The sequence below is a fragment of the Klebsiella sp. K-Nf6 genome (assembly GCF_002806655.1).
Lineage (GTDB): Bacteria > Pseudomonadota > Gammaproteobacteria > Enterobacterales > Enterobacteriaceae > Klebsiella > Klebsiella variicola.
This window is the reverse complement of sequence record NZ_PIBN01000010.1, coordinates 57,672-115,342: the sequence shown is the minus strand read 5'-3', so window position 1 is coordinate 115,342 and position 57,671 is coordinate 57,672. Positions and strand designations below refer to the sequence as shown.

Genomic DNA, 57,671 nt, shown 5'->3' with positions numbered 1-57,671 from the left:
ATGCGGATAAAGCCCGGACAGACGTTGCACAGCGTGAGCAGCAGGATGCGCACCCACTGGTCATTTTTCCACACGTCTTTGAGGTCTTTTTTCAGTTCATCATTCGTCTGCACCGCCGGGTGTATGCGTTCACGCACGGTAGCGAAGCAGAACAGGAACATACACATGCCGATAAAGGCCAGCACGGTCATCGCCATCTGGTAGCCCTTCGCTTTATCGGCGCCGCCGAACCAGTCGGCCATTGGCAGCAGCGTCAATGACAGCAGCAGCGTGGCGATACCCACCATCACAAAACGATAGGACTGGCAGGCAACGCGCTCTTTCGGATCAGCAGTCATCACCGTTCCCAGCGAGCAGTAGGGGATGTTAATCGCGGTATAGGTTACCGACAGCAGAAAGTAGGTGATAAACGCATAGATAACTTTGCTGTTATAGGTCCACTCAGGAGTAGTGAACATCAGCACGCTGAACAGGGCGTAGGGGAAGGCAATCCACAGTAACCATGGACGAAAGCGGCCATATTTACTGCGGGTACGGTCGGCAAGGGCGCCCATAATCGGGTCGGTCACCGCATCGATGACGCGCACCGACAGCAGCAGTACGCCGACCAGCGCCGGCGCCAGACCGAAGATATCGGTATAAAAATAGTTCACAAACAGCATGATGGCGCCAAAGATGATATTGCATCCGGCATCACCCATCCCGTAACCAATCTTTTCCTTTATTGATAGTCTATTGTCTGCCATGTGCGGTCTCTCCGTTGCAGTATGGAGAGAATTATTGGCCGCTATCGAGGGAAATACGTTGCAGGAACTCGTTAACGATATGGATATATCAGCTATGGAGGGGAAAGTGTGAAGCAGGTAACAATGCTCTGCGCCCGTTATTCAGGGAGGGGCGCAGAGCAAAGAGAAGTATTTATGAGATGTATTATTGTGCTTTTATGGCGGCGGCGGCTTTCTGTTTAAACAGATAACCCACGCCCAGCACCGCAACCCATACCGGGATCAGCCAGACGGAAATCGCCATCCCAGGGGTCATCAGCATTATCACCAGCACTGCCGCCATAAACAGCAGACACACCCAGTTACCCAGCGGGTAGAAGAGGGCAGGGAAGCGAGTGGTGACGCCCTGCTGCTGTTTGGCGCGACGGAATTTAATGTGCGCCAGGCTGATCATCGCCCAGTTGATGACCAGGGCCGAGACCACCAGCGCCATCAGCAGGCCGAAAGCGGATTCTGGCGCCAGATAGTTGATCAGCACGCACAGCGCGGTCACCAGGGCAGAGACGAGGATGGTATTTACCGGTACGCCGCGTTTGTCGACGCTGAGCAGCGCTTTCGGCGCGTTACCCTGCTGCGCAAGGCCGAATAGCATACGGCTGTTGCAGTAGACGCAGCTGTTATAAACCGACAGCGCCGCCGTCAGCACCACGACGTTGAGAGCGTTTGCCACCAGCGTATCGCCAAGCTCATGGAAGATCAGGACGAACGGACTGGTATCTGCGGTGACGCGGGTCCACGGCAGCAGGGAGAGCAGTACCGCCAGCGAACCAACATAGAAGATCAGAATACGGTAGATAACCTGGTTGGTGGCTTTCGGAATGCTTTGCTCCGGATTATCTGCTTCCGCCGCGGTGATCCCCACCAGCTCCAGACCGCCGAAGGAGAACATGATGATCGCCATCATCATCACCAGTCCGGTAAAGCCGTGCGGCAGGAAGCCACCCTGATCCCACAGGTTACGAACCGTCGCCTGCGGGCCGCCGTTGCCGCTGAACAGCAGCCAGCCGCCGAACAGGATCATCGCCACTACGGCGACCACTTTGATAATCGCGAACCAGAACTCCATTTCACCGAACACTTTCACGTTGGTCAGGTTAATGGCGTTGATAGCGATGAAGAAGACGGCCGCCGAGGCCCAGGTCGGGATTTCCGGCCACCAGAACTGGATGTATTTGCCGACGGCGGTGAGTTCCGCCATGGCCACCAGGACATACAGTACCCAGTAGTTCCAGCCGGAAGCGAAGCCGGCAAAGCCGCCCCAGTATTTATACGCGAAGTGGCTAAATGAACCGGCTACCGGCTCTTCCACCACCATTTCACCCAACTGACGCATGATCAGAAAGGCGATAAAACCGGCGATAGCGTAACCAAGAATGATACCCGGGCCGGCGGACTGAATGACGGACGCGCTCCCCAGAAACAGGCCGGTGCCGATAGCCCCGCCCAGCGCGATAAGCTGAATGTGGCGGTTTTTCAGGCCGCGCTTCAGCCGATCGCCGTGCTGTTGACCTTCCATATGAAACCTCGTGTGTGGTTATTTTTTGTGTACGTCATCCGTCAGATTGCTGCTTCACTGCTGTCCCTGCCAGAAAGCATAGCCAGCGAAAATTTGGGCGAAATGGCCCTCGTTTTATCTGAGTGATGTCGCGCACATATTGTTGTGTTTGTGTATTTAGTGACTTCCGTTTCTGTATTGTTTTGTTTACGGAAGGCAGTGCGGTAATTCAGAAAAAGGCCTTTCGTCTGAGGGAGAATAGTGTTAAGCGCGACCGAATGCACCTGCTTTATGAAGGGATGATGACGATGTGTCTAAAAAGACATCAATAGACATATTCTGTATTATTCCGTCGCATTACCCATGAGTGGTTATCTATTCTGTTAATTTGATTTTTTATTCATTTATGGCGCAGTTGAATCGGTTCAGATAGCGTAATTTTTCGTTTCCATAAAGTTAACGCTACCCCTTTGTGAGTAAACGTAACATTTGTGCAAGGTTACATTTCTGAAATGTTATTTCTGTAAGGTTGTTAAAATGTCCGCGGTTTACTGATTTCAATCAAAACCTGTATGGACAGAAGGTGAATACTTTGTTACTTTAGCGCTACGAACTTTAAATTGGTAAGACCAATTGACTCCGGGCTAATGGCAGAGACAGGGAATATGGCCTACAGCAAAATCCGCCAACCAAAATTATCCGATGTGATAGAGCAGCAGCTGGAGTTTCTGATCCTTGAGGGGACCTTGCGCCCCGGTGAAAAACTTCCGCCCGAACGCGAACTGGCCAAACAGTTCGACGTTTCCCGCCCCTCGCTGCGTGAGGCGATTCAACGCCTCGAAGCCAAGGGCTTGTTGCTTCGTCGTCAGGGAGGTGGAACGTTTGTTCAGAGCCGCCTGTGGCAGAGCTTCAGCGATCCGCTGGTCGAGCTGCTGTCCGATCACCCTGAATCCCAATTCGATCTGCTTGAGACCCGTCACGCGCTGGAAGGCATCGCGGCTTATTACGCGGCGCTGCGCAGCAATGATGAAGATCGCGATCGTATCCGCGAGCTGCATCAGGCTATTGAACGCGCTCAGCAGTCGGGCGATCTGGACGCTGAGTCCGGCGCCGTCGTCCAGTATCAAATCGCCGTCACCGAGGCGGCACACAATGTGGTTTTGCTCCATCTGCTAAGGTGTATGGAGCCGATGCTGGCACAAAACGTTCGTCAGAACTTTGAATTGCTGTATGCCCGCCGGGAAATGCTCCCGTTGGTCAGCAACCATCGTACTCGCATTTTCGAGGCGATAATGGCCGGGGAGCCGGAGCAGGCGCGTGAGGCGTCGCACCGTCACCTGGCGTTCATTGAGGAAATTTTGCTGGACCGTAGCCGTGAGCAGAGTCGTAGAGAACGCTCACTGCGTCGTTTACAGCAACGAAAGGACGAGAACTCCGGTTCTTAAGCGCCATTTTTAGAGCGCGGCAACTAAACGCAGAACCTGTCTTATTGAATTTTTGGTTGTTCAAACGTGAAGAGCAAAGAGTTCAATGGGACAGGTTCCAGATTAATCAACGATTAGATAGATAAGGAATACCCCCCATGTCAGAACGTTTACCAAATGACGTGGATCCGATCGAAACTCGCGACTGGCTACAGGCGATCGAATCGGTCATCCGTGAAGAAGGTGTTGAGCGTGCTCAGTATCTTATTGACCAACTCCTTTCTGAAGCCCGCAAAGGCGGGGTGAAAGTGGCTGCTGGCGCATCGACCGGCGGTTACGTAAACACTATTGCCGTTGAAGATGAACCGGAATACCCGGGTAATCTGGATCTGGAACGTCGTATCCGTTCTGCGATCCGCTGGAACGCCATCATGACCGTTCTGCGCGCATCGAAAAAAGATCTCGAACTGGGCGGCCACATGGCGTCCTTCCAGTCTTCCGCAACCTTCTACGAAGTGTGCTTCAACCACTTCTTCCGTGCACGCAACGAGCAGGATGGCGGCGACCTGGTTTACTTCCAGGGTCACATCTCTCCGGGCGTATATGCGCGTGCTTTCCTGGAAGGTCGTCTGACTGAAGAGCAGATGAACAATTTCCGTCAGGAAGTTCACGGTAAAGGTCTGTCCTCTTATCCGCACCCGAAACTGATGCCGGAATTCTGGCAGTTCCCGACCGTTTCGATGGGCCTGGGCCCAATCGGGGCGATTTATCAGGCTAAGTTCCTGAAATATCTGGAACACCGTGGTCTGAAAGACACCTCCAAACAAACCGTTTATGCTTTCCTGGGCGACGGTGAGATGGACGAGCCGGAATCTAAAGGCGCGATCACCATCGCCACCCGTGAGAAGCTGGACAACCTGGTCTTCGTTATCAACTGTAATCTGCAGCGCCTTGACGGCCCGGTGACGGGTAACGGCAAAATCATTAACGAACTGGAAGGCATCTTCGGTGGTGCTGGCTGGAACGTTATCAAGGTTATCTGGGGCGGTCGTTGGGATGAGCTGCTGCGTAAAGACACCAGCGGTAAGCTGATTCAGCTGATGGAAGAAACCGTTGACGGCGATTACCAGACCTTCAAATCCAAAGACGGCGCTTACGTCCGCGAGCACTTCTTCGGTAAATATCCGGAGACCGCAGCGCTGGTTGCCGACTGGACTGACGAGCAGATTTGGGCCCTGAACCGCGGCGGCCACGATCCGAAGAAAGTTTACGCTGCACTGAAAAAAGCGCAGGAAACCAAAGGCAAAGCGACCGTAATCCTCGCCCATACCATTAAAGGTTACGGCATGGGTGACACCGCTGAAGGTAAAAACATCGCCCACCAGGTTAAGAAAATGAACATGGACGGCGTTCGTTACGTCCGCGATCGTTTCAACGTGCCGGTTGCCGATGCCGATCTCGAAAAACTGCCGTACGTCACCTTCCCGGAAGGTTCCGAAGAGCACACCTATCTGCACGCTCAGCGCCAGAAACTGCACGGCTATCTGCCGAGCCGTCAGCCGAACTTCTCTGAGAAGCTGGAGCTGCCGACGCTGGAAGATTTCGCTCCGCTGCTGGAAGAGCAGAATAAAGAGATCTCTACCACTATCGCGTTCGTTCGTGCCCTGAACGTGATGCTGAAGAACAAATCCATCAAAGACCGCCTCGTGCCGATCATCGCCGACGAAGCGCGTACTTTCGGTATGGAAGGTCTGTTCCGTCAGATCGGTATTTACAGCCCGAACGGCCAGCAGTACACCCCGCAGGACCGTGAGCAGGTTGCCTACTATAAAGAAGACGAGAAAGGCCAGATTCTGCAGGAAGGGATCAACGAGCTGGGCGCAGGCGCATCCTGGCTGGCTGCGGCGACCTCTTACAGCACCAACAACCTGCCGATGATCCCGTTCTACATCTACTACTCGATGTTCGGGTTCCAGCGTATCGGCGACCTGTGCTGGCAGGCAGGCGACCAGCAGGCTCGCGGCTTCCTGATCGGTGGTACTTCCGGTCGTACGACGCTGAACGGCGAAGGTCTGCAGCACGAAGATGGCCACAGCCATATTCAGTCGCTGACTATCCCGAACTGTATCTCCTACGACCCGTCTTACGCGTACGAAGTGGCGGTCATCATGCATGACGGTCTGGTTCGTATGTACGGCGAAGCGCAAGAGAACGTTTACTACTACATCACTACGCTGAACGAAAACTACCATATGCCGGCTATGCCGGAAGGCGCCGAGGAAGGTATCCGTAAAGGTATCTACAAACTCGAAACCATCGAAGGTAGCAAAGGTAAAGTTCAGCTGCTGGGCTCCGGTTCTATCCTGCGTCACGTTCGTGAAGCAGCGCAGATCCTGGCGAAAGACTACGGCGTGGGCTCTGACGTCTATAGCGTCACCTCCTTCACCGAACTGGCGCGTGATGGCCAGGATTGCGAACGCTGGAATATGCTGCACCCGCTGGAAACCCCGCGCGTGCCGTACATCGCTCAGGTGATGAACGACGCTCCGGCCGTGGCATCCACTGACTATATGAAACTGTTCGCCGAGCAGGTTCGTACTTATGTACCGGCTGATGATTACCGCGTACTGGGTACCGATGGCTTCGGTCGTTCCGACAGCCGTGAAAACCTGCGTCACCACTTCGAAGTCGATGCTTCCTATGTGGTCGTTGCGGCGCTGGGCGAACTGGCTAAACGTGGTGAAATCGATAAGAAAGTGGTGGCTGACGCTATCGCTAAATTCGACATCGATGCAGAAAAAGTTAACCCGCGTCTGGCGTAAGAGGTAAAAGAATAATGGCTATCGAAATCAAAGTACCGGACATCGGGGCTGATGAAGTTGAAATCACCGAGATCCTGGTCAAAGTTGGCGACAAAGTAGAAGCTGAACAGTCGCTGATCACCGTAGAAGGCGATAAAGCCTCTATGGAAGTTCCGTCTCCGCAGGCTGGCGTCGTGAAAGAGATTAAAGTCTCCGTCGGCGACAAAACCGAGACTGGCAAACTGATTATGATTTTCGATTCCGCCGAGGGTGCAGCAGCCGCTGCACCTGCGCAGGAAGAGAAGAAAGAAGCCGCTCCGGCTGCGGCTGCGCCAGCAGCTGCCGCGGCAGCGAAAGAAGTTCACGTCCCGGATATCGGCGGCGATGAAGTTGAAGTCACCGAGATCATGGTTAAAGTGGGCGACACCATCGCCGCTGAGCAATCCCTGATCACCGTAGAAGGCGATAAAGCCTCTATGGAAGTGCCGGCGCCGTTCGCGGGTACCGTGAAAGAGATCAAAATCAACACCGGCGATAAAGTGTCCACCGGTTCCCTGATCATGATCTTCGAAGTGGCGGGCGCTGCGCCTGCCGCGGCTCCGGCACAAGCTGCCGCTCCGGCTGCCGCGGCACCGGCTGCCGCCGCTGGCGCGAAAGAGGTTAACGTCCCGGACATCGGCGGTGATGAAGTTGAAGTCACTGAAGTGATGGTTAAAGTCGGCGATAAAGTGGCTGCCGAGCAGTCCCTGATCACCGTCGAAGGCGACAAAGCTTCTATGGAAGTGCCGGCGCCGTTCGCAGGCACCGTCAAAGAGATCAAAATCAGCACCGGCGATAAAGTCAAAACCGGTTCCCTGATCATGGTCTTCGAAGTGGAAGGCGCTGCGCCTGCCGCCGCTCCGGCTCAAGCTGCTGCTCCGGCACCGGCTGCTGCACCGGCTCAGGCTGCTAAGCCTGCCGCTGCACCGGCTGCGAAAGCAGAAGGCAAAACCGAATTCGCTGAAAACGATGCTTACGTTCACGCGACGCCGCTGATTCGCCGCCTGGCGCGCGAGTTCGGCGTTAACCTGGCGAAAGTGAAAGGCACCGGCCGTAAAGGTCGTATCCTGCGCGAAGACGTTCAGGCTTATGTGAAAGATGCGGTTAAACGCGCTGAATCCGCACCGGCGGCTGCCGCTGGCGGCGGTATCCCGGGCATGCTGCCATGGCCGAAGGTTGACTTCAGCAAGTTTGGTGAAATCGAAGAAGTGGAACTGGGCCGTATCCAGAAAATCTCTGGTGCTAACCTGAGCCGTAACTGGGTGATGATCCCGCACGTTACCCACTTCGACAAAACCGATATCACCGATCTGGAAGCGTTCCGTAAGCAGCAGAACGCCGAAGCTGAGAAGCGTAAACTGGACGTGAAATTCACCCCAGTGGTCTTCATCATGAAAGCCGTTGCCGCTGCGCTTGAGCAGATGCCGCGCTTCAACAGCTCGCTCTCCGAAGATGGCCAGCGCCTGACGCTGAAGAAATACATCAACATCGGTGTGGCGGTTGATACCCCGAACGGTCTGGTGGTTCCGGTCTTCAAAGACGTGAACAAGAAGAGCATCACCGAGCTGTCTCGTGAACTGACCACCATCTCGAAGAAAGCGCGCGATGGCAAGCTGACGGCTGGCGAAATGCAGGGCGGTTGCTTCACCATCTCCAGCATCGGCGGCCTGGGTACCACCCACTTCGCGCCGATTGTTAACGCGCCGGAAGTGGCCATCCTGGGCGTGTCTAAGTCCGCGATGGAGCCGGTATGGAATGGTAAAGAGTTCGTTCCGCGTCTGATGATGCCGATCTCTCTGTCCTTCGACCACCGCGTCATCGACGGTGCTGATGGTGCCCGCTTCATTACCATCATTAACAACACCTTGAGCGACATTCGCCGCCTGGTGATGTAATCGAAAAAGCCGGCCTGACGGCCGGCTTTTTTCTGATAACCTCAGGCTGTTGGGGATTATCAGCAACAAAGGACAAAATCGTTTGCCGTTTGTTGTTTAAAAATTGTTAACAATTTTGTAAAATACACGCGGATAGAACGTCCCGGTGGACTTGGGCGTAAGAATAATAGCGTCAGACCCGCCGGATATAAATTACAGAGGTCATGATGAGTACTGAAATCAAAACTCAGGTCGTGGTACTTGGGGCAGGCCCCGCAGGTTACTCTGCAGCCTTCCGTTGCGCTGATTTAGGTCTGGAAACCGTCATCGTAGAACGTTACAGCACCCTCGGTGGTGTTTGTCTGAACGTAGGTTGTATCCCGTCTAAAGCGCTGCTGCACGTGGCAAAAGTTATCGAAGAAGCGAAAGCGTTGGCCGATCACGGCATCGTTTTCGGCGAACCGAAAACCGACATTGACAAGATCCGCACCTGGAAAGAAAAAGTTATCACTCAACTGACCGGCGGCCTGGCTGGTATGGCCAAAGGCCGTAAAGTGAAAGTGGTTAACGGTCTGGGTAAATTTACCGGCGCCAACACCCTGGAAGTGGAAGGCGAAAACGGTAAAACCGTGATCAACTTCGACAACGCGATCATCGCGGCGGGCTCCCGTCCGATTCAGCTGCCGTTTATCCCGCATGAAGATCCGCGCGTATGGGATTCCACCGACGCGCTGGAACTGAAATCCGTACCGAAACGCATGCTGGTCATGGGTGGCGGTATCATCGGTCTGGAAATGGGTACCGTATACCATGCGCTGGGTTCAGAGATTGACGTGGTTGAAATGTTCGACCAGGTTATCCCGGCGGCCGATAAAGACGTGGTGAAAGTCTTCACTAAACGCATCAGCAAGAAATTCAACCTGATGCTGGAAACCAAAGTGACTGCCGTTGAAGCGAAAGAAGACGGTATTTACGTTTCCATGGAAGGCAAAAAAGCGCCGGCTGAAGCACAGCGTTACGACGCCGTGCTGGTGGCTATCGGTCGCGTACCGAACGGCAAAAACCTCGATGCAGGCAAAGCCGGCGTGGAAGTGGACGATCGTGGCTTCATCCGCGTTGACAAACAAATGCGCACCAACGTGCCGCACATCTTTGCTATCGGCGATATCGTCGGTCAGCCGATGCTGGCGCACAAAGGCGTCCATGAAGGTCACGTTGCCGCAGAAGTTATCTCTGGTCTGAAACACTACTTCGATCCGAAAGTGATCCCGTCCATCGCCTACACCGAGCCAGAAGTGGCATGGGTTGGTCTGACTGAGAAAGAAGCGAAAGAGAAAGGCATCAGCTACGAAACCGCCACCTTCCCGTGGGCTGCTTCCGGCCGTGCTATCGCTTCCGACTGCGCAGACGGTATGACCAAACTGATCTTCGACAAAGAGACCCACCGTGTTATCGGCGGCGCGATTGTCGGCACCAACGGCGGCGAGCTGCTGGGTGAAATCGGTCTGGCTATCGAAATGGGCTGTGACGCTGAAGACATCGCGCTGACCATCCATGCTCACCCGACTCTGCACGAGTCTGTTGGCCTGGCGGCAGAAGTCTTCGAAGGCAGCATCACCGATCTGCCAAACGCCAAAGCGAAGAAAAAGTAACTTTTTCTTTCAGGCTAAAAGCATAAGCGGCTCCCGGAGCCGCTTTTTTTATGCCTGATGTTTAGAACTATGTCTCCGTTCATAAACCGCTACACCTCATACATACTTTGAAAATAATCACGCAATAAACTTATAGGCAGTTAACGATATAGTTGAGGTGTGAGATGAAACGCTTTTTAACCGCAGCGCTGGTCGCTGCAACGTGCCTATCCGGTGTGGCCTGCGCGGCTGACGCCACCATCCCCTGGGCGGACAACAGCGGTGGCACGGAAACGACCCATATCGCGGCGATGGGGCAGGATCTGAATGCCCAGCATCAGCAGGTGACGAAGACGAATGAAGGGGTATGGGCAGCGAACTCCGGAAGCATCAGCGCTGATGAAGCGGCATTATCCAGCACAAAGCCGACTTTTGCTGGCGACCCGTCTCTGATGCCCCATCAGGGCTAAGCGAAGGGCTAAGCGAATAGAAACGCCAGGTTGCTTGAGGGCAACCTGGCGTTTATTTATGGTTTGACAACCTGCCAGCCGGCGTCAGCATCGGGGGCAAAGCGCGTGATGGCCTGCGCTTTTGCGGCGCTCTCTTCACCGAGATTAGCCTGATAAACGGTATCGTGCTGATCGATCATAAAGCTCATCACCCCGGTTTCGCCCCATTCCACAGGCCAGGCCAGCAAGGCCGTATCCTGGTCTTCGCGGCCTGCGATAATGCGGAAACGATAGCCATGATAACCGGTACCGGGCTCTGTTGGGCTGAAAGCTGGCCCCAGCGGGCTGGGCGTTTCACCCGGCGACGTCGGCCAGTACAACCCATCTTTTTTGCCTTCACTGCTGATGATTTTCTGCGCCCAGCGGTGGTTCAGCTGGTAGTAATCCTGCTGGGCGTCAACGTAAGCGTGCATGGCGGCTATCGCTGACAGCTCATTGCGACCGATGGCGCGGGTGAGGATCTCCTCTTCGCCTGCGGCCATATCAAAGCGCCATCCCTGTGACGTTTTTACGATAGGCACGGGCAGCCGCCATGCCTCGCTGCCGACGTCGAGCCAGGCGTTATCACCCTGCTGCACGATGACATGTTTCACCTGCCAGTCGCGCTGAAAGCGGTCGACGGCGCTGGGGTCGATCCCATCGGGCGGTAAAAATTGCTGCCAGTTATCGCCGAGCACCTTGCTCAGCGCCGCTTCATTTTGCTGGCTGAGCGCCTCAGCCAGCGCGCTCGCGGCCTGTTCCGGGGTAGAAAACTGCTGCTGGGCGAACGCGGCTAACGGTGACAGCATCAATGTGAACAGGGCAATAGGTAATAGATTTCTCATTCTGCTCATCCTCAGCGGCGGCGCAGTTCATGGTGTTCGGAAGAACGCTCTCTGGCGCCGTTGCGCTGTTCGCGGTTTACGCCGGAAAACTGGCGGCTTTGCAGTCCCCGTTCCTGCTGCGCTTGCCAGGAGGGGGCGCGGCTTTCGTTGCCGCTAAGAGCGCTGGTACGTAAATGACTAACCTGCTGCTGCCGACGCTGTTGCTGCTGAGGTGTCGGGTTCTGCTCGCGGCTTTTGACGGTTTCTCGACGCTGCTGTTGCTGCGGCGTGGGATTTTTCAACTGCGTTTTTGCCGCATCGCGACGCTGCTGCTGGGTCGGTGTGCTGTCGTAACCGCGATAGTTGCTGCGCTGGGTAGCTTGTTTTAATTGCGCCGAGGCTGCCTGACGTTGGGCATCACGCGAGGGATTGTTTGCCGCCAGGTTACCCGCTGTGGCCGCCGGCGCATTGCGCTGCTGAAGCTGGGTCATTGCCGCCTGGCGCTGGGCATCGCGATCGACCGGCGTATGCTGGGTGGCGCTCAGTCCACCGGCAACGTTGGTCTGATGGAAGCGCTGGGCGACGGTATTATCGGGATAAGGCACGTTTCCGCGATAGGCTGGGTTGTGTTGCCAGTTAACGCGGTTGCCCGGCAGATTCTGCCCGGTAATGTGGTTGAAATTATTCACATTGATATTGATGTTATCGCCATTGTGCTGGTAACCGCCGTGATGGTAATCGTCATCATGATGATGGTCATCATCATCCCAGTCGATGCTGCTAAACAGCGCCCAGGTCGTGGCGACGCCGAGGCTGTAACCAAAGCCTTTGACGAAGCTGTCGGTAAACTGCTCGCCGGGAGGGGGCGGCAGGTAGACCGGCGGATAGGCGCTATTCGGCCAGGTGCCATAGACCGAGGCAGGGTTGTAGTTCGGGACATACACCACCTGCGGGTCGGTCGGTTCTATTTTAATGACCTGGGTCGGCGCGGGCGCCGCCGCGGTAGTGGTTGACGTTGATACGGTGTTGCTTTTTGCGGTAGTGGTCGGTGCAGGCGCAGCAGCGGTGACAATCACTTTCTGCTGCGGCGTGGATTTCAGCGTCCCGGTCTGCTGGGCAATGGTGCGCAGGCGCTGCACCGAGTCCATCACATCGTGTGGCTGGGCCAAAAACGCGTTGCCGAGGTTTTCTACCCACGGCGGGTTCTCGCCCATCATCGCCAGCAGGGCTGGGAAGGCGACAAGAGATTTGACGCTGGGATCCCACGGCTGGCTGGTCACCGCCTGCACGGCCGCGTCACCTTTCAGGGTAGGGTTGTCCTGGGACCACTGCACCGCCTGCATGACGTTGTCCGGATAGGTGGAGGCCATCAGCACCTGCGACAGCAAACTGTCCGGATAAAGCGCGATGGGCGCGACCCACTGATCAATCTGCGCCGGCGTATAGGTGGTGGCTGCCGGTTGTGCGGTGGCAGGTGGCGTGGCTGGGGTTGGCGCAGGTGTCGGTGCAGGTGTCGGTGCAGGCTGCGCCGTCGCCTCAGTGACCGTCTCTGGGGTACGGCTTTGCACATAGAGTGTTCCCGCCGCCGCGAGTAAGCCTGCGCTGCAGACCAGGGCGATAATATGGGGTTTGAACGGCAGTGACATAGAAGCTCCTGACCCAAAAAGTAACCCATCTCGCTTAAGTATCGGCGAAAACGGCTCGTCTGCTGAGTATATGTAAGTGGTGTGTTTTTTTTTGATTTTTGTTGGGATCGGCCCAGCAAACTCGACACCGAGAGGAATTTTTGTCGCGGCATTTGAACAGAAAGCCTGCAATATCCTGCCCTTAACGATTCAGCTAAATTTTAATGTTGCTTTTTTGTAAACAGATTAACACCTTTCAAAAATCCTGCTATGCTGCCGACGCGGTATCGGGCATTTACCCTACAAACTGCTGTCTCACAGGAGCGTGAAGAAAATCGCCCAGCCACTAAATCCTTCAAGATGCGTCAAGGCGGCAAACTGCCAATACCGAAGCAGATTGATTGAGGACGTGTAGGCCGCATTATGACAATGAGAGCGAGGAGAACCGTCGTGCTAGAAGAATACCGTAAGCACGTAGCTGAGCGTGCCGCCATGGGGATTGTTGCCAAACCCTTAGATGCAACCCAAATGGCCGCGCTGGTAGAACTGCTGAAAAACCCGCCTGCGGGCGAAGAAGAATTCCTGTTAGACCTGCTGATTAACCGTGTACCGCCGGGCGTTGACGAAGCCGCCTATGTTAAAGCTGGATTCCTTGCCGCGATCGCCAAAGGCGAAGCGACCTCCCCCCTGGTAACCCCTGAAAAAGCCGTTGAACTGCTGGGCACCATGCAGGGCGGTTACAACATTCACCCGCTGATTGATGCGCTGGACGACGCGAAACTGGCGCCGATTGCCGCGAAAGCGCTGTCTCATACTCTGCTGATGTTCGATAACTTCTACGACGTAGAAGAGAAAGCAAAAGCAGGTAATGAGCATGCTAAACGGGTCATGCAATCCTGGGCTGATGCTGAGTGGTTCCTGAACCGCCCGCAGCTGGCAGAGAAAATCACCGTTACCGTCTTCAAGGTCACCGGCGAAACCAATACCGATGACCTGTCTCCGGCGCCGGATGCCTGGTCTCGCCCGGATATCCCACTGCATGCGCTGGCGATGCTGAAAAACGCCCGCGAAGGTATTGAGCCGGATCAGCCGGGTGCGGTCGGCCCGATTAAACAAATCGAAGCGCTGCAGCAGAAAGGCTACCCGCTGGCCTACGTCGGCGACGTTGTCGGTACCGGTTCTTCGCGTAAATCCGCCACCAACTCGGTGCTGTGGTTTATGGGCGACGATATCCCGAACGTGCCGAACAAGCGCGGCGGCGGCCTGTGCCTGGGCGGCAAAATTGCCCCAATCTTCTTCAATACCATGGAAGATGCGGGCGCGCTGCCTATCGAAGTGGACGTGAACAACCTGAACATGGGCGACGTGATTGACGTTTACCCGTTCAAAGGCGAAGTGCGTAACCACGAGACCAACGAACTGCTGGCCAGCTTCGAGCTGAAAACCGATGTGCTGATCGACGAAGTGCGCGCCGGTGGCCGTATTCCGCTGATCATCGGCCGCGGTCTGACCACCAAAGCGCGCGAAGCGTTGGGTCTGCCGCACAGCGATGTATTCCGTCAGGCGAAAGACGTGGCGGAAAGCAACCGCGGCTTCTCCCTGGCGCAGAAAATGGTTGGCCGCGCCTGCGGCGTTGCCGGTATCCGTCCGGGCGCCTACTGCGAGCCGAAGATGACCTCCGTCGGTTCTCAGGATACCACCGGTCCAATGACCCGTGATGAACTGAAAGACCTGGCGTGCCTGGGCTTCTCCGCTGACCTGGTGATGCAGTCCTTCTGCCACACCGCGGCTTATCCGAAGCCGGTTGACGTGACCACGCACCATACCCTGCCGGATTTCATCATGAACCGCGGCGGTGTTTCTCTGCGTCCGGGCGATGGCGTTATCCACTCCTGGCTGAACCGTATGCTGCTGCCGGATACCGTGGGTACCGGCGGTGACTCCCACACCCGTTTCCCCATCGGTATCTCCTTCCCGGCGGGCTCTGGTCTGGTGGCCTTCGCCGCTGCGACCGGCGTGATGCCGTTGGATATGCCGGAATCGGTGCTGGTGCGCTTCAAAGGGAAAATGCAGCCGGGTATCACCCTGCGCGACCTGGTTCACGCCATCCCGCTGTATGCCATCAAGCAGGGCCTGCTGACCGTTGAGAAGAAAGGTAAGAAAAACATCTTCTCTGGCCGTATCCTGGAGATCGAAGGTCTGCCGGATCTGAAAGTCGAGCAGGCATTTGAACTGACCGATGCGTCCGCTGAGCGTTCTGCTGCCGGCTGTACTATCAAGCTGAACAAAGAGCCGATTGTTGAGTATCTGAACTCCAACATCGTCCTGCTGAAGTGGATGATCGCCGAAGGCTACGGCGACCGCCGTACGCTGGAGCGTCGTATCCAGGGTATGGAAAAATGGCTGGCGGATCCGCAACTGCTGGAAGCCGATGCTGACGCGGAATACGCGGCAGTGATCGACATCGATCTGGCGGATATCAAAGAGCCAATCCTGTGTGCGCCGAACGATCCGGACGATGCCCGCCTGCTGTCAGACGTGCAGGGCGAGAAGATCGACGAAGTGTTCATCGGTTCCTGCATGACCAACATCGGCCACTTCCGTGCTGCCGGTAAGCTGCTGGACAGCCACAAAGGCCAGCTGCCGACTCGCCTGTGGGTGGCGCCGCCAACCCGTATGGACGCCGCGCAGCTGACCGAAGAAGGCTACTACAGCGTGTTTGGTAAGAGCGGAGCGCGTATCGAAATCCCTGGCTGTTCCCTGTGTATGGGTAACCAGGCGCGCGTGGCCGACGGTGCAACGGTGGTTTCCACCTCTACCCGTAACTTCCCGAACCGTTTAGGTACCGGCGCTAACGTCTATCTGGCCTCTGCCGAGCTGGCAGCGGTGGCTTCTCTGCTCGGCAAACTGCCGACGCCGGAAGAGTACCAGACCTTCGTGGCGCAGGTGGATAAGACAGCGGAAGATACCTATCGTTATCTGAACTTCAACCAGCTGGATCAGTACACTGAAAAAGCTGACGGCGTGATCTTCCAGACCGCGGTGTAAAACCATTCGGTCAGCCCGGCTGACCGTTTGGCGACAAACTCCCCAATGCCCGGTGAACATTGCATCACCGGGCATTTTTATTTCCAAACCTCCTGCCCGTTACGCTTTTTTTCTTTCTGTCTGCTGCGATAATTACTGCATGGGTACAGTGCAGCGGTGACGCATTGCCCTTGCAGAGGAAAAGACTATGGACTACGAATTTCTGCGCGATATTACCGGAGTGGTAAAGGTGCGAATGTCGATGGATCACGAGGCGATTGGCCACTGGTTCAACGAAGAGGTGAAAGACAATCTTGCCCTGCTTGATGAAGTAGAGCAGGCTGCACGCACCGTGAAGGGCAGTGAACGTTCCTGGCAGCGGGCTGGCCATGAATATACGCTGTGGCTGGATGGCGAAGAGGTGATGATCCGCGCCAATCAGCTGGAGTTTTCTGGCGATGAAATCGAGGAGGGGATGAGCTACTACGACGAAGAAAGCCTCTCTCTCTGCGGCGTGGAGGATTTCCTGCAGGTCGTTGCCGCTTATCGTGAATTTATGCAGCAGCGTTAATTATGCCGGGTGGCGCAAGACCGTAGCCCTGCTAAGCGTAGCGTGAGCAGGGGAAATCCCCGGGTAGTGGCTGGTGCCTTACCCGGGCGACCAGGCGGCGCAGAACCCCAGGCCCGGCAAGCACAAGCGCCACCGGGCATTTCCAATATTACACGGCAGGAATATTGCGGCCGTAATAAATCTCGCGCATCTCTTTCCACAGCAGGTCGGTAATGACCTTGCGCTCTTCGGCGGTCAACTCTTCCGGTCGGGTATGGAACATGTAGTGCTTAAGGTCAAACTCCTTGAGCAACATTTTGGTATGGAAAATATTTTCCTGATAAACGTTCACATCGACCATGTCATACAACGACTTAATGTCATCGGACATAAAGTTCTGAATCGAATTGATTTCATGATCGATAAAATGCTTCATCCCATTGATATCGCGGGTAAAGCCGCGCACGCGGTAGTCAATGGTCACAATGTCCGATTCCAGCTGGTGGATCAGATAGTTCAGCGCTTTGAGCGGTGAAATGACCCCGCAGGTAGAGACTTCGATATCGGCGCGGAAGGTGCACAGGCCGCCTTCCGGATGGCTCTCCGGGTAGGTATGCACGCAGATATGGCTCTTATCGAGATGGGCGACCACGGTTTCCGGTAGCGGACCTGGATGTTCGGTTTGGTCGATAAGCTTGGGATCGACAGGCTCTTCGCTGACCAGAATGGTCACGCTGGCGCCCTGGGGTTCATAATCCTGGCGGGCGATATTCAGGATATTGGCGCCAATAATAGAACAGGTTTCTGTCAGGATCTCCGTCAGGCGATTGGCATTATAAAGTTCGTCGATATAGGCGATGTAGCCGTCGCGCTCTTCCGCCGTTTTGGCGTAACAGATATCGTAGATACAAAAACTCAGGCTTTTGGTCAGGTTGTTAAAGCCGTGCAGCTTCAATTTTTTCAATTTAGTTCACCCCCTTACTTCGCGTCACGGTGCGGACAGAGCATCATGCAGATATTGTGGTAAGGCGAAGGCCGCCGTATGAATTGCCGGATTGTAGTAACGGCAGGTCAGGTTGGCTTTGTGAAAGCGCGCCTGAATGATTTCGCTGGAGAGATGGCGCAACGCCTCGTTGTCGCTCGCCCAGGCAAAGGTCATGATCCCGCCGTAATAGGTTGGGATGGCTGCCTGGTAGAAGCTGACGTCGCGAAAATAATGGCTCAGCTTGCGATGGCTTCCGACCGCTTCGTCCTGCTGCAGGAAACAAACGCCGTTTTGCGCAACGAATACGCCCCCCGGGTTCAGGCAGCGTTTGCAGCCTTCATAAAAAGCCGAGGTGAACAGGCTTTCGCCCGGACCAATAGGGTCGGTACAGTCCGAAATGATCACGTCAAACGTTTGCGTCGTCTGGTTAACAAAATTGACGCCATCATCAATCACCAGCGTGAAGCGCGGATCGTCGTAGGCCCCGGCGCTATGGTTGGGCAGGTACTGACGGCAGAATGAGACCACCCCGGCATCGATTTCCACCATGGTGATGGTTTCGATGCTACGGTGACGAGAGACTTCGCGCAGCATCGCGCCGTCGCCGCCGCCGATGATCAGGACATGCTTCGCGTTGCCGTGGGCCAGCAGCGGCACGTGGGTCATCATTTCGTGATAGATAAACTCATCACGTTCGGTGGTTTGTACGACGCCATCCAGCGCCATCACCCTGCCAAAGGCGCGGTTGTCGAAGATGATCAAATCCTGATGATCGGTTTTTTCGTGGTACAGCACGTTATCAACGCTAAAGTACTGACCAAAATGGTCATGCAGCGTTTCATGCCACAGTGGATTATCGGCCACGGTGAGGCTCCTCTTCGTTAACATCTGTTACACCCGTAAAACGAGTGCAACATCATAGACAACTATAGATGAGGATGCACGGCGGTTATTGCAGCAATGCGGCAGGAATAACCGCCACCGCCCGGGGAGGGCGGTGAGGTGGACGAGATTATTTCGCCGGTGCGGGTTGGGTATCTACTATCCGCACGGAGTAAACCATGGTGGCGCCAGGCGGGATTTTCGGTGGCAATCCTTTACTGCCATAGGCTTTTTCGGGCGGGACGACCAGCGTCAAGGATCCATGGTTCTGCAGACGTTGCAGCGGTCCGCGAAACACCGGGGGATAGGCATCCAGCTTCTGGGTGAGCGCCTGATCTTTCGCTTCCATATCGTTGATCACTGTCCCGTCCGTCAGCGTCTCTTTGATTACTACGGTGACCAGATCGTTGCCGCTTATTTTTCCTTTGCCCGGATAATCGATACGACTGTAGACGCCATCTTTGAAGACCACATCTTTTTTGCGCGCAAACGTCTGCTGATATTTCTTACCGGCGCTGATGTTTTTCTGCTCGATTTTATTCAGGTTCTGGAAAACCTGCTGTGAGACGTCAAACAGCGCCTTGTTACGCTCCTGTTCTCCGAGACGAAGCTGGCCGCTAAAGGCATCTTCGATACCCCGTAGCACCAGCCCGGCGTCGACGGTAATCCCCTGAGTGCGACGGGTGGTGAGGACGTTAAGGGCTTCTGTTCCCATCGAGGCGCCGATCGCATAAGCCTGCTGTTCTCCGGATGCGCTGAGTTTGATGTTGGCGCTCTCGCCGCTACGCGTTTTGGACTGTACAGAAAGCTGTGTTCTCAGCAGTTGGATTTCATCTTCTTTCATCCGTAGCTGGGCGTTGTCTTTGTCCGCCTGCAGGCGGTAGGCCGCAACAACCACCGCCATCTCCGGTGGCTCATTTTTTGGCGCTGCGGCTGGATCAGGGCGGGTCGTTGGCGCTTTTTCCGCGGCGGCCAACCGGGCGGTCAACGACTGCTTGTCGGCGTTTAGCGCCTTGACCTGGTCGAGAGCGGCCTGCTGCGTTTTCTCCGCGGCGTCGAGCCGGATAGTCAGCGACTGCTTATCGGTGGTCAGCGCTTTAACCTGCTCGAGGGCAGCCAGCTTCTCTTTTTCCGCCGCGGCCAGTCGGGTGGCCAGCGGCTGTTTGTCGGCGTTAAGGGCTTTGGCCTGGTCGAGGGCGGCCTGTTTCTCTTTTTCCGCAGCCATCAGCCGGGCGGTGAGTGACTGCTTGTCTGTGTCGAGGGCTTTGAGCTGGCCGAGCGCGGTCTGCTGTGCTTTTTCCGCGGCGGCCAACCGGGTGGTCAGCGTTTGTTTATCCGTATTCAGCGTGGTGAGGCTGGCGCTGAGCCGTTTATTTTCCGCTTCGACGTTCTGAAGCTGCGACGTTAATTGTTGGATCTGCTTAAGTGCGGCAGCCTGGCTCTGTTGCAGAGTATTATTCTGGGCAACCGCTTCCTTTTTAATTAACGTCTCATTTTCCGCCGTGGCGGCGGTTAAGGCGAGCTGTAATTGTTGTATTTTATTATTTAACGCCGCTTGCTCATTCGCAATGGACGTTTCCGTGGCTGGCGTGGCGGTAAGCTGTTTTTTTAATTGTTGAATAGTTTTATCTTTTTGCGCAATCGTTGCCTGCTGGCTGGCGATTCTTTTTTGCAACTGTGCGTTATTGGCCGTCGTTTTTTTATTGTCCGCGTTCTGGCGAGCGTCTGACGCTTGCTTTGCTGTGGCCGCAGAGCTTTTCTCTTCTTGCGCCTGAGCTTGCTGAGTTTGCTGCTGGGCGTAATCGAGAAAAGCCGGCGTAGCACCGGCGTAGAATGAGGTTGAAAGCGCCAGCGCCGCGACGAGCATCAGCAGTGGTGCTTTAGGAGTCAGCGTGGCGGGTTTGTTCATGGCAGTTTGTTTTCACCACGCTGTACCAGGGTATCGATCAGCGTTTTCTGGATATCGGAACACAGTTTGATGGATTTAAACTGATACATGGAGTCAATGCCCAGTCGGGTGGGATCGGCCACTTTCTCGCGCACGTTGTTGTATTGCGATGCCGAACGCACCAGGGCATTGAACTCATTGCTGAGTTTAGTTGCCTGCTGTGGGTTCACCTCTTTAAGTGAATCCAGCGCCTTTCGGCAGGACTCAATACGCTCCTGTTCGCTGGCCGCTCGCTCCTGCTCAGCCTGCTGCTGTGATGTGAGCGGCGTGGTGATCGGTTTTACCTGCTGGCGAGATGAGGTATTGCTACAGCCCACTAATAAAAGTGCGGCGAGCGGGATAATACGGAGAGTCGGCGAGATATTCACAATTTCAGTCCATGAAGTAGATATATTTTTACCGGATTCTAGAAGGGTGCTTTTTATTTTGCAATATATGAATAATGATATTTTATTAGTTTTTTAGTCATTCATCATTATTAGGGGTTTAATTTATTTGGCGAATTGATAGGTTTGCAATTAAATAATGTTTGTTTATATACAATAATAAATATAGATATAAATATTTAAATGTGACAAATGAAACGGCAAAGGCGCGGAGCGTGACCGTCCGCGCCGGTCATTATTTGACGTAAGCCAACAGGCTGAGCGAATCGCGGGCCAGCGCTTTGCATTTTTTCGCCGTCGGGATGTTAATACCGCTGAGATCGCGGTAGCTGTCCTCACCAAGCGCTTTCATGTTGTAGCTGTCGTAGTTGCTCAGGTCCCACTGGTTCTGTTGGGCAAAGAACACCAGCGCGCGTCGGATCTGTGTATTGGGCAGGTTCTGGTAGCCACAGTCGTTTTTCAGAAACACAAAAACCGCGGTTAAATCAGCCATATCTTCTGCTTCTGATTCGCTGAGCGCGTAGCTGTTGGCGGAGAGAGCAAGCAGGCTGCCGAGTACCATTGTTCTGAAAAGCGTCTTCATTTTTTCTACCATTAGATCACCGACGCTTCAAATTAGCATACTTCTTTACACAGCGCCGATCTTTATTCTTACTCTTCTGCTTGACCTTCCCGTTACGGTAGGGTTTAAGCTCAAATATTCGCCCGCAGAATAAAAAGGATGTGAATATGCAACGTCGAGACTTCCTCAAACTGACCGCCGCGGTCAGCGTGGCCAGCGCATTACCACTATGGAGCCGTGCGGTTTTTGCGGCCAGTCGCCCGGCTCTGCCGATACCGACGCTGTTGACGGCCGATGCGCGCAACCGTATCGCCCTGACGATCCAGGCGGGCAAAACGCAGTTTGGCGCTCTGCACGCCACCACCTGGGGCTATAACGGTTCGCTGCTGGGTCCTGCGCTACAGTTGACGCAGGGGAAGGCCATCACGGTGGACATTACCAACCAGCTGGCGGAAGAGACCACGCTGCACTGGCATGGTCTGGAGGTCCCGGGCGAGGTCGACGGAGGGCCGCAGGGCGTTATCGCCCCGGGCGCCACCCGTACGGTGAGCTTCACGCCGACGCAGCGGGCGGCCACCTGCTGGTTTCATCCCCATCAACACGGGACCACCGGCCGGCAGGTGGCGATGGGGCTGGCCGGCCTGGTGCTGATCGAGGATGAAGAGAGCGGACGCCTGCTGCTGCCTAAACAATGGGGAATCGATGATGTGCCGGTGATTGTCCAGGACAAGAAGTTCACCGCCGCCGGCGAGATCGACTACCAGCTGGATGTGATGAGCGCCGCCGTCGGCTGGTTTGGCGATACGCTGCTGACCAATGGCGCTCTCTATCCCGAACATGCCGCCCCGCGCGGCTGGCTCCGTCTGCGCTTGCTAAACGGCTGTAATGCCCGTTCCCTCAATTTTGCCACCAGCGATAAGCGTCCGCTGTACGTGGTGGCCAGTGACGGCGGTCTGTTGGCCGAGCCGGTCAAGGTCGATGAATTGCCGGTTTTGATGGGGGAACGCTTTGAGGTGCTGGTGGACACCAGCGACGGTAAACCTTTCGATCTGGTGACCCTGCCGGTGAGCCAGATGGGCATGGCTATTGCGCCTTTTGATAAACCGCAGCCGGTGCTGCGCGTTCAGCCACTGGTCATTCCCGCCTCCGGCAAACTGCTGGATACGCTGGCCGCGCTGCCAGCGCTACCGTCCCTGACGGGGCTGACGCAGCGTCAGCTCCAGCTGTCGATGGATCCGATGCTCGACAGGATGGGCATGCAGGCGCTGATGGAAAAGTATGGCGACCAGGCGATGGCGGGAATGGACCACGGCATGATGGGGCATGGCGGCATGGGCGACATGAGCAATATGCACCACGGTGACATGAGCAATATGAGCAATATGAACCACGGGGCTGGTCGGGATCATGACATGTCGTCAGGCAAGGGGTTTGATTTCCACAACGCCAACCGCATCAACGGCAAAGCCTTCGACATGAATGTGCCGATGTTTGCCGCAGCCAGAGGCCAGTACGAGCGCTGGGTGATATCGGGTAAGGGCGACATGATGCTGCATCCGTTCCATATCCACGGCACCCAGTTCCGCATCCTCAGCGAGAACGGCAAGCCGCCAGCCGCGCACCGCAGCGGCTGGAAAGATACCGTCCGCGTGGAAGGTGACGTCAGTGAAGTGTTGGTGAAGTTTGATCATCCAGCGCCGAAGGAGTTTGCCTATATGGCCCACTGCCACCTGCTGGAGCATGAAGACACCGGGATGATGTTGGGATTCACGGTTTAGCGCTCGGCGGCCTGCTGCCATCTTCCATGGGGAGAAGGGATAAACACAAAAAAAACGGCAACTTTCGTTGCCGTTTTGCGTTTTATTTGGCGTCATCCGGGAGCGCATAGGCAACGATGTAATCGCCCATTTTGGTACCGAACGAGCCGTGACCGCCGGCAGAGATGACAACATACTGTTTGCCATTCACTTCGTAGGTCATTGGGGTGGCCTGACCGCCGGCTGGTAGACGGGCTTCCCACAGCTTCTCGCCGTTGCTCATATTGTACGCGCGCAGGTAGTTATCTGCGGTCGCGCCGATGAACAGGACGTTACCGGCCGTGGAGATCGGGCCGCCAAGCATCGGCATCCCCATGGTGAACGGCAGCTTAACCGGCATCGGGAACGGCAGGCTATCCTGCGGAGTACCGATACGTTTTTTCCATACCACTTCGTTGGTTTTCAGATCCAGCGCGGAGATATAGCCCCAGGCTGGCTGTTTGCATGGCAGGCCAAACGGCGACAGGAACGGGTTCAGGGTCACGCCGTACGGGACGCCGTACTGTGGCTGCACGCCGGACTCGGTGCCAGAGCCTTTCGCATCTTTCGGCGGCTCCATCGGGTTGCCCGGGCCGCGTGGGATCAGTTTAGAGACGAACGGCAGCGCCATCGGGTTGGCAATAGCCACCTGACGGTTCGGATCGACGGAGATACCGCCCCATTCAAACATCCCCAGGTTACCCGGGAAGACGAGAGTGCCCTGCTCAGATGGCGGGGTGAAGATACCTTCATAGCGCATCTGGTGGAAGATCACGCGGCACACCAGCTGATCGAACATGGTGGCGCCCCACATGTCCGCCCCGGTCAGATCTTTCTTCGGACGGAAGCTCAGATCGGAGAACGGCTGAGTTTTGGCGACGTAATCCCCTTTGGCAGCGCCCTGCGGAACCGGTTTTTCCGGGGCCGGGACCACCAGCTCGCCATTACGGCGATCCAGTACGAAGATGTTGCCGGTTTTCGCCGGGGCATAGACGACTGGTACGGTTTTACCATTAACCTCAATGTCCGCCAGCGTCGGCTGGGAGGGCATATCCATATCCCACAGATCGTGGTGGACGGTCTGGTAGCTCCAGGCCAGCTTACCGGTGGTGGCGTTCAGCGCCACAATCGAGCTGGCGTAACGCTCTTGCTCCGGCGTACGGTTGCCGCCCCAGATATCCGGGGTGGTCACGCCCATCGGCAGATAGACCAGATCCAGCTTAGCGTCGTAGGCGGCAGGCGCCCAGGAGTTCGGTGAGTTGAGCGTGAAGTGATGCTCATCGCTCGGGATGGCGTTCGGATCTTTCGCGCCCGGATCGAAGGCCCACAGCAGTTTACCGGTATTCACATCAAAGCCGCGGATGACGCCAGACGGCTCGCGGGTAGAGAAGTTATCGGTGACCGCGCCGGCAATCACGATGGTCTTATCGGTGATAATCGGCGGAGAAGTAGGTTCATACATACCCGGCGTGGTGACCGGCATGTTGGTCTGCAGGTTGAGAATACCTTTATTGGCAAAGGTTTCGCACAGCTTACCGTTGTCGGCGTTTACCGCGAACAGACGGCCATCGTTCACCGGCAGGATAATGCGGCGCGGACAGTCGGCGACGACGTCAGCAGGGGCGTTATCCGCTTTGGCTTCGTGATAAGAGACGCCGCGGCAGGTGACGTGCTGGAACGACGGATCGGCATTCAGCTGCGGGTCAAAATGCCACTTCTCTTTACCGGTGGCCGCGTCCAGCGCGAACAGACGCTGGTGGGCGGTACACAGGAAGAGCGTGTCGCCGACTTTAATCGGCGTCACTTCGTTGGTGATTTCACCCGGGTCGTTCGGTTGCTTCAGGTCGCCGGTGCGGAATACCCAGGCTTCCTTCAGGTTCTTCACGTTGTCGGCGTTAATCTGCTTCAGCGGAGAGAAGCGCTGGCCTTCCTGGTTGCGGCCATAGGCCGGCCAGTCGCCGTCGGCAACGTTGGAGATCGGCGCGGCCGGGGTGGCGTCGGCGCTCAGGGTGCCGTTGACTTCCTGCGGGTCGTTAAAACCGGCCCAGGTCAGCATGCCGCCGCTGATCAGCAGGGCGACGACCAGCGCGCCTACGGCGCCAGCGGAAGGCACGGACAGACGACGCCAGACAAAGGGCAGGATCAGCCAGATACCAAAGAAGACGAGGATGTCGCTACGCGGCGTCAGCGCCCAGAAGTCGAAGCCGACTTCCCAGACGCCCCAGATCATCGTCGCCAGCAGCAGCGCAGCGTACAGCCACAGCGCAGCGCGTTTGCCGCGCAGCAGCATTACGGTCACGCCCAGCATCACCAGACCGGCGATAGGGTAGTACCAGGAGCCGCCAAGCACGACCAGCCATGCTCCGCCGATTAAAAGATAGAGGCCGCAGAACGCTGCAAATAGCGCAGTCAGCGTCACCAGGAGCCTTGATTGTTGAGACTTTGTTTCAGCCATAGAAAGTTACTCATGTGTTTGTTAATTTTTTAACTGCAATTAATTATAGGTTTTAACAAGTGTGATCGGAATCACAAATATGGCTTTATTAATCCCTGCACCGAAGATTTCTTTTTGCTGGTATACTGGATGGCTTGCCGGTCATCGTCGGGGCGAAAGCAGCGGCTTTGATGATTTATATTTAGAATCAAATGGTTAGTCTTATGAAACATACTGTAGAAGTGATGATCCCGGAAACCGAGATCAAAGCGCGCATCGCGGAACTGGGTCGTCAAATCAACGAACATTACCAGGACAGCGGCAGCGAAATGGTGCTGGTGGGGCTGCTGCGCGGCTCATTTATGTTCATGGCCGACCTGTGCCGTGAAGTGCAGGTGCCGCATGAAGTCGATTTTATGACCGCCTCCAGCTACGGCAGCGGCATGTCCACTACCCGTGATGTGAAAATCCTCAAAGATCTGGATGAAGACATCCGTGGTAAAGACGTATTGATCGTGGAAGACATCATCGACTCCGGCAATACCCTGTCTAAAGTGCGTGAGATCCTCAGCCTGCGCGAGCCGAAATCGCTGGCCATTTGTACGCTGCTGGATAAACCAAGCCGTCGTGAAGTCAACGTCCCGGTTGAGTTTGTCGGTTTCGCCATTCCGGACGAGTTCGTGGTGGGCTACGGTATCGACTACGCCCAGCGCTACCGTCATCTGCCGTATATTGGCAAAGTCACCCTGCTGGACGAGTAAGAGATATCCCACTCTGGACAGCGCGCGCCGCGCTCTCCAGGGTGGCTAAGTCTGAAGGCTATTTGTGGTTGATATGCTTGATCTTGAGGTTGGAGATCCCGTGGCGATAGCGCTGTTCGAGGGTTTCCCGGCTCACGGCGGTGACATCCAGATCGCGCAGCAGCCCGTCGTGAATGCCGTATGCCCAGCCGTGGATGGTGACCTTCTGTCCGCGCTTCCACGCCGATTGCATAATCGTCGAATGTCCCAGGTTGTACACCTGCTCCATCACGTTCAGTTCGCAAAGGGTATCCAGACGGCGCTCCTCCGGCATTTCACCCAGCAGTGAGCTGTGCTTAAACCAGATATCGCGGATATGCAGCAGCCAGTTGTCGATGAGTCCCAGCTCCGGGTTTTCTACCGCCGCCTGCACGCCGCCGCAGCCGTAATGGCCGCAGATGATAATGTGCTCGACTTCGAGGACATCGACGGCATACTGCACCACCGACAGGCAGTTCAGGTCGGTGTGGATCACCAGATTGGCGACGTTACGATGGACAAACAGTTCGCCTGGTTCCAGGCCGGTAAGTCGCTCAGCGGGAACGCGGCTGTCAGAGCAGCCAATCCACAGAAAGCGCGGTTTCTGCGCCTGCGACAGTTTCTCAAAAAAGCCGGGGTCCTCTTCCACCAGCATTTTTGACCATAGTGCATTATTGCTGATGAGTGTATCTATATCATTCATGGACGTTATCGGCCTGTAACCAAGTAAGTGCGTTGCGCTAATATAGGGTAAGCTCACCTTTTTTAAAACCATCTTAACCCGTGATACGTCAGGCTACCGATGCGTTGGCGGCGCCAGCGCCAGTAGAACGCAAACGTGAGTCAGGCGGGTTAATGACGTGTCACGACACGAGAAGAGATATTTAATGACCATTGCTCTGGAATTAAAACAGCTCAAAAAAACCTACCCCGGCGGGGTTCAGGCGCTGCGGGGAATCGACCTGCAAGTCGAGGCCGGGGATTTCTATGCCCTGCTGGGGCCGAACGGGGCCGGAAAATCCACGACTATCGGCATCATCAGTTCGCTGGTGAATAAAACCTCCGGTCAGGTCAATGTCTTTGGCTACGATCTGGAAAAAGATGTCGTCAACGCCAAGCGTCAGCTTGGCCTGGTGCCGCAGGAGTTTAACTTTAACCCGTTCGAGACCGTGCAGCAGATTGTCGTTAACCAGGCGGGCTACTACGGCGTGGAACGCAAAGAAGCTGTCGCCCGCAGCGAAAAATACTTAAAACAGCTCGATCTGTGGGAAAAACGCAACGAACGCGCGCGGATGCTCTCCGGCGGGATGAAGCGTCGCCTGATGATCGCCCGCGCGTTAATGCATGAGCCGAAGCTGCTGATCCTCGACGAACCGACCGCTGGCGTCGATATTGAACTGCGTCGCTCAATGTGGGGCTTTCTCAAGGATCTGAACGATCGCGGGACCACCATTATCCTGACCACCCACTATCTCGAAGAGGCCGAAATGCTGTGCCGCAACATCGGCATCATCCAGCACGGCGCGCTGGTGGAAAACACCTCGATGAAAGCGCTGCTGTCGAAGCTGAAGTCTGAGACCTTTATTCTCGACCTCGCGCCAAAAAGCCCGGTACCGAAGCTCGAAGGCTACCAGTACCAGCTGGTCGATACCTCGACGCTGGAAGTCGAGGTCCTGCGCGAGCAGGGGATTAACAGCGTCTTTGCCCAACTGAGCGCCCAGGGGGTGCAGGTACTGAGTATGCGTAACAAAGCTAACCGTCTGGAAGAGCTGTTTGTCACGCTGGTGCATGAGCGAAAAGGAGAGTCAGCATGATGCAGCTTTATTGGGTCGCGCTGAAAAGCATCTGGACCAAAGAGATCCACCGTTTTATGCGCATCTGGATCCAGACGCTGGTGCCGCCGGTGATCACCATGACCCTGTACTTCGTGATTTTTGGCAACCTGATCGGGTCGCGCATCGGCGAGATGCATGGCTTTACCTATATGCAGTTTATCGTGCCGGGCCTGATCATGATGGCGGTGATCACCAACGCTTACGCCAATGTCGCCTCGTCGTTCTTCAGCGCCAAGTTTCAGCGCAATATTGAAGAGCTGCTGGTGGCGCCGGTGCCGACGCATGTGATCATCGCCGGCTACGTTGGCGGTGGCGTGGCGCGCGGGCTGTGCGTGGGTATCCTGGTGACGGCGGTGTCGTTGTTCTTTGTGCCGTTCCAGGTTCACTCCTGGCTGTTTGTCGCCCTGACGCTGCTCCTCACCGCGGTGCTGTTCTCGCTGGCGGGCCTGTTGAACGCAGTGTTTGCCAAGACCTTTGACGACATCAGCCTGATCCCGACCTTTGTGCTGACGCCGCTGACCTACCTCGGCGGGGTGTTCTATTCGCTGACCCTGCTGCCGCCGTTCTGGCAGGGGCTGTCGCATTTGAATCCCATCGTCTACATGATCAGCGGTTTCCGCTTCGGCTTCCTGGGTATCAACGATGTGCCGCTGGTGACCACCTTTGCGGTGCTGGTGGTCTTCATCGTCGCCTTCTATCTGCTTTGCTGGTCGTTAATCCAGCGCGGCCGCGGCCTGCGCAGCTGATGTTCATCACGGTTAGCGCTTCCTGACGCCAATACGCGAAGCGCTAACCGCTTATCTTTGACCGCCATCACCGATACGCCATCCTCCCCTTGCTACATTGTTTGCTGGCTAAGGAGGGAAGCATGCTTGGTTGGGTTATTACCTGTCACGATGAGCTGGCGCAGGAGATGCTGGATCGTCTTGAACAAAAGTTTGGTCCGCTGGCCCAGTGTCGGGCGGTCAATTACTGGCGCAATCTCAGCAGCAATATGTTGAGCCGGATGATGTGCGATGCGCTGCATGCCACCGACTCCGGGGACGGCGTCATTTTCCTGACCGACAGAACCGGCGCGGCGCCTTATCGGGCCGCGGCGCTGATGAGCCACAAACATACCCACTGCGAAGTGATCTCCGGCGTCAGCTATTCATTACTTGAGCGAATGTATCTGCTGCGGAACACGTTAAGCAGCGAGGCGTTTCGCCAGGCTATCGTCAGCGCGGGCGGGCCGATGGTGAGCAGCTTGTGGCATCAGCAGCAGAAGAATCCCCCGTTCCGCTTGCGTCATGATACCTTCGGAAATTAAGCAGCGTGACAGATGCTGCTTTTGTTACAATAGCTGCCGTTGATGGTTTACCGGTTCGATGCGCATGCTTGCCCGATTTTTTACGCTTCTTTTTTTACTGACCTCGCTCAGCGCTTCCGCCAGCCTGCTTAGCCAGCAGGGCAAGCCTGTGCGCTATATGCAAACCACCGAAGACGCGGTTATCTGGGCGCAGGTGGGGAACCGTGTGGTCAGCGTCGGCAATGTGCGTGCCGGGCAGATCCTCGCGGTCGTCCCGACGGCGGCTGACTATTATGAATTTCGCTTCGGCTTCGGCACCGGGTTTATTGATAAAGGCCACCTCGAGCCGGTACAGGGTAAACAGCGAGTGGAGGACCGACTGGGGGATCTCAATAAACCGTTGAGTAACCAGAATTTACTCACCTGGAAAGATACGCCGCTCTATGACGCTCCTTCAGTGAGCAGCGTGCCGTTTGGTACGCTGGCCACTAATCTGCGCTATCCGATCCTCAGCAAGCTGAAAGACCGGCTCAATCAGACCTGGTTTCAGATCCGCATTGGCGACCGGCTGGCGTGGGTCAGCAGTCTGGATGCGCAGGAAGATAACGGTATTCCCGTGCTGACCTATCACCACATTCTGCGCGACGAAGAGAACACCCGTTTCCGCCATACCTCGACCACCACCTCGGTACGCGCCTTCAACAACCAGATGACCTGGCTGCGTGATCAGGGCTATACCACGCTGACCTTGTATCAACTGGAAGGCTATGTGCGTAATAAAATCAACCTTCCGGCGCGGGCAGTGGTCATTACCTTCGATGACGGCCTGAAATCGGTAAACCGTTACGCCTATCCGGTGCTGAAACAGTACGGCTTCCATGCCACTGCATTTATTATCTCCTCGCGTATTAAGCGCCATCCGCAGAAATGGGATCCGAAATCGCTGCAGTTCATGAGTATTTCTGAGCTACGGCAGATCCAGGATGTTTTTGATATTCAGTCGCATACCCACTTCCTGCATCGGGTTGACGCCAGCCGCCGGCCGATTTTATTCAGCCGCAATTACCATAATATTCTGTTTGATTTCGCCCACTCGCGCCGGGCGCTCAGCCAGTTTAATCCGCATGTTCTCTACCTTTCCTATCCCTTCGGCGGCTATAACGCCACGGCGGTGCAGGCGGCGAATGACGCCGGATTTCATATGGCGGTGACGACGGTGCGGGGGAAGGTGAAGCCGGGGGACAATCCGTTTCTGCTGAAGCGGTTATATATCTTACGGACGGATTCGCTGGAGACGATGTCGCGGCTGATCAGTAACCAGCCGCAGGGGTAACACCGGCGCTGTGCCTGAGCGCAGCGCCGCGGTCATCAGGCGACCTGAACCGGAATGGCTTTCGCCTGGCGCTTCATTTCGTTGTCGCCTTCGAAGTAGGCGATGTTGGGCTGCCAGGTGCGCGCCTCTTCGTCCGACATGGTGACGAAGCTGGCGATGATCAGGATATCGCCGACGCTGGCGCAGTGCGCGGCGGCGCCGTTGACGGAGATGATTCTGGAACCCCGTTCGGCGGCAATGGCGTAGGTGGAGAAACGGTTGCCGTTGGTGACGTTCCAGAGGTGAATGGTTTCATTCTCCAGAATACCGGCCGCATCCAGGAAATCCTGGTCAATGGCGCATGAACCTTCATAGTGCAGGTCAGCCTGCGTGACTTTTACGCGGTGGAGCTTGCCCTGCAGCATATTACGCATCATAACTTCTACCCTTCAACCTTAATGTAGCAGAGCGGACAGGTCGTCCGCCCTGAGAAAAGCCCGGGCAAGTATTGCCCGATTTTTACCCGCTGTCTACTGACCGAGCGTGACGATCTGGTTGTCGATCAGGCGGGCCTGACCCAGCCAGGCGGCCATCAGGATCACCGCGCGCTGGCTGGCATCTGTCAGCTCAAGCAGGGTGTCGGCATCGCGGATCTGAATGTCGTCGGCGCGGAAGCCTTTTTCATTCAGCTCCTGTTCAGCGATAGCGATGATCTCGTCGAGTTGGCGATCGCCGGCGGCCAGTTTTTCCGCCACCGTGCTCAGCACCTTGTACAGGCCGGGAGCGATTTTGCGCTGGTCGGCGGTCAGGTAGCCGTTACGCGAACTCAGCGCCAGGCCATCTTTCGCGCGGACGATCGGCACGCCGATAATCTCGATATCGTAGCCCATGTCGGCGGTCATCTTGCGGATCAGCGCCAGCTGCTGGAAGTCTTTCTCGCCGAAGCAGGCGACGTCCGGCTGAACCAGATTGAACAGCTTACTGACGATGGTCGACACGCCGCGGAAATGGCCCGGGCGGCTGGCGCCTTCCAGCATAGTGGACAGGCCTGGGACGTCGACGTAGGTCTGGCCTTCGGTGCCCTGCGGGTAGACTTCCGCCGGCGTCGGTGCGAAGACAAAGTCGACATGGCGCTTGTTCAGCTTTTCGCAATCATCCTGCAGGGTACGCGGGTAGCGTGCCAGGTCGTCGGCGCGGTCAAACTGCATCGGATTGACGAAAATACTGACCACCACCACGTCCGCGCTGGCTTTAGCCTCATCAACCAGCTTCATATGACCATCATGCAGGTTGCCCATCGTCGGAACCAGCGCGATACGCTTACCTTCCTGACGCAGACGGCGGATATGCTGACGCAGCAGCAGCACGGATTCAATAATCAGCACAACAAGACTCCTTAATGGAAACTGTGTTCTTCGCCCGGATAGACCCCGGATTCAACTTCGGCAATATACTGCCGTACCGCGGCGCGGATGTCGCCCGCTTCGGCAAGGAAATTCTTAGCGAATTTAGGGATGTGGCCGCCGGTGATCCCGAATGCGTCATGCATCACCAGGATCTGCCCGTCGGTGACGTTGCCCGCGCCGATGCCGATCACCGGAATGGTCAGGGCTTCGGTAATGCGTTTCGCCAGTTCTACCGGCACGCACTCCAGCACCAGCAGCTGCGCGCCAGCCGCTTCCAGCGCTAACGCGTCTTCAAACAGGGTCTGCGCCGCATCGCCGCGCCCCTGCACTTTATACCCGCCGAATACGTTTACCGACTGCGGCGTGAGGCCGAGGTGGCCGCAAACCGGCACCGCGCGTTCCGCCAGCATCTTCACGGTATCGGCCAGCCAGGCGCCGCCTTCGAGTTTGACCATATTGGCGCCAGCGCGCATCACGATGGCCGCATTTTCGAAGGTCTGTTCGGGAGTGGCGTAGGCCATAAAAGGCAGGTCGGCAAGCAGCAGGCTGTTCGGCGCACCGCGGCGGACGGCGCGGGTGTGATAGGCGATATCTTCCACGGTGACCGGCAGGGTGGAGTCGTGACCCTGTACCGTCATTCCCAGGGAATCGCCCACCAGCAGCACATTAATGCCTTCATCGGCGAACAGCTTCGCGAAGCTATGGTCGTAGGCGGTAATGGTGGCAAAGCGCTTCTTTTCCTGTTTGCATTTCTGCAGCAGGGCAATGGTGGTCGGTTTCATAACATTTCCTGATGATGAAAGTCATATTAACCGGCATTCTAACAGCAGCATTCAGAGGGGCAATGATTTTGGGCAACCGATTACGACGATCGCCGCAAATGCTAAAAAAGGGAGAGGGGATTACCAGCTCGCGGGTTTTTCCGCGCCCAGATTATCCAGCACGGCGCGCAGCGCAGGGCCGTCAGGAAAATGGAGATCCGGGGCGATCTCGAACAGCGGCCAGAGCATAAAGCCGCGGTTTTTCATATCGTAGTGCGGAACGGTCAGGCGCGGGCTATTGATGACCTCATCGCCAAACAGCATGATGTCGAGGTCGAGCGTGCGCGGTCCCCAGCGTTCAGCTTTGCGCACCCGACCCTGCTGCAGCTCGATGCGCTGAGTGTGATCGAGTAGCGCATCGGGCGCCAGGGTGGTTTCCAGCGCGACGGCGGCGTTGAGATAGTCCGGTTGATCCTGCGGGCCCAGCGGCGGCGTGCGGTAGAACGAAGAGACGTTCACCACGCGGCTGTGCGGAATATCGCCCAGCGCGCGGATGGCCGCCTGCACCTGCTCCAGCGGAGAAGCAAGGTTACTGCCAAGCGCGATATAGACCAGAGTCATGCGTTACCCTGACGCGGCGCGCGTTTGCGCGGACGGCGGTGGCGACGGCGTGGCGCCGGATCGTCCCCGAGGTCGTTGAGCATGTCTTTCTGTTCCGGCGGCGCGGCAACCTGGAATTCGCCCCACCATTTGGTCAGACGCTGCAGTTCGCTGTTGTTTTCCGCCCCGGCACGCAGCTCCAGCAGATCGTAGGCGGCACGGAATTTCGGATGTTCCATCAGCTTCCAGGCGCGTTTGCCCTGACGACGGGACATGCGCAGCTGTAACTGCCAGATATCACGAATAAGGGTAGTGATGCGCTTAGGGATCGCCAGCGTACGGCAGGCTTCGTCCAGGACATCGTTCATCGCCAGGGCGAAGGCGTCGTAGTACGCCAGACCGCTCTCCTGGGCGATTTTTTGCGCCGTCTCCAGCAGCGGATACCAGAACATCACCGCGAAGAGGAAGGCCGGATTGACGCGCATGTCGTTATGAATGCGGGTATCGGTGTTCTTCAGCACCTGGCTGATGATCCGCTCCATCGGGCTGTCGCCGCGCTCGGTAAAGTAGCGAGTGATGGTCGGGAACAGCGGCTGGAACAGGTTGTATTCCCGCAGCAGCATATAGGTCTGGTAGCCATACCCGGCCTGCAGCAACTTAAGCACTTCTTCGAACAGGCGTGCCGGCGGCACGTCGTGGAGCAGGGTGGCCAGGCGCGGCAGCGGTTCAGCCGTTTCCTGGCTGATGCTCATATCCAGCTTGGCGGCAAAGCGCACCGCGCGCAGCATGCGCACCGGATCTTCGCGATAGCGGGTTTCCGGATTGCCGATCAAGCGGATCACGCCGTCCTGCAGATCCTTCATGCCGCCGACGTAGTCGCGAACGGTAAAGTCAGCCACGCTGTAATAAAGGCTATTGATGGTGAAGTCGCGACGCTGGGCATCCTCTTCGATCGAGCCGAAGATGTTATCGCGCAGCAGCATGCCGTTCTGGCCCTGCTGGGAGGTCACGCGATCGGTGGTGTGCCCTTCGTGATGGCCGCGGAAGGTGGCGACTTCAATGATTTCCGGCCCGAACATGACGTGCGCCAGGCGGAAACGTCGCCCGACCAGACGGCAGTTGCGGAACAGCTTGCGCACCTGATCCGGCGTGGCGTTGGTGGTGACGTCAAAATCTTTCGGCTTTTTGCCAAGCAGCAGGTCGCGGACACCGCCGCCGACCAGCCAGGATTCGTAGCCTGCCTTGTTGAGGCGGTACATGACCTTGAGGGCGTTTTCACTGATATCTTTGCGGGAAATAGCATGCTGCTCACGCGGGATCACCGTCATAGGCATGGGTTCGACGGCGGCTTCTGCCTCGCGCTCCTCACGGCTTAGCACCTTACGGCAAAAATTAGCGACTCGGGTAAAAATGGTGCACCTCGTAGTGTCAGACGGACTTCAGATCAACTATACAGTATAAAAATAGCGGCTAATCATAGCTCAGCGGGAGCCATTTGAGAATGCTCGATTTTTGCGGGCTGCCAGTTGGCGACGGCCTGACTGAGTAAATCGTCAATGCTCAGGGCTTGCCAGTCCTGGGCGATGTCCTGATTAAGAAACCGGAGCGCCCGGACAATTTCGGGGCGCGGATCGCCTTCCGGCAGCGCCGGTGCGTGGTTTTGTTTAGAGAGTTTATTCCCGTCAGCATTGAGGGCCAGCGGCAGATGGAGGTAGTCCGGCGCCTGCCAGCCAAAATGCTGATACAGTGAAATCTGCCGGACCGTCGGCTCAATCAGGTCAGCGCCGCGGACGATCTCGGTGATCCCCTGAAAGTGATCATCAACCACCACCGCCAGGTTGTAGGCAAACAGGCCGTCGCGACGGTGGATAATAAAATCCTCGCGCGCCAGCGGCTCATTGGCGATGAGCGTACCGTGCAGGCGATCGGTGAACTGCAGCACGGGACGGGTCTGGCGTAGACGCAGCGCGGCGTTTTCCGCCCCCAGCCCGAGGTCGCGGCAGTGACCATCGTAGATCCCGCCTACGGCATGGATCCGCGCGCGGGTGCAAGTGCAGTAATAGCTCAGCCCTTGTTCACCCAGCCAGGCCAGCGCCTCGCGGTAAGCTTCATGTCGTTGCGACTGCCAGAGCACGTCGCCGTCCCAGTGCAGACCGTAGTGGTCAAGCTGGCGCAGAATGGTGTCGGCGGCTCCGGGGACTTCACGCGGCGGGTCGATATCTTCAATGCGAACGCGCCAGATACCCTGGTTCGCGCGGGCTTGCAGGTAGCTGCCGAGCGCGGCAATCAGAGAGCCGAAGTGGAGTTCACCGGAGGGGGAGGGAGCAAAGCGCCCAATATAGCGTGAGTCAGTCATGTTACGGACAACAGAACCAGGCGGGAGAGACTCCCGCCAGAGAGTGAGGCAGCAGGGGATTAGCCCGCCATCTGTTTTTCGCGAATTTCCGCCAGGGTTTTGCAGTCAATGCACAGATCCGCAGTCGGACGCGCTTCCAGACGGCGAATGCCGATCTCCACGCCGCAGGATTCGCAGTAGCCGAAGTCTTCATCTTCAACTTTTTTCAGCGTTTTCTCGATCTTTTTGATCAGTTTACGTTCGCGGTCGCGGTTACGCAGTTCCAGGCTGAACTCTTCTTCCTGGGCGGCACGGTCTACCGGATCCGGGAAGTTAGCAGCTTCATCCTGCATGTGCGTTACGGTGCGATCCACTTCATCCCTGAGTTGATTACGCCATGCTTCAAGAATACGCTTGAAGTGCGCCAGCTGGGCTTCGTTCATATACTCTTCGCCCGGCTTCTCTTGGTACGGCTCCACCCCAGCGATGGCGAGAATACTCAGGGACGATGTTTTACGGTTTTGCCCTTCTTGCATGTTGCTTCTCCTTAACACGCACTATCGATCCCCATGTGGGGGAAAATCAGGCCGCTATAAATAGCAGATGCTTTTCCGGATAGCAATTATCTAAACGTTACACTTGACAACCCTGTGAAGAAAAGCGTATTCGCGCTTGCGACCCGAACACTATTTAGCCACTTATTTACCGGGGTTTAACACCACGGCAATCGGCTTATTCAGAGTCATCTTCGTCGTAGAAAGTTCCGCCTTCCAGGCGAGAATTTCCACCCCCTTGTCGCGGGCTTCTGTTAACAGCTGTGCGTATCTGGCATCAATATGATGCGCGGGGGAGAAACGGTCAATTGCCGAATGCAAAACGGCAAATAAAATCACCGCACGGTCGCCATTCGCCGCGACGGCCATCAGCTCCCGCAGGTGCTTCTGGCCGCGCGTGGTCACCGCATCGGGAAAATAACCGTATTCTTTCTCCGCCAACGTAACCGATTTCACTTCAATATAGCAGTTTTGTCGGTCATCTGCCTGCAACATAATATCGATACGGCTATTCTCTTCGCCATATTTCACTTCGCTTTTCAGTTGGTTATAGCCTGAAAGCTCAGGGATTATTCCGGCGGAAATCGCCTCTTTTGCCAGCGAATTCGCGCGCAGCGTATTGACGCAAATAACCGCGCCCTGCTGCGTTTCAGTTAATTCCCAGGTATGGGCATATTTGCGCTTCGCATTGTCAGAAGTGGAATACCAGACGGTGTCGCCCGGGGCGGCGCAACCGGTCATTGCGCCGGTATTGGGGCAGTGAAGCGTCAGCTCACGGCCATCGGGGGTAACCACGTCAGCAAGAAATCGTTTGTAACGTTTAAGCAAAATAGCGGGTTGTAACGGCGGATCAAACTGCATCAACTTTCCTTATGAAACGGATAACGTTCCAGCGCCGTGTAGCGCGTGCGCCCGCGGCCAAAGCTGGACTCATAGAGCACGAACTCGTTCACCGGAAACGACCAGTGAAAGCCGGGGGCCGGGATCGGCACCGCCTGGCGGGCATCGCGCCACAGGGTAATATGTGGATGAAACGGCTGCGGGCTTTGATAGCAGCCGCTGCGCGCCGCCTGAGCGCGCAGCATACTGGCGAGCTGCAGCAGGCCGCGCGGCGGCTGACGGGTTCCGAGCCAGACCACCCGCGAGCGCAGCCACTGTCCGGCATCGTCCAGCGTCAGGGTAAAGCCCGGCTGACGGAGGCGGCCGGCGAGGGCGGCCAGCGCCCGCTGTTTTTCCGCGCTCACCTCGCCGAGAAACGCCAGCGTCAGATGGAGGTTATCCGCCGCGACGGGCCTGCCGGCATCCTCGGGGAAGTGGCTTGCCCGCCACTGGACAATCTGTTTCTGGACGGCAGGCGGCAGTTCAAGCGCAAAAAACAGCCTTTTCGGCTCAGACATGATAGAGACTCGGTAATGAATTAGGGGGATGCTACAATGCGAGCCCCTGAATGTTAACCCCCGGAGCCTTTTGTGTCCTTATTGCCGGTTGCCGCCGTCCTCCCAGAACTGTTATCCGCCCTGCAGCACGCGCCGCAGGTTTTGCTTAACGCGCCGACCGGCGCCGGGAAATCGACCTGGCTGCCGCTGCAGATCCTCGCCGAGGGCAACATCGCGGGACGCATTATCCTGCTGGAGCCGAGGCGCCTGGCGGCGCGTAATGTCGCGCAGCGGCTGGCTGAACTACTCGGCGAAAAGCCGGGGGAGACCGTGGGCTACCGCATGCGCGCTGAAACCTGCGTCGGGCCGCAGACCCGCCTTGAGGTGGTTACGGAGGGGATCCTGACGCGCATGATCCAGCGCGATCCAGAGCTGGCGGGCGTGGGGCTGGTGATCCTCGATGAGTTTCACGAACGCAGCCTGCAGGCGGATCTGGCGCTGGCCTTGCTGCTCGACGTCCAGCAGGGGTTGCGTGACGATCTCAAGCTGCTGATCATGTCGGCGACCCTCGACAACGATCGCCTGCAGCGCCTGCTGCCTGAGGCGCCAGTGGTGGTCTCGGAGGGGCGCGCTTATCCAGTGGAGCGCCGTTTCAACCCGCTTCCCACGCACCAGCGTTTTGATGAGGCCGTGGCGGTGGCGGCAGCGGAGCTGTTGCGTCATGAACAGGGGTCGATGCTGCTGTTTCTGCCCGGCGTCGGCGAGATCCAGCGCGTTCTCGACCAGCTGACGGAGCGCGTGGCGGAGGATGTCATCCTCTGCCCGCTGTATGGCGCGTTGCCTTTAAGTGAGCAGCGTAAAGCGATCCTCCCCGCGCCGGTCGGGAAGCGCAAAGTGGTGCTGGCCACCAACATTGCCGAGACCAGTCTGACCATCGAGGGGATCCGCCTGGTGGTCGACAGCGCCCAGGAGCGGGTCGCCCGCTTTGACCCGCGCACCGGGCTGACCCGGCTGGTGACGCAGCGCATTAGTCAGGCATCAATGACGCAGCGCGCCGGACGCGCCGGTCGTCTCTCCCCGGGGATCTGCCTGCATTTGCTCGGCAAAGAACAGGCCGAACGGGCGGCGGCGCAGAGCGAGCCGGAGATCCTGCACAGCGATCTGTCGGCGCTGCTGCTGGAGCTGCTGCAGTGGGGCTGCCACGATCCGGCCGCGCTGGCCTGGCTGGATCAGCCGCCGGCGGTCAACCTGGCCGCCGCGCGCCGCCTGCTAGAGGCGCTCTCGGCGCTGGACGGCGATCGGTTGTCGGCGTTTGGCCGCAAAATGGCGACCCTTGGCAACGAGCCACGACTGGCGGCGATGCTGGCCGCTGCGCAGACCGATGACGAGGCGGCGACGGCGGCAAAGCTGGCAGCGATCCTCGAGGAGCCGCCGCGCGGCGGGGTGGCGGATTTGGGCGCCGTCTTTTCCCGTCAGCAGGCCAACTGGCAGCAGCGGGCGCAGCAGCTGATGAAGCGTCTGGCCCGCCGCAGCGGCCAGCCCGATGCCGGACGAATAGCGGGGCTGCTGGCGTCGGCCTTCGCCGATCGCATCGCCCGCCGCCGCGGTCAGGAGGGGCGCTACCAGCTGGCGAACGGCATGGGCGCGATGCTGGACGCCGACGACGCGCTGGGCCGCCATGAGTGGCTGATCGCTCCGCTGCTGCTGCAGGGCAGCGCCTCGCCGGATGCCCGCATGCTGTTGGCGCTGCCAGTGGATATCGGCGAGCTGATCGCCGCCCGTCCCGAGCTGGCGCAGCGTTCCGACACGGTGGAGTGGGATGAAGCGCAGGGTACCCTGAAAGCCTGGCGGCGGACGGTGATAGGCCAGCTGGTGATCAAGACCCAGCCGCTGGCGAAGCCCTCTGAGGCGGAGCTGCATCAGGCGATGCTCAACGGGATTCGTGAGAAAGGCCTCGGTGTGCTCAACTGGACGCCAGAGGCTGAGCAGTTGCGCCTGCGGCTGCAGTGTGCGGCGCAGTGGCTGCCGGAAGAGGCGTGGCCCGCGGTGGATGACGCTTCGCTGTTGGCCTCGCTGGAGGCATGGCTGCTGCCGCAGATGAACGGCGTTCACTCGCTGCGGGCGCTGAAGGCGCTGGATCTGCGTCAGGCGCTACAGGACTGGCTGCCGTGGCCGCTGCGCCAGAAGCTGGATCGCGAGCTGCCGACGCACTATACCGTGCCGACCGGCAGCCGTCTGGCGATCCGTTACCATGCGGAGAACCCGCCGGCGCTGGCGGTGCGTATGCAGGAGATGTTCGGCGAGGCCACGACGCCGGTTATCGCCGAGGGGCGGGTGCCGCTGGTGCTGGAGCTGCTGTCGCCCGCCCAGCGTCCGCTGCAGATCACCCGCGATCTGAGCGCCTTCTGGCAGGGGAGCTACCGCGAGGTGCAGAAAGAGATGAAGGGACGCTACCCGAAACACGTCTGGCCGGACGATCCGGCCAACACCGCCCCGACCCGGCGCAGCAAAAAATATTCGTAGTCGCTAGACCATCTGCTGCCAGAGAAAAATGCCCCCTCCGGCCAGCGCCAGCCAGGGGCCGAAGGCCAGCGGCTGCTGCAGCGACTGCCGGGACCACAGGCGCTGCAGCAGGGTCCACACCAGTCCGCTGGCCGACGCGAGCAACAGCACCTGCGGCAGAACCTGCCAGCCGCACCAGGCGCCCAGCGCCGCCAGCAGCTTAAAATCGCCATAGCCCAGCGCCTCTTTCCCGGTCAGCAGGCGGAACAGCCAGTAGACCGACCACAGCGCCAGATAACCGGCCATCGCCCCGGCGACCGCGTCCGGCAGGGCAATGTACACCTCGTTAAGATTAAACAGTAGCCCGGCCCACAGCAGGGGCAGTGTCAGACGGTCAGGCAGCAGTTGGGTTCGGGCGTCAATCCGCGCCAGCATCAGCAGGAACGAGAGCAGCACCAGGCCGCCCGCCAGCGGCAGGCCCGGCGCGAGCAATGCCCCGGCGAGCATAAACAGCAGGCCGGTGGCCAGCTCGGTCAGCGGATAGCTCCACGCGATGGGCGCCTGACAGCAGCGGGCGCGGCGGCCCAGCCAGAGAAAGCTGAGCAGCGGGATATTGTCCCGCCAGGCGATCGGCTGGCGGCACTGCGGGCAGGATGATCTCGGGGTGCTGAGGCTTATCCGCTCGTCGTCCGCGGTCTGGGTCAGCATGCGCGGCAGGCGATAGATCACCACGTTGTAAAAGCTGCCCAGCGCCAGGCCGAACAGCAGCAGGAAGCCATACCAGACAAGGGGAAAGTGCAGCGATAATGCCGTTAATGTCGTCATTTTTACTCCTGGTGTAACCATTTTCCCTGAATCTGCCACGGTGTGCGGCCTGACTCGTTTTTAGCGGCGGGGCGCGTGACCAGCAGCGCCAGCAGGGGCGGCATCCCCTGCCGGGGCTGCAGCGTACCGCGAAACAGATAGCGGCCATCGGGCGACAGGGCCCCCTGGCCGCTGAGGCTCAGCTGATGAGAATCCTGGCGGAGGGTCAGCGCCACGGCGCCGTCCGCCGTACAGCGGAAGGTGCCATTAACCTGGGCCAGCTCCAGGCTGCCGACCGGGGAGTGCAGTCGGGCCTGACGCCACTGCGCGCCTCCGGCGGTGATTTGTCGGCAGCGCCCCTCGCTGAAGTGCGCTTCGGCCAGGCTGAAAGTGACCTCTCCCTCGGCGCTGACGGGCATGGTCGACATCAACCAGCGGCTGAGCAGGCTGGCGGGGGCGGTGAGCCGCCCGTCCTGCAGGCGCAGATCGCGCAGGCCCCACAGCCGGGCCTGCCCCTCCACGCCGCGGGGATCGCTGAGAGAGACCTGCCAGCCAGCCAGGGTCAGCGACCACGCCAGTCGTTCAAGCCGTTCGCCATGCCAGTAGACCGGCTGCGCTGTGCCGCGCCAGACGCTGCCGCTAAGGCTGCCCACCTGTACGCCGGGCGGCAGCATCGGGACCAGCAGGCGCGCCGGGGCGGTAGCAGCCAGCCACAGCAGATAGAGCGCCAGCAGCAGCGCCACCGCGATCCCTTTAGCTTTCATCGTCGCGCTCCAGCAGCAGATGGTTGACCGTAACCCAGCCGGGCCGCGACGGCTGCCCGGTCACGGACAAGGAGACTGCGTTGACGCCGCGCATCGCCGGGGCGTCGAGCCACGCCATCAGCGCCTGGAAGGTGCAGGGCTGGAGGGTGACCTGCAGACGTTTTCCCTGCGGCTGCAGGCGGGCGACGGCCAGCCCGTGGCTCGCCGCCTCGCGCATCACCAGGGCGGTGAGCGCCTCTTTTGCCACCGGCGTGGGCTGCTGGCTGAGCTGCTGCAGACGCGGGCTCTGCTGCGTCATCCAGCGCAGGCTGGCCTGCTCTTTCATCAGGGTTTGTCGCCACTGCGCCTCACGGGCTCGCCAGGGCTGCCACAGTCCGTACCAGAGGGCGCATACCACCAGCAGCCCCACGAGTCCGAGCAGCAGGCGCTGCTCGGACGGCGTGCGCTGCCGCCACCAGATAAGCAGATTAGCCATTGTTTTCCTCCAGCGTCAGTTGTCCCTCAATGCCATCCGGTTTCGTGGTCATGTCGCCTGGCCGGACGCGAAACCGTGTCTGCGCCCGCTGGGTGAACTGCTCCAGCGCCCGGGAAGAGACCGCGGCGATATCCAGCTGCAGACGGTTGCCCGCGGCATCCCAGCTCAGCGCCCGCAGGCGGATCCCCGGCGTGTCGCTGAGGATGTTTTGCAGCGCGCTGAGGCGATCGACGAGGGGGGCATGCTGCGCCTGACGGGCGAGGGTTTGCAGGTGTTGCTGCATCTGCAGTCGCGGATTAATCACCTTTTTCTCCGTCGGAAACCAGCGATGATAGAAAGCCCGGCTGGCCTGCTGCGCCGCCTCGGCCTGGCGCGCCAGATCGAGATGGTCCAGCACGCTGTTTGTCCCCACCAGTAACGCCAGAGCCAGCGCGGCATACTGCGCCGAACGCCAGGTCGCCTGTGCAGGCCGCCGCCGACGGACGGCGAATTCCCCCTGCAGCAGACTGAGCTTCTGCGCTGCCGGATGGCATGCGGCAAGGGTCAGCAATGTCTGCGCAGGTTGCGCCCGCCAGACGCCCGGCGCTGCGGGCGGCGGTGAATAGCTGTCGATGACTTGCTCTTCCGCCTCGCTCTGCAGCAGTTCCGTCAGCCAGACGTTTTCCGCCGCCATGCCGCCCCACGGCTGGTGGCGGATCAGCCACTGCTCGTCCACCTGCACCGCGCTCCACGCGGGCGGATGCCAGGGCAGGGCCAGCACGTCGGGCGTCAACGCCAGGGGCCGAAGGGAGAGCGACTCGCAGCGGGCCAGCCAGTCGCGCATTTTTTGCCGCTGTACGGCGACGATCTCGCACTGCGCCTGCTGGCGGTGGAGCAGGGCAAAATGGGTGGCTTCGACATCGTCGGCCAGCTGCTCTTCCAGCAGGAATGGGGCGACCTGCAGCGGCGGTTTACGCAAGCCCGCCGGCAGGGTGAGCGAGTGAAACGCGCAGTCGCTGGCCGGGATCAGCACCCAGGCGGGGTAGTGCGCCGCCAGCGCCGGGAAAGGGCTGCCGTCGTCAGCCGGCCACCGGCCGCTGGCCTCGTGGTGCGGCTCGCCGGGGGCGAAGAGTTGCCAGTGCAGCGGCGCCTGCCCGGGGGCGAAGCGCACGATCAGCGTGGCCTGGGGAGAAGCGTTAAACTTATTCATCGACCACCATAGAAAGTCCATATCGCCGCTGGACGACGGTAAACGTGCGCCCCTCCTGTTGCAGGACGCTGTGCAGCTGAAAGCGAAGATTGCCGGTCACCACGGTAAAGGCGGCGATAAAGCGTGTGCTGTGCACCGTCAGCCAGGGGCGGGCAAGCGTGGTATCGGTTTTCTGCAGCGTCGGCTGCGCGAGAAACGCAGCGACGCTGCTCCACCCGGTTCGCGGGCGGTTGTGCAGCAGCTGTTGCGCCTCCTGCAGCGTCAGCTCGCCGGGAAAGAGGGCCACCAGCAGAGCGGCCTGGGAGGGCCGCAGGGTGTTGACATTGATCTGCAGCGCGTCATCCGGCTGGACGCAGACGAAGGGGAGCAGGCGCTGATAGAGCGCGGCGTCCATACCCGCCAGCAGGCGCAGCTCGCTGACATCCTGCATCGGCTGGTTGGCGGCGAGATAGCCCGGGGTTTGCGCCATATAGACCTCATCCTCTGCTCCGTTCAGCCGCGGCTGGCCGTCGCTGTCCGTCCAGTCGCCAAGGGCGGCGGCGATCTGGCTGGCGCGCAGCGGCGATTCGCCGAGCAGCGCCAGCAGCCGGACGAAGACGTCGGTCGGGTAGGGCGTTCCGCCGCTGGTTTCATCCGCGCGATGGTTGATGGCATTGAGGTTAAAGCAGGCGTGCCCGTCGCGGATCGTGGCGAGGATTTCGCCATCGTCGAGGGTAAAGCGGCGCCCCTCCTGCGCCCAGCTTTGCGCCAGGTTCGTTTGACTGGGTGAGTCCAGCGCGTCGCGTTGCAGGAGCGCGGCGGCCATGTTTTCCGCCGCCAGGGCGTACCATCTGGCCTGCAGATTATCGAGGGTCACGGCGGTATGCTGATACATGACCGCGGTGCGTTCGGTCATGGCGCTGGCGAGGATCATCATCAGGGCGAGGATGAACAGCACCATCAGGAGCGCGACGCCGCGTTGCCGATTTTTCACTGGCTGCCTCCCGGGGTGAGTAAAAACAGGCGGGTTATCTCCCCGCTTTTCGCCAGCGTCAGGGTGATCTCCAGCCCCTGCGGCAGCGTCTGCGAGCGATCCCAGGTCTCCTGCCAGCGTCCGTCAGCGTAGAACCGCAGGCGAAACGCCGTCACCTCGCGCAATACCACCCGAACCGTCGGCTGGCTGCCGGTCAGCGGATCCTGCTGATCGAAGCTCAGTCGCTCAAGCTGCTGCTGACGCAGACGGTAGCTGACGTTCTGGATCTCCGAGCGCGGGAGGATCCCCAGCGGGTTCGGCCAGCCGCTGCGGCTGAAGGCCAGCCCCCAGTCGTCGCTCTGCAACTGGAAACGTCCGGCGAAGAAAAGCGTGTCGCTGTTTCTGGCGCGACGGGGAATGATGTGCGTGACATCGTCGGCGATCTGGCGAAAGGCGCGCTGGAGGGCGGCGATCTGCTGGCTCTTCTCGCGGGTCAGGCCATCGGCGCGGATGACGTTCTGCAGTACCATCACGGCGGCGGCGCTAAGGACGGCGAGGATAGCCAGCGCCAGCAACGTTTCAATCAGGGTGAAACCGCGCATCCTGGTTATCATGGCGGCGTCACCCAGGTGCGCAGGGTTGCCAGCGGCGCGGGATCGCTTTTTTGCCGCCGGACCTCCACGTCCAGCGCCCGCAGCTGCGGCAGCGCGGTTTCCACCCCCTGCCAGCGGACAAACCAGCGCGTTCCGGCGGCTTCCACAGTGGTTTCGGACCAGCTGAGGGCGGGCCAGCGTTTCTCCAGCCGCAGCTGTACCAGCTGATTATCCGCCAGCCAGCTGGCGAGGATTTTCTCTTCCATACGCCCAAGCTGGCGCGTCTGCTGCAGGGTGGACTGCATCACCGCCAGGCCGGCGAGCGCGAAAATCACCAGCGCGACCATCACTTCGATAAGCGTCATCCCGGCCTGGCGTTTCATGGCTGCTCCCGCGCCGCCAGCGGCTGGCTGTCACCCTGGGCGTCGATGTTGATGCCCGTCGCGGTGTCAATTCGCAACTGAAATGGCGTGACTTCGCCGCCGGGAAAAATAAGTACGTCGGGCTGCTCGCCCGGCGTCCACGCCTGGCCGTCGGGAAAGCGCAGCGTCAGCCTGGCCCGGGGGAGGGTTTCCGTCGTGGTGACGCGTCCGGCCTGCAGTGGCAGCCACTGCGCGTTGCCCCACCGGTCATCAGCCGCCGCCGGAGCGTCTTCGTCGGCAGGCTGCAGGCGCATAAACTGCCAGCGGTCGGGGTGGATGACGATGCCGAAGAGCTGACCGGTTTGCTGCCCGCGCTCGCGGACAAAATCCAGCTGCGCCTGAAAGCGCGCCAGGATCTGCGTGGCCTCCTGGGTGCGGGCGGAGGGAAACGCCAGCAGCACCATGCTGGCGCTGACGCCTATCAGCAGCAGGACCAGCATCATCTCAAGGAGCGTGAAACCGCGCTGAGACACTATTTCTTCCCGAGGGTCCAGTTGCCGATGTCGTCATTGGTATCGGGCATCCCGTCCGGACCGACGCTGAAGACGTCGATGGCGCCATGCTGACCCGGGCTTAACAGCTGATACTCATTTCCCCACGGATCCTGCGGCAGACGGCGGATATAGCCGCCTTCCGGGTAGTTGCGGGCGTGCGGCTCGGCGGCCGGGGCGGTCACCAGCGCCTGCAGTCCCTGCTCGGTGTTGGGGTAGCGGCTGTTGTCCAGTTTATACATATCCAGCGCCCCCTCGAGCGCCACCAGATCGCTGACGACTTTCTGGCGGTCCGCTTTCTCCTTGTTGCCCATCAGGTTAGGCACCACCAGGCTGGCGAGAATGCCGAGAATGACGATCACCACCATAATTTCCAGTAACGTGAAACCGCGTTGCCGTTGCATAGTTTTCTCCATTAATACAGTTACATACTCATAAGGGTGTTCAGTTGCAGGATCGGCTGCAGGATAGCCAGCACGATAAACAGCACCATGCCGGCCATGGTGACCACCAGCAGGGGTTCAAACAGACTGAGGGCCATCTGGATCTGCGCGCTCAGCTCCCGGTCCTGATTCTCCGCCGCGCGTTCCAGCATCGCGGTCAACTCGCCGCTCTGTTCGCCGCTGGCGATCATGTAGCGCATCATCGGCGGGAACAGGGCGGTGGATTCCAGCGCGCGATGCAGACTGACGCCTTCGCGTACCGATTCGCTGGCCGCCGCCAGCTGGCTGCGCGCCCAGGCGTTGCTGAGGACGCCGGCGCTGATGCGCATCGACAGCAGTAGCGGCACCGCGCTGGCATTGAGAATGCTTAAGGTGCGGGCGTAGCGCGCGCTGTTCACGCTGCGCGCCACGCGTCCGATGACCGGCAGGCGCAGCAGCATCCGGTCCCAGGCGAGCCGCCGGGCGGGCTGGCGCAGCAGATAACGCAGCGTCAGCAGCGCCAGTAGCGACAGCAGCACCAGCCAGGGCCCCGCGCTGCGCACGATATCGCTCAGGCTCATCAGCAGCCGGGTGGAGAACGGCAGGGCCTGTTTCAGATGAACAAACTGCTCAACGACTTTCGGGACCACAGTGGAGAGCAGAATGGCGATCACGCTGATGGCGACCAGCGTTAGCACGATGGGATAGATCATTGCCTGCAGCAGGCGGGCGCGAAGCTGCTGGCGCTGCTCGGTATAGTCCGCCAGCCGGTTAAGCACGCCGTCGAGATGGCCGGAGGTTTCGCCAGCCGCCACCATAGCGCAGAACAGCCCGTCGAAGCAGGCGGGATAGCCGCGCATCGCCTCCGCCAGCGAATGGCCTTCGAGTACTTTGCTGCGCACCCCGGCCATTAACGTTCTCAGCGGCGCCTTTTCGCACTGCTGGGCGACGGCGTCGAGCGCCTTTTCCAGCGGGATCCCGGCGGCGACCAGGGTGGCCAGCTGGCGGGTGAGCAGGGCTAAATCACCGGCGCTGGTACGCCGGGTGAGGGATCCGCTGCGCCACAGCCGGCGCGCCGGGTCGGCGGCGGTCACTTCCAGCGCCAGCCAGCCGTTGTCCCGCAGCAACTGGCGGGCGTGGCGGGCGGAGTCGGCCTGCTGAACGCCGCGGCGGGTTTTGCCCTGCGGGTCCAGCGCCTGATAGCGAAACAGGGCCATCTCAGAGGCTTTCCGTCGTTTGCTGTTCGGTGACCCGCATCACCTCCTCCCAGCTGGTGATCCCCGCCAGCGCTTTGTCGCGTCCGGCATGACGCAGGGTCTGCCAGGCTGGCCCCAGCTGCTGGATCAGGGTGATCTCATTCTCGCCGCGGTGGATAGCGGCACGGACGCGGTCGTCAATCAGCAGCAGTTCATGAATACCGGTGCGTCCGCGATAGCCGATGAAATTACACTCCGCGCAGCCTCTTGGCTGCCATAGCGGCGTGCCGACCGGAACCTCCATCTGCCGGGCGGTGTCGGCATCCGCCTGCCTGGGTTGACGGCAGTGCGGGCACAGTTGGCGCACCAGCCGCTGCGACATCACCGCCAGCAGCGACGTGGAGAGTAAAAAAGGTTCCACGCCCATATCCTGCAGACGGGAAATGGCGCCCAGCGCGCTGTTGGTGTGCAGGGTCGACAGCACCAGGTGCCCGGTCAGCGAGGCCTGAACGGCGATCTGGGCGGTTTCGCCATCGCGGATTTCTCCCACCAGTACCACATCCGGATCCTGGCGCAGTATGGCGCGCAGGCCGCGGGCGAAAGTCATATCGACTTTGGCGTTGACCTGAGTCTGGCCGATGCCCTCCAGCTCATACTCCACCGGATCTTCAATGGTCATGATATTGCGTTCGTGGGCGTCGAGACGGCTGAGGGCGGCATACAGGGTAGTGCTTTTCCCCGACCCGGTCGGCCCGGTGACCAGAATAATGCCGTGTGGCCGGGCGATCAGCGCGTCGACCCGATCGAGCAGGGCCGGGGGCATGCCCAGCGTCAGCAGATCCAGGTTGACGCTGTTTTTGTCCAGCAGGCGCAAGACGACGCGTTCGCCGTGGCTGGAGGGCAGGGTGGAGACGCGGACGTCGATCGCCCGTCCGCCGATGCGCAGCGCCATCCGACCATCCTGAGGGATCCGTTTTTCAGCGATATCCAGGCTGGCCATCACCTTGATACGCGAAATTAACAGCGCGGCCAGCCGCCGCTGCGGGCGCAGGATTTCGCGCAGCACGCCGTCGACGCGAAAGCGGATCTGCAGATGGCGCTCATAGGTTTCGATATGGATATCCGAGGCTTTCTCTTTGATGGCCTCGGTGAGCATGGCGTTGATCAGGCGGATGATCGGCGCGTCGTCCTCGCTGTCGAGCAGATCGTCGGTGTCCGGCAGCTCTTCGGCGAGGGTATAGAGGTCGAGCTCATTGCCGATATCGGCCATCATGCGGTGCGCTTCCGCCGAGTCGCGCTGATAGCTGAGCACCAGCACTTTCTCGAACGCGTCCGGCGCCAGACGGCTGACGCTCATCGGGCCGTCTGCCAGGCGACGCGCTTCCAGCAGCGCCCGGGCGGCGGTATCAGCGCGGCACAGCGCTTCGCAGCGTTCGCCGTCGCTGAGCAGCACAAGATGGTGCGCGCGGGCCCAGGCAAAGGGCAACAGCGGACGGCGTTCGGCGGCTGGCGTCATGGTCGGCCTCCGAGGTTAAAGGCGTCAATGGCGGCGCTGACCTGGCGGAAGGCCTGGGTCTCCTGCTTTGGATAGATGTGCAGCAGGTCGTTGCTGAGCGTCGCTTCGCTGCTGTCTTTGCCCCGCTGTTTGGTTTGCGCATTGTCGAATGCGGTGTACTGGCCGGAAGAGGCCTGACGGTACTCATCGCGATCGCGAATGATGGTTGGGCGGATAAACAACATCAGGTTGCGTTTCGACACTTTCTTGCTCTCGGAGCGGAACAGGGCGCCGATCACCGGGATGTCGCCGAGCAGCGGCACTTTGTCGGCGGTATCGGTGACGCTTTTATCCAGCAGCCCACCAACCACCACCGTTTCACCGCTGCCGACCAGCACGGCGTTATTCACCGTCCGGGTATTGAAGGTCGCGCCAAGATCGCTACTGGTGCTGGAGGCCGAGTCGGCGACGCTCGATACCTCCTGCTCAATCTCCAGCAGCACGGCATCGCCTTCGTTAATCTGCGGTTTCACCTTCAGCTTAATGCCGACGGTTTTGCGCTCGACGGTATTAAAGATGTTGTCGCCGGAGGTGGTTTGCGAACCGGTTAATACCGGAACTTCCTGGCCGACGTTAAAGGTGGCTTGCATGTTGTCGAGGGTCACGATGCTGGGGGTGGCCAGAATATCGTTCTTGGTACTGCTGGAGAGGGCGGTGAGCAGCATCGCCCAGTTCCCCTGATAGAAGCCGGCGGCGATACCGTTAAACGAGCCCAGAGCGCTGGCCAGCGAGCTGCTGACGGTACCGTCTTTGTTGTACTGATTGGCGCCAGCGATCACCGTGGAGATCGGCAGCCCGCTGTTGGTAAACTGGGTCATGCCAGCGTTTTTATTGGCCCACTGGATACCGAGGTTGAGGCCGTCGGCATCCTGTACTTCGGCAATAATCGCCTCCACCAGCACCTGCGGGCGGCGGATATCAAGCTGGGCGATCACCCGCTCAAGATCGTTCATCACGTCCGGCGCCGCGGTGACGATCAGGGCGTTGGTCTGGCCGTGGGCTTTGATAATGATATTTTTGTCGATCGCGGCCACCGGCTTGGCGCTTTGCTTATCGTTCTGCAGCGAGCTGCTGATCCCGGTCAGGACCTCCACCAGATCGGCGGCTTTGGCGTACTTCAGGTAGATGACTTTTGTGTTGCCCTGCACCGCCTGCTGGCGGTCGAGCTGTTTGATCATGGCGATAATGCGCTGGCGCGAGTTTGGCTCGCCGCTGACCAGTACCGCGTTGGTGCGCTCATCGGCCACCACGTTCGCCACCATCGAGCCCGGCAGCGCCGACTTGCTGCTGTCTTTATTGAGCTCGGTAACCAGCTTGACCACCTCCGCGGCGGAGGCCCAGGAGAGGGGAACGGTCACCACGCTGCGATCCCCGGCGTTGTCGACGCGCTCGACAATGGTCAGCAGGCGTTTGATGACCGCTGCGCGGCCGGTCATCAGCAGCACGTTGGAGGGCTCATAATGGACCACGCTGCCGGCGCCGGCGTTATCGTTCAGCTGACGAAGCAGCGGGGCGAGATCGCGGGCGGCGACGTTGGTCAGGGGCACCACCCGGGTGACCACTTCATCGCCTTCGCCCGGTGCAGCCTCGCTGGCGACCGGGACGGCCGAGGTTTTCGCATCTTTAGCCCGCACCACCTTCAGTACGCCGTTATTCATATTGATCACGGCGAAGCCATACACATCCAGCACGCTAAGGAAGAATTGATAATATTGCTCTTCATTGAGCATATCGTAACTGCGTACGGTAATGGTGCCGCGTACGCTGGGATCGATAATCACCGTTTTATTCAGGTTTTTGCTGACGGTATTGATAAATTCCAGGATATCGGTGCCTTTAAAGCTGGCGGAAAATTCTTCTGCGATGGCCGGGCGAAATAGCAGCGGCGTTAATATCAGCAGCGCAGTCAGCATTTTCCGCAGTCGTTTTATGGTTGGCAATTATTCATCCCCCAGCGCGAAAGCGATATCGTGTCGTTGACCTTCTCGCTCAACGGTCAGCGTTATTTCGGTCTGTTCATTCAGGTGTTGCAGCGCCTGCTGTGCTTGCGCCTGATCGCGTAAATCAATGCCATTTAGGGCAATGGCTAAATCATTTTCCTGCAGGCCGGACTGACGAAATAGCGTGGCGTCTTTGCCTGGGTTAAGGCGATAGCCCTGCAGTTTGTCGCCACTGAGCACCGGCGAAATAGATAAATAAGTGAGGATATTTTGCGGCTGTTCGCGGAGTCGCTTCACAAGAGGCGGAGTGGCCGCTGTAGCGGGCGATGACGACGGCGCGCGGGTATCGTTAAATAACAAAATGGCCTCTTTGCGTCCCTGATAGTTAACGATGATCCGGTCGGGAAGAATGGTGACGATCCGCGCATCGTACCCCGGGACAGTATCGCCGACGCTAAGGCTAACCTGCTGATTTCCTTTTTCTATAATGGCGATGGATCGCGCCGGGTTACTGCTGGCGAGCAGACCCGTAAGGCGTAGTTTCAGGCTGGAAACCGGCACCTGATTGAGGTGGGTTGCATCCGTTGGCGCAGGGCTGTTTTTTGCCGCCAGCCCAAACAGGGTAAATACGGGCCGTTCGGTTTTTAATTCCGGCTCCGCCATTGGAGAAGCGGTTAATGGCAGGGCGGAAATATCCTCAGGACTGACAGGGAATACCACGCGCCAGGTTAATTTCGCCAACTGGGGGATAGCGGTTATTAATATGATGAGCGTCACAATTTGTGGTAATAATTTAATTATCCCTTTATTTATATTTGTTAACCCCATCACAGAAACTGGCATTTTAATTCCTTTGCTAATTTATTTTTCTGCACGTTGGCGTAATACCCTACCGAAACAGGTAGGTGATTATTGGCTTTTGAATTATTTATTGCCGGAGAGTGGCGATAAGCGTGGCGAATCATAATCAGTTTGCGGTTTCGGGTCGTCATTCCCTTTATTGATTTACTCCCCCGGCTTCCTACGCCCCCCTCTCATTTGTGGGGGATGATTGCGCCCCGGAAAGCAAAAATATCTAATTAGCGCGCTGTAAAGATATTCATCCTTTCTTACCTTTTATAATTTAATAAGCATATTAGGGACTATCGAATGCTCAGATATACCTGTCATGCCCTATTTCTTGGATCGTTAGTATTATTGAGTGGCTGTGATAACAGCTCTTCCTCTTCACCCTCTGGCTCACCGGGTTCACCAGGCAATCCTGGCAACCCAGGTACTCCCGGCACGCCCGACCCGCAGGATGTGGTCGTCCGCTTACCGGACGTTGCCGTCCCTGGCGAAGCGGTGCAGGCTTCCGCCAACCAGGCTGTCATTCACCTTGTCGATATCGCCGGCATCACCAGCAGTACGCCGGCCGACTATGCGACTAAAAACCTCTATCTGTGGAATAACGAAACCTGTGATGCGCTGAGCGCGCCGGTGGCGGACTGGAATGATGTCAGCACCACGCCGACCGGCAGCGACAAATATGGCCCTTACTGGGTGATCCCGCTGACTAAAGAGAGCGGATGTATCAACGTTATCGTGCGCGATGGCACCAATAAGCTGATCGACAGCGACCTTCGCGTCTCTTTTGGCGATTTCACCGATCGGACGGTATCGGTCATCGCCGGCAACAGCGCGGTCTATGACTCCCGCGCCGACGCCTTCCGCGCCGCCTTTGGCGTGGCGCTGGCCGATGCGCACTGGGTCGATAAGACCACCCTGCTGTGGCCGGGCGGGGAAAATAAACCCATTGTGCGCCTCTATTACAGCCACAGCACTAAGGTGGCCGCCGACAGTAACGGCGAATTTACCGATAAGTATGTCAAGCTGACCCCCACCACTGTCAGCCAGCAGGTGAGCATGCGCTTCCCGCATCTCGCCAGCTATCCTGCCTTTAAGCTGCCGGATGATGTCAACGTCGATGAATTGCTGCAGGGCGAGGCGGTGGCGATATCTGCGGAAAGCGATGGGATCCTGAGCTCCGCCACCCAGGTGCAGACCGCTGGCGTGCTGGACGATACCTATGCCGCCGCCGCCGAGGCGCTGAGCTATGGCGCCCAGCTAACCGATAGCGGCGTGACCTTCCGCGTCTGGGCACCTACGGCGCAGCAGGTTGAACTGGTGGTCTACAGCGCCGACAAGAAGGTGGTGGCCAGCCATCCGATGACCCGCGACAGCGCCTCCGGCGCCTGGTCCTGGCAGGGCGGGAGCGACCTGAAGGGCGCGTTCTACCGCTACGCGATGACGGTCTACCACCCGCAGTCGCGTAAAGTCGAGCAGTACGAAGTAACCGATCCCTACGCCCACAGTTTGTCGACCAACTCAGAGTACAGCCAGGTGGTCGATCTGAACGACAGTGCGCTGAAGCCGGAAGGCTGGGACGGGCTGACGATGCCACACGCGCAGAAAACCAAAGCCGACCTGGCGAAAATGACGATCCACGAATCGCATATTCGCGACCTGTCCGCCTGGGATCAAACCGTTCCCGCTGAACTGCGCGGTAAATATCTGGCGCTCACCGCCCAGGACAGCAATATGGTCCAGCATCTGAAACAGCTGTCGGCCTCGGGTGTGACCCATATTGAGCTGCTGCCGGTCTTCGATCTGGCCACGGTCAATGAGTTCAGCGACAAAGTCGCCGATATTCAGCAGCCGTTCAGTCGCCTGTGCGAAATCAACAGCGCGGTGAAGAGCAGCGAGTTCGCGGGCTATTGCGACAGCGGTTCGACGGTCGAAGAGGTGTTGACTCAGCTGAAGCAAAACGACAGCAAGGATAACCCGCAGGTGCAGGCGTTGAACACGCTGGTGGCGCAGACCGACTCCTATAACTGGGGCTACGATCCGTTCCACTACACGGTGCCGGAAGGATCCTATGCCACCGATCCGGAAGGCACGGCGCGTATTAAAGAGTTCCGCACCATGATTCAGGCGATCAAGCAGGATCTGGGGATGAACGTCATCATGGACGTGGTGTATAACCACACCAACGCCGCTGGCCCGACTGACCGCACCTCGGTGCTGGATAAGATCGTCCCCTGGTACTATCAGCGCCTGAATGAAACCACCGGCAGCGTGGAATCGGCCACCTGTTGCTCCGACTCGGCGCCAGAGCACCGGATGTTCGCCAAGCTTATCGCCGATTCACTGGCGGTATGGACCACCGATTATAAGATCGATGGCTTCCGCTTCGACCTGATGGGCTACCACCCGAAAGCACAGATCCTCTCGGCCTGGGAGCGTATTAAGGCGCTGAACCCGGACATTTACTTCTTTGGTGAAGGCTGGGATTCCAACCAGAGCGATCGCTTTGAAATTGCCTCGCAAATCAATCTGAAAGGCACCGGGATCGGCACGTTCTCCGATCGTCTGCGTGACGCCGTGCGCGGCGGCGGGCCGTTCGATTCCGGCGATGCATTGCGCCAGAATCAGGGGGTGGGCAGCGGCGCCGGCGTTCTGCCGAATGAGCTGACCAGCATGACCGACGATCAGGCGCGCCACCTCGCCGATCTGACCCGTCTGGGCATGGCCGGTAACCTTGCGGACTTCGTGCTGATCGACAAAGACGGCGCGGTGAAGAAAGGCAGCGAGATTGACTATAACGGCGCGCCTGGCGGCTATGCGGCTGACCCGACGGAAGTCGTGAACTATGTGTCAAAACACGACAACCAAACGCTGTGGGACATGATCAGCTACAAAGCTGCTCAGGAGGCGGATCTCGATACCCGCGTCCGGATGCAGGCGGTGTCGCTGGCGACCGTGATGCTGGGCCAGGGGATCGCCTTTGACCAGCAGGGCTCGGAGCTGTTGCGCTCTAAATCTTTTACTCGTGATTCGTATGATTCCGGTGACTGGTTTAACCGCGTGGATTACTCCCTGCAGGACAACAACTACAACGTGGGTATGCCGCGCAGCAGCGATGATGGCAGCAACTATGACATCATCGCCCGGGTGAAAGATGCGGTGGCTACTCCGGGTGAAACGGAGCTCAAGCAGATGACCGCGTTTTATCAGGAGCTGACCGCGCTGCGTAAATCGTCTCCGCTGTTTACCCTCGGTGACGGCGCGACGGTGATGAAGCGCGTGGACTTCCGCAACACCGGCACCGATCAGCAGACGGGTCTGCTGGTGATGACCATCGATGACGGGATGCAGGCTGGCGCCAGTCTGGACAGCCGTGTCGACGGCATCGTGGTGGCGATCAACGCCGCACCGGAAAGCCGGACGCTACAGGACTTCGCCGGCACATCGCTGCAGCTGAGCGCCATCCAGCAGGCGGCAGGCGACCATTCGCTGGCGAGCGGCGTGCAGGTTGCCGCTGACGGCTCGGTCACGCTGCCAGCCTGGTCGGTAGCGGTCCTCGAGCTGCCGCAGGGCGAATCGCAGGGCGCTGGCCTGCCGGTGAGCAGTAAATAAGGTGACGTGGGGTGCCCGTGAGGGCGCCTCTGGCTGATGACAAACCTGTTTCGTTATTGTGCTCGCCTTTCTGCCGGGTAGCGGCTTTCGCCTTACCCGGCCTACGAAAGATTGCAATATCAAACAGTTATGCAGTTATCTGTAGGCCCGCGCAAGCGTAGCGCCGCCGGGCAATCCCTGAAGATTGCACTTTGTCAGCAGTCTGGGGCGCCCGTAAGGGCGCCTTCTCTGCACCGTGAGGGAACAGGAGACGGTTGTGATTGTTCGTGATGATAGTGAAAGAGGCATCCCGCCGCTGGTGGCGCATCAGCCGCCGTCCGCGCAGGCAGACGCGCCGGTGAGCCGCGGCCGGATGGTGCAGGTCCCCGGCTGGATTATCCCGCTGTACGCCGGATTATTTATCGCGCTCGGCTGGTTTGGCGGCGAGCAGTGGCGCCATCCGTCACCGCCGCAAACTCTGCCTTTGCCGGTGGCCCATGCGGCGCTTCTGCCGTTAACCGCCGCCGGGGAGACCGCGCCAAAAAACCCGTCGCCGGCGGTAAAACCCAGCGCACCTGCGGCGCCGGTAGTGGACAGCGATACGCTGCCGCCCCTGCGCTACAGCGCCCATATCTACGCCTCGCTACCGGAAAAGCGCAGCATTGTGTTAAACGGCAAAGCGTGGTCGGAGGGCGATTCCCCGTTGCCCAATCTGGTGGTGGAGCAGATCCAGCAGGATGTGACGATTTTTAGCTTCAACGGCACTACATTTACCCTGGCGGCGCTGGATGACTGGCCCGGCGGGAAAATTGACGAGGAGCCGAAAGGGGAATAAGGGGCACGCGCAATAATATGCGCGTTGAGAATATTTTGCTTAGTCGCTGCGCAAACTGGCAATAAAGGGAGCGAGCTGGCGATTAAATTGACTACACTGTGTGGCTTCCGGAGTGCTGTCCTGCAAAAGTTGTTGATAAAGCCGGTCGCTATTTTGGCTTAACGTCGCTACGTCAATATTTCCCCATCCGCGCGCTTTGCCGACATTCACCGCTGCCTGATATATCGTTTCATCGGCGGGCAGGTCGCTACGATTACATTTATTCTTGAGATAGCGCGTCCCGGCCGCTACCGACGAGAGCTGCTCCAGCTGCGCCTGGCTGCTGATGGCCGGGCTGAGCGTAGAGGCGGGTTTCTGTTGGCAGCCAGAGAGCATGGCGACCACGCAAAGCGAAAATATAAACGGAATGCGCATAGTAGAGTAATCAAAATAATGAATCACTGGCCGCTAGTTTAACAAATATTCCCTTGGTGTCATCATAAAATATTATTCGGCATAAATGTTAACAGGCTCGCATTTTTATCAGCAGAAAATCAGTTAAACCCCTTTACTTCTCTCAATAATAAATGCTTTCGTCCGGGAAATATATTTTCAGCCGGAGATGATGCCAGTGCGTTTGGCATCATGGCGAGCGTCATTTTTTATGTTATTAAAAAACATACTCTTTCCCATCTTGTTACGTGCGCAGGAGGTAAAATGCTGGTTAAGAATGTCGCATTTTAGTGCTATCCTGTATACCCTGAACATTACGTGCTATGTTCTGACCATTTCTGCTGGTGATGCGTTTAACATAATGATTTTATGGTGAATTTTTATTGTTAATATCATGTAAAACGAAGCAAGCCAACCTCATGAAAGGCTGGCGGCATGTCCTGCCTGCCAGCAGGTTGTCGTCCGAAGGATAAGCAGCCTGGACGTTAATTTGAGAGATTTCTTCTTCCTCTGTGCAGGGGAAGTATTGAGAATCAGGCCTTTGCGCCTGAACGTTGCGGAGAAAAAGCATGGCGGGAGATGACCGCGAGCCTATCGGACGTAAGGGGAGACCCTCGCGTCCGACAAAACAAAAAGTCACCCGTCGCCGGGTCCGGGAAGAGGACTACGACGACGAGTATGATGACGATGATTATGAGGATGAGAAACCGGTGCCAAGAAAAGGAAAAGGCAACGGCAGCAAACCTCGTCGTAAGCGCCGCTGGCTGTGGCTGCTGGTCAAGCTGGGGATTGTCTTTGCGGTGCTGATTGCCGCCTATGGCGTCTACCTCGATCAGAAAATCCGCAGCCGCATTGACGGT

At 58.4% G+C, this 57,671-nt stretch carries 53 protein-coding genes (2 of these 53 cut by a window edge); 18 read left to right on the top strand and 35 right to left on the bottom strand.

What is annotated here, in order from left to right; all coding sequences use genetic code 11:
• Together CWM61_RS17475 and aroP are read right to left on the bottom strand one after the other, a co-directional pair.
• On the bottom strand, positions 1-746 hold the 5' portion of the coding sequence (locus tag CWM61_RS17475) for a glycoside-pentoside-hexuronide (GPH):cation symporter (RefSeq protein ID WP_100631618.1). The gene continues 661 nt to the left of window position 1, outside the view; the window shows 746 of its 1,407 coding nt (coding positions 1-746); the start codon lies at positions 744-746; its stop codon lies beyond the left edge, outside the window.
• Positions 747-930: 184 nt separating this feature from the next.
• Positions 931-2,301, bottom strand: coding sequence for an aromatic amino acid transporter AroP (gene aroP, locus CWM61_RS17470; RefSeq protein ID WP_100631617.1), 1,371 nt, complete (start codon positions 2,299-2,301; stop codon positions 931-933).
• A 644-nt stretch (positions 2,302-2,945) separates the two neighbouring features.
• Here aroP and pdhR point away from each other — a divergent pair.
• From pdhR to CWM61_RS17445, 5 genes are all read left to right on the top strand, one after another.
• Positions 2,946-3,725, top strand: a complete 780-nt coding sequence (gene pdhR, locus CWM61_RS17465) for a pyruvate dehydrogenase complex transcriptional repressor PdhR (protein ID WP_002888699.1) — start codon at positions 2,946-2,948, stop codon at positions 3,723-3,725.
• Positions 3,726-3,862: 137 nt separating this feature from the next.
• Positions 3,863-6,526, top strand: a complete 2,664-nt coding sequence (aceE, locus tag CWM61_RS17460; protein WP_061155746.1) for a pyruvate dehydrogenase (acetyl-transferring), homodimeric type — start codon at positions 3,863-3,865, stop codon at positions 6,524-6,526.
• Between the two features lie 14 nt (positions 6,527-6,540).
• Complete coding sequence (aceF, locus tag CWM61_RS17455; RefSeq protein WP_100631616.1) at positions 6,541-8,439, top strand: pyruvate dehydrogenase complex dihydrolipoyllysine-residue acetyltransferase; 1,899 nt, start codon at positions 6,541-6,543, stop codon at positions 8,437-8,439.
• A 206-nt stretch (positions 8,440-8,645) separates the two neighbouring features.
• Complete coding sequence (gene lpdA, locus CWM61_RS17450) at positions 8,646-10,070, top strand: dihydrolipoyl dehydrogenase (RefSeq protein ID WP_061155744.1); 1,425 nt, start codon at positions 8,646-8,648, stop codon at positions 10,068-10,070.
• A gap of 164 nt (positions 10,071-10,234) precedes the next feature.
• Positions 10,235-10,519, top strand: a complete 285-nt coding sequence (locus CWM61_RS17445) for a hypothetical protein (protein ID WP_008807410.1) — start codon at positions 10,235-10,237, stop codon at positions 10,517-10,519.
• Between the two features lie 56 nt (positions 10,520-10,575).
• Here CWM61_RS17445 and CWM61_RS17440 read toward each other — a convergent pair whose 3' ends face one another.
• Both CWM61_RS17440 and CWM61_RS17435 read right to left on the bottom strand, forming a co-directional pair.
• Entirely contained in the window at positions 10,576-11,382 is an 807-nt protein-coding gene (locus CWM61_RS17440; protein WP_074386857.1) for a DUF2950 family protein, read from the bottom strand.
• Between the two features lie 11 nt (positions 11,383-11,393).
• Positions 11,394-13,007 (bottom strand): DUF3300 domain-containing protein, encoded by a 1,614-nt coding sequence (locus tag CWM61_RS17435; RefSeq protein WP_100631615.1) that lies wholly within the window; start codon positions 13,005-13,007, stop codon positions 11,394-11,396.
• Positions 13,008-13,436: 429 nt separating this feature from the next.
• Between CWM61_RS17435 and acnB the strand changes: the two genes are divergently transcribed.
• Together acnB and yacL are read left to right on the top strand one after the other, a co-directional pair.
• Complete coding sequence (gene acnB / locus CWM61_RS17425) at positions 13,437-16,034, top strand: bifunctional aconitate hydratase 2/2-methylisocitrate dehydratase (RefSeq protein ID WP_100631614.1); 2,598 nt, start codon at positions 13,437-13,439, stop codon at positions 16,032-16,034.
• 187 nt (positions 16,035-16,221) lie between these two features.
• Complete coding sequence (gene yacL / locus CWM61_RS17420; RefSeq protein WP_004204373.1) at positions 16,222-16,584, top strand: protein YacL; 363 nt, start codon at positions 16,222-16,224, stop codon at positions 16,582-16,584.
• 148 nt (positions 16,585-16,732) lie between these two features.
• Here yacL and speD read toward each other — a convergent pair whose 3' ends face one another.
• The 5 genes from speD to CWM61_RS17395 form a co-directional block, all read right to left on the bottom strand.
• Complete coding sequence (speD, locus tag CWM61_RS17415; protein WP_008807406.1) at positions 16,733-17,527, bottom strand: adenosylmethionine decarboxylase; 795 nt, start codon at positions 17,525-17,527, stop codon at positions 16,733-16,735.
• A 24-nt stretch (positions 17,528-17,551) separates the two neighbouring features.
• Positions 17,552-18,412 carry a polyamine aminopropyltransferase gene (gene speE / locus CWM61_RS17410; RefSeq protein ID WP_008807405.1) on the bottom strand — a complete coding sequence of 287 codons (861 nt, stop codon included), beginning with the start codon at positions 18,410-18,412 and terminating at the stop codon, positions 17,552-17,554.
• A gap of 148 nt (positions 18,413-18,560) precedes the next feature.
• Positions 18,561-19,775, bottom strand: coding sequence for an FKBP-type peptidyl-prolyl cis-trans isomerase (locus tag CWM61_RS17405; protein ID WP_165784238.1), 1,215 nt, complete (start codon positions 19,773-19,775; stop codon positions 18,561-18,563).
• Between the two features lie 560 nt (positions 19,776-20,335).
• A complete protein-coding gene (locus CWM61_RS17400) occupies positions 20,336-20,746 on the bottom strand; it encodes a hypothetical protein (RefSeq protein ID WP_061155738.1) in 411 nt (136 codons plus the stop codon).
• Positions 20,747-20,999: 253 nt separating this feature from the next.
• On the bottom strand, positions 21,000-21,347 hold the full coding sequence (locus tag CWM61_RS17395; protein ID WP_002888808.1) for a YacC family pilotin-like protein: 348 nt from the start codon (positions 21,345-21,347) through the stop codon (positions 21,000-21,002).
• Between the two features lie 146 nt (positions 21,348-21,493).
• Between CWM61_RS17395 and cueO the strand changes: the two genes are divergently transcribed.
• On the top strand, positions 21,494-23,104 hold the full coding sequence (gene cueO, locus CWM61_RS17390) for a multicopper oxidase CueO (RefSeq protein ID WP_074386853.1): 1,611 nt from the start codon (positions 21,494-21,496) through the stop codon (positions 23,102-23,104).
• An 82-nt stretch (positions 23,105-23,186) separates the two neighbouring features.
• On the opposite strand, the gene CWM61_RS17385 is transcribed toward cueO, so the two are convergent.
• On the bottom strand, positions 23,187-25,577 hold the full coding sequence (locus CWM61_RS17385) for a glucose/quinate/shikimate family membrane-bound PQQ-dependent dehydrogenase (RefSeq protein WP_032732524.1): 2,391 nt from the start codon (positions 25,575-25,577) through the stop codon (positions 23,187-23,189).
• Between the two features lie 79 nt (positions 25,578-25,656).
• Here CWM61_RS17385 and CWM61_RS29330 point away from each other — a divergent pair, with 79 nt between their 5' ends.
• Both CWM61_RS29330 and hpt read left to right on the top strand, forming a co-directional pair.
• Positions 25,657-25,776 (top strand): hypothetical protein, encoded by a 120-nt coding sequence (locus CWM61_RS29330; RefSeq protein WP_012542835.1) that lies wholly within the window; start codon positions 25,657-25,659, stop codon positions 25,774-25,776.
• 4 nt (positions 25,777-25,780) lie between these two features.
• A complete protein-coding gene (hpt, locus tag CWM61_RS17380) occupies positions 25,781-26,317 on the top strand; it encodes a hypoxanthine phosphoribosyltransferase (protein WP_023322073.1) in 537 nt (178 codons plus the stop codon).
• 58 nt (positions 26,318-26,375) lie between these two features.
• On the opposite strand, the gene can is transcribed toward hpt, so the two are convergent.
• Complete coding sequence (can, locus tag CWM61_RS17375; RefSeq protein ID WP_012542834.1) at positions 26,376-27,038, bottom strand: carbonate dehydratase; 663 nt, start codon at positions 27,036-27,038, stop codon at positions 26,376-26,378.
• Between the two features lie 184 nt (positions 27,039-27,222).
• Between can and CWM61_RS17370 the strand changes: the two genes are divergently transcribed.
• The 4 genes from CWM61_RS17370 to CWM61_RS17355 all read left to right on the top strand — a co-directional run bounded on the left by CWM61_RS17370 (position 27,223) and on the right by CWM61_RS17355 (position 30,791).
• A complete protein-coding gene (locus CWM61_RS17370) occupies positions 27,223-28,149 on the top strand; it encodes an ABC transporter ATP-binding protein (RefSeq protein ID WP_008807399.1) in 927 nt (308 codons plus the stop codon).
• A complete protein-coding gene (locus CWM61_RS17365) occupies positions 28,146-28,916 on the top strand; it encodes an ABC transporter permease (protein ID WP_044614773.1) in 771 nt (256 codons plus the stop codon). The genes CWM61_RS17370 and CWM61_RS17365 overlap by 4 nt, the downstream gene beginning before the upstream one ends.
• 122 nt (positions 28,917-29,038) lie before the next feature.
• Positions 29,039-29,479: a PTS sugar transporter subunit IIA gene (locus CWM61_RS17360; RefSeq protein ID WP_004204391.1), complete on the top strand. Its 441-nt coding sequence runs from the start codon at positions 29,039-29,041 to the stop codon at positions 29,477-29,479.
• 58 nt (positions 29,480-29,537) lie between these two features.
• On the top strand, positions 29,538-30,791 hold the full coding sequence (locus CWM61_RS17355; RefSeq protein WP_074386852.1) for a polysaccharide deacetylase family protein: 1,254 nt from the start codon (positions 29,538-29,540) through the stop codon (positions 30,789-30,791).
• A 35-nt stretch (positions 30,792-30,826) separates the two neighbouring features.
• Here CWM61_RS17355 and panD read toward each other — a convergent pair whose 3' ends face one another.
• From panD to thpR, 9 genes are all read right to left on the bottom strand, one after another.
• Positions 30,827-31,207 (bottom strand): aspartate 1-decarboxylase, encoded by a 381-nt coding sequence (gene panD, locus CWM61_RS17350; protein WP_008807395.1) that lies wholly within the window; start codon positions 31,205-31,207, stop codon positions 30,827-30,829.
• Between the two features lie 93 nt (positions 31,208-31,300).
• Positions 31,301-32,155, bottom strand: a complete 855-nt coding sequence (gene panC / locus CWM61_RS17345; RefSeq protein ID WP_074386851.1) for a pantoate--beta-alanine ligase — start codon at positions 32,153-32,155, stop codon at positions 31,301-31,303.
• A gap of 11 nt (positions 32,156-32,166) precedes the next feature.
• Positions 32,167-32,958: a 3-methyl-2-oxobutanoate hydroxymethyltransferase gene (gene panB, locus CWM61_RS17340; RefSeq protein WP_025714105.1), complete on the bottom strand. Its 792-nt coding sequence runs from the start codon at positions 32,956-32,958 to the stop codon at positions 32,167-32,169.
• 120 nt (positions 32,959-33,078) lie between these two features.
• Positions 33,079-33,558, bottom strand: coding sequence for a 2-amino-4-hydroxy-6-hydroxymethyldihydropteridine diphosphokinase (gene folK / locus CWM61_RS17335; RefSeq protein WP_074386850.1), 480 nt, complete (start codon positions 33,556-33,558; stop codon positions 33,079-33,081).
• Positions 33,555-34,949, bottom strand: coding sequence for a polynucleotide adenylyltransferase PcnB (pcnB, locus tag CWM61_RS17330; protein WP_071839121.1), 1,395 nt, complete (start codon positions 34,947-34,949; stop codon positions 33,555-33,557). Before pcnB ends, folK begins: the two co-directional genes overlap by 4 nt.
• Positions 34,950-35,011: 62 nt before the next feature.
• On the bottom strand, positions 35,012-35,893 hold the full coding sequence (gene gluQRS / locus CWM61_RS17325; RefSeq protein ID WP_061155730.1) for a tRNA glutamyl-Q(34) synthetase GluQRS: 882 nt from the start codon (positions 35,891-35,893) through the stop codon (positions 35,012-35,014).
• A gap of 59 nt (positions 35,894-35,952) precedes the next feature.
• Positions 35,953-36,408 (bottom strand): RNA polymerase-binding protein DksA, encoded by a 456-nt coding sequence (gene dksA / locus CWM61_RS17320; RefSeq protein ID WP_007749299.1) that lies wholly within the window; start codon positions 36,406-36,408, stop codon positions 35,953-35,955.
• A gap of 162 nt (positions 36,409-36,570) precedes the next feature.
• Positions 36,571-37,287: a DNA/RNA nuclease SfsA gene (sfsA, locus tag CWM61_RS17315; protein ID WP_008807388.1), complete on the bottom strand. Its 717-nt coding sequence runs from the start codon at positions 37,285-37,287 to the stop codon at positions 36,571-36,573.
• Positions 37,287-37,823, bottom strand: a complete 537-nt coding sequence (thpR, locus tag CWM61_RS17310) for an RNA 2',3'-cyclic phosphodiesterase (RefSeq protein WP_100631613.1) — start codon at positions 37,821-37,823, stop codon at positions 37,287-37,289. Before thpR ends, sfsA begins: the two co-directional genes overlap by 1 nt.
• A gap of 72 nt (positions 37,824-37,895) precedes the next feature.
• Between thpR and hrpB the strand changes: the two genes are divergently transcribed.
• Complete coding sequence (gene hrpB / locus CWM61_RS17305; RefSeq protein WP_074386848.1) at positions 37,896-40,325, top strand: ATP-dependent helicase HrpB; 2,430 nt, start codon at positions 37,896-37,898, stop codon at positions 40,323-40,325.
• A 3-nt stretch (positions 40,326-40,328) separates the two neighbouring features.
• On the opposite strand, the gene CWM61_RS17300 is transcribed toward hrpB, so the two are convergent.
• The 14 genes from CWM61_RS17300 to CWM61_RS29325 are packed head-to-tail and all read right to left on the bottom strand — an operon-like array spanning position 40,329 to position 52,072.
• Positions 40,329-41,129, bottom strand: coding sequence for a prepilin peptidase (locus CWM61_RS17300; protein WP_074386847.1), 801 nt, complete (start codon positions 41,127-41,129; stop codon positions 40,329-40,331).
• 2 nt (positions 41,130-41,131) lie between these two features.
• Positions 41,132-41,872 (bottom strand): type II secretion system protein N, encoded by a 741-nt coding sequence (locus CWM61_RS17295; protein WP_074386846.1) that lies wholly within the window; start codon positions 41,870-41,872, stop codon positions 41,132-41,134.
• Positions 41,862-42,347: a type II secretion system protein M gene (locus CWM61_RS17290; RefSeq protein ID WP_074386845.1), complete on the bottom strand. Its 486-nt coding sequence runs from the start codon at positions 42,345-42,347 to the stop codon at positions 41,862-41,864. The genes CWM61_RS17295 and CWM61_RS17290 overlap by 11 nt, the downstream gene beginning before the upstream one ends.
• Positions 42,340-43,536: a type II secretion system protein GspL gene (gspL, locus tag CWM61_RS17285; protein ID WP_074386844.1), complete on the bottom strand. Its 1,197-nt coding sequence runs from the start codon at positions 43,534-43,536 to the stop codon at positions 42,340-42,342. The genes CWM61_RS17290 and gspL overlap by 8 nt, the downstream gene beginning before the upstream one ends.
• Positions 43,529-44,509 carry a type II secretion system minor pseudopilin GspK gene (gene gspK / locus CWM61_RS17280; protein WP_077268424.1) on the bottom strand — a complete coding sequence of 327 codons (981 nt, stop codon included), beginning with the start codon at positions 44,507-44,509 and terminating at the stop codon, positions 43,529-43,531. The genes gspL and gspK overlap by 8 nt, the downstream gene beginning before the upstream one ends.
• Positions 44,506-45,102 carry a type II secretion system minor pseudopilin GspJ gene (gene gspJ, locus CWM61_RS17275; protein ID WP_074386843.1) on the bottom strand — a complete coding sequence of 199 codons (597 nt, stop codon included), beginning with the start codon at positions 45,100-45,102 and terminating at the stop codon, positions 44,506-44,508. The genes gspK and gspJ overlap by 4 nt, the downstream gene beginning before the upstream one ends.
• Entirely contained in the window at positions 45,099-45,464 is a 366-nt protein-coding gene (gene gspI / locus CWM61_RS17270; RefSeq protein ID WP_004894160.1) for a type II secretion system minor pseudopilin GspI, read from the bottom strand. The genes gspJ and gspI overlap by 4 nt, the downstream gene beginning before the upstream one ends.
• A complete protein-coding gene (gspH, locus tag CWM61_RS17265) occupies positions 45,461-45,976 on the bottom strand; it encodes a type II secretion system minor pseudopilin GspH (protein WP_074386842.1) in 516 nt (171 codons plus the stop codon). The genes gspI and gspH overlap by 4 nt, the downstream gene beginning before the upstream one ends.
• Positions 45,976-46,398 carry a type II secretion system major pseudopilin GspG gene (gene gspG, locus CWM61_RS17260; RefSeq protein WP_002889054.1) on the bottom strand — a complete coding sequence of 141 codons (423 nt, stop codon included), beginning with the start codon at positions 46,396-46,398 and terminating at the stop codon, positions 45,976-45,978. The genes gspH and gspG overlap by 1 nt, the downstream gene beginning before the upstream one ends.
• Before the next feature lie 20 nt (positions 46,399-46,418).
• Positions 46,419-47,633: a type II secretion system inner membrane protein GspF gene (gene gspF, locus CWM61_RS17255; protein ID WP_074386841.1), complete on the bottom strand. Its 1,215-nt coding sequence runs from the start codon at positions 47,631-47,633 to the stop codon at positions 46,419-46,421.
• Position 47,634: 1 nt separating this feature from the next.
• Positions 47,635-49,128 carry a type II secretion system ATPase GspE gene (gene gspE, locus CWM61_RS17250; RefSeq protein WP_074386840.1) on the bottom strand — a complete coding sequence of 498 codons (1,494 nt, stop codon included), beginning with the start codon at positions 49,126-49,128 and terminating at the stop codon, positions 47,635-47,637.
• Complete coding sequence (pulD, locus tag CWM61_RS17245) at positions 49,125-51,098, bottom strand: GspD family T2SS secretin variant PulD (protein WP_165785281.1); 1,974 nt, start codon at positions 51,096-51,098, stop codon at positions 49,125-49,127. The genes gspE and pulD overlap by 4 nt, the downstream gene beginning before the upstream one ends.
• Positions 51,099-51,107: 9 nt before the next feature.
• Positions 51,108-51,950, bottom strand: a complete 843-nt coding sequence (gspC, locus tag CWM61_RS17240) for a type II secretion system protein GspC (RefSeq protein WP_074386838.1) — start codon at positions 51,948-51,950, stop codon at positions 51,108-51,110.
• Positions 51,935-52,072 carry a hypothetical protein gene (locus CWM61_RS29325; RefSeq protein ID WP_004219434.1) on the bottom strand — a complete coding sequence of 46 codons (138 nt, stop codon included), beginning with the start codon at positions 52,070-52,072 and terminating at the stop codon, positions 51,935-51,937. Before CWM61_RS29325 ends, gspC begins: the two co-directional genes overlap by 16 nt.
• 184 nt (positions 52,073-52,256) lie before the next feature.
• Between CWM61_RS29325 and pulA the strand changes: the two genes are divergently transcribed.
• Both pulA and gspB read left to right on the top strand, forming a co-directional pair.
• A complete protein-coding gene (pulA, locus tag CWM61_RS17235; RefSeq protein WP_100631611.1) occupies positions 52,257-55,565 on the top strand; it encodes a pullulanase-type alpha-1,6-glucosidase in 3,309 nt (1,102 codons plus the stop codon).
• Between the two features lie 256 nt (positions 55,566-55,821).
• A complete protein-coding gene (gene gspB / locus CWM61_RS17230) occupies positions 55,822-56,379 on the top strand; it encodes a type II secretion system assembly factor GspB (RefSeq protein WP_100631610.1) in 558 nt (185 codons plus the stop codon).
• 39 nt (positions 56,380-56,418) lie between these two features.
• On the opposite strand, the gene gspS is transcribed toward gspB, so the two are convergent.
• On the bottom strand, positions 56,419-56,793 hold the full coding sequence (gene gspS / locus CWM61_RS17225; protein WP_064180730.1) for a type II secretion system pilot lipoprotein GspS: 375 nt from the start codon (positions 56,791-56,793) through the stop codon (positions 56,419-56,421).
• Between the two features lie 587 nt (positions 56,794-57,380).
• Between gspS and mrcB the strand changes: the two genes are divergently transcribed.
• A protein-coding gene (gene mrcB / locus CWM61_RS17210) for a bifunctional glycosyl transferase/transpeptidase (protein WP_074386835.1) crosses the window boundary here: on the top strand, positions 57,381-57,671 show its start. It continues 2,265 nt past the right edge of the window; 291 of the gene's 2,556 nt are visible here — the first part of the coding sequence; the start codon lies at positions 57,381-57,383; its stop codon lies beyond the right edge, outside the window.

Coding starts and splice junctions, on each gene's coding strand:
- aroP (WP_100631617.1), bottom strand. CDS start 2,301: ATGGAAGGTCAACAGCACGGCGATCGGCTGAAGCGCGGCCTGAAAAAC.
- pdhR (WP_002888699.1), top strand. CDS start 2,946: ATGGCCTACAGCAAAATCCGCCAACCAAAATTATCCGATGTGATAGAG.
- aceE (WP_061155746.1), top strand. CDS start 3,863: ATGTCAGAACGTTTACCAAATGACGTGGATCCGATCGAAACTCGCGAC.
- aceF (WP_100631616.1), top strand. CDS start 6,541: ATGGCTATCGAAATCAAAGTACCGGACATCGGGGCTGATGAAGTTGAA.
- lpdA (WP_061155744.1), top strand. CDS start 8,646: ATGAGTACTGAAATCAAAACTCAGGTCGTGGTACTTGGGGCAGGCCCC.
- CWM61_RS17445 (WP_008807410.1), top strand. CDS start 10,235: ATGAAACGCTTTTTAACCGCAGCGCTGGTCGCTGCAACGTGCCTATCC.
- CWM61_RS17440 (WP_074386857.1), bottom strand. CDS start 11,382: ATGAGAAATCTATTACCTATTGCCCTGTTCACATTGATGCTGTCACCG.
- CWM61_RS17435 (WP_100631615.1), bottom strand. CDS start 13,007: ATGTCACTGCCGTTCAAACCCCATATTATCGCCCTGGTCTGCAGCGCA.
- yacL (WP_004204373.1), top strand. CDS start 16,222: ATGGACTACGAATTTCTGCGCGATATTACCGGAGTGGTAAAGGTGCGA.
- CWM61_RS17395 (WP_002888808.1), bottom strand. CDS start 21,347: ATGAAGACGCTTTTCAGAACAATGGTACTCGGCAGCCTGCTTGCTCTC.
- cueO (WP_074386853.1), top strand. CDS start 21,494: ATGCAACGTCGAGACTTCCTCAAACTGACCGCCGCGGTCAGCGTGGCC.
- CWM61_RS17385 (WP_032732524.1), bottom strand. CDS start 25,577: ATGGCTGAAACAAAGTCTCAACAATCAAGGCTCCTGGTGACGCTGACT.
- CWM61_RS29330 (WP_012542835.1), top strand. CDS start 25,657: ATGGCTTTATTAATCCCTGCACCGAAGATTTCTTTTTGCTGGTATACT.
- hpt (WP_023322073.1), top strand. CDS start 25,781: ATGAAACATACTGTAGAAGTGATGATCCCGGAAACCGAGATCAAAGCG.
- can (WP_012542834.1), bottom strand. CDS start 27,038: ATGAATGATATAGATACACTCATCAGCAATAATGCACTATGGTCAAAA.
- CWM61_RS17370 (WP_008807399.1), top strand. CDS start 27,223: ATGACCATTGCTCTGGAATTAAAACAGCTCAAAAAAACCTACCCCGGC.
- CWM61_RS17365 (WP_044614773.1), top strand. CDS start 28,146: ATGATGCAGCTTTATTGGGTCGCGCTGAAAAGCATCTGGACCAAAGAG.
- CWM61_RS17360 (WP_004204391.1), top strand. CDS start 29,039: ATGCTTGGTTGGGTTATTACCTGTCACGATGAGCTGGCGCAGGAGATG.
- CWM61_RS17355 (WP_074386852.1), top strand. CDS start 29,538: ATGCGCATGCTTGCCCGATTTTTTACGCTTCTTTTTTTACTGACCTCG.
- panD (WP_008807395.1), bottom strand. CDS start 31,207: ATGATGCGTAATATGCTGCAGGGCAAGCTCCACCGCGTAAAAGTCACG.
- panB (WP_025714105.1), bottom strand. CDS start 32,958: ATGAAACCGACCACCATTGCCCTGCTGCAGAAATGCAAACAGGAAAAG.
- folK (WP_074386850.1), bottom strand. CDS start 33,558: ATGACTCTGGTCTATATCGCGCTTGGCAGTAACCTTGCTTCTCCGCTG.
- gluQRS (WP_061155730.1), bottom strand. CDS start 35,893: ATGACTGACTCACGCTATATTGGGCGCTTTGCTCCCTCCCCCTCCGGT.
- dksA (WP_007749299.1), bottom strand. CDS start 36,408: ATGCAAGAAGGGCAAAACCGTAAAACATCGTCCCTGAGTATTCTCGCC.
- sfsA (WP_008807388.1), bottom strand. CDS start 37,287: ATGCAGTTTGATCCGCCGTTACAACCCGCTATTTTGCTTAAACGTTAC.
- thpR (WP_100631613.1), bottom strand. CDS start 37,823: ATGTCTGAGCCGAAAAGGCTGTTTTTTGCGCTTGAACTGCCGCCTGCC.
- CWM61_RS17300 (WP_074386847.1), bottom strand. CDS start 41,129: ATGACGACATTAACGGCATTATCGCTGCACTTTCCCCTTGTCTGGTAT.
- CWM61_RS17295 (WP_074386846.1), bottom strand. CDS start 41,872: ATGAAAGCTAAAGGGATCGCGGTGGCGCTGCTGCTGGCGCTCTATCTG.
- CWM61_RS17290 (WP_074386845.1), bottom strand. CDS start 42,347: ATGGCTAATCTGCTTATCTGGTGGCGGCAGCGCACGCCGTCCGAGCAG.
- gspL (WP_074386844.1), bottom strand. CDS start 43,536: ATGAATAAGTTTAACGCTTCTCCCCAGGCCACGCTGATCGTGCGCTTC.
- gspJ (WP_074386843.1), bottom strand. CDS start 45,102: ATGATAACCAGGATGCGCGGTTTCACCCTGATTGAAACGTTGCTGGCG.
- gspI (WP_004894160.1), bottom strand. CDS start 45,464: ATGAAACGCCAGGCCGGGATGACGCTTATCGAAGTGATGGTCGCGCTG.
- gspG (WP_002889054.1), bottom strand. CDS start 46,398: ATGCAACGGCAACGCGGTTTCACGTTACTGGAAATTATGGTGGTGATC.
- gspF (WP_074386841.1), bottom strand. CDS start 47,633: ATGGCCCTGTTTCGCTATCAGGCGCTGGACCCGCAGGGCAAAACCCGC.
- gspE (WP_074386840.1), bottom strand. CDS start 49,128: ATGACGCCAGCCGCCGAACGCCGTCCGCTGTTGCCCTTTGCCTGGGCC.
- gspC (WP_074386838.1), bottom strand. CDS start 51,950: ATGCCAGTTTCTGTGATGGGGTTAACAAATATAAATAAAGGGATAATT.
- CWM61_RS29325 (WP_004219434.1), bottom strand. CDS start 52,072: ATGATTCGCCACGCTTATCGCCACTCTCCGGCAATAAATAATTCAAAA.
- pulA (WP_100631611.1), top strand. CDS start 52,257: ATGCTCAGATATACCTGTCATGCCCTATTTCTTGGATCGTTAGTATTA.
- gspS (WP_064180730.1), bottom strand. CDS start 56,793: ATGCGCATTCCGTTTATATTTTCGCTTTGCGTGGTCGCCATGCTCTCT.